Below are 49,273 nucleotides of genomic sequence, written 5' to 3' on the forward strand. Positions count from 1 at the left end.
CACGGCATTCGCCTCATCATGCAGGCGGACAGTCAGACCTGGATGCCCGATGGGATTCATCTCACGGTCAACGCGCCCGATGATTGCACCAGTGCAATTTTACTCGCAATTCTGTTGGATCACTTCAGTCGCATCGGCTCACCACACCTGGTGTGGCCACCAGAGTCACCTCTGGCCAATGATTTTCTTGAATATCGCAAAAACAGCCTGAGACACATCCGTTTGGATGTGTCTCAGGCTGTTTTGTTTATGGCTTCAATTCAAGCGCGAGTCGAATCATGTCCTTCAACACCAATTTATTCTCAACGATAGGTTCGTCATAGTGATCGAGAAAGAAATTGGGCACAACGGCCACAACGCGAAAGCCCATTTTTTGATAAAGATACAGTTGTTCAAAACTGGTGCTACCGGTGCCGATTTCGACTCGGATCGCCCCACACTGCTCCGCCCAATTCAGTGCAAACGTCAATAATCGGGTCCCGATTCCTTGGCCTTGATCAGCCGGTGTCACCGCAAGATTCATAATTTCAATGCGATTTGTCGTTTTGTTCAACGAGAGCAATCAAGCCGCACAGATGCGCTTCGCGATAAGCTTCAAAAACATGGGCTTGGTCTAGATAACGCAAAATCATCGCTTGGGACGGATCGGCTGCCAATAGAAGTTGCCAATGTTGATCGGTGATGCAGTCAACCGGTCGAATCGTGATTGGCATTAAAGCGCCTTGACCATGTGATTGTAACGATGGCTACCAATCATCAGTTCCCCATTCTTGGTGAAACCATGGCGTTCATACAGCGCTTGGGCCCGCGGATTGGTCTGATCGACATTGAGACTCATTGTGGTCTCCCCGCGCTGTTTGATGATTTCAGCCACCGTGTCGATCAACTGGCCACCCAGGCCATGCCCCTGCGCATTTTCCGCAACAGCCAGAGTATCCAGGTACCACTCACCCGGATAACTCTCTTGATCAGTGAATAATTGCTTTTTGTTATCGACCCCGAGTTTCTTCAATAAGGGTTCGAAGGGCAGATCAATATTGGCTTCATCCACATGCGGATAACCCACAAGAATTCCCTTCACTTCATCTTCCACGGTTGCGACGAATGTCCGCTCGTAACTATACCGGTACCCTGGCAACAAGAATGCCTCTTCAAAACCGGATAGAGGACATCCTTTGGCAGTGGCATCAGTTCAGGAATTTCCATTTCTTCAAACACAATATCAATTAATGCACAACAGCCTTTGCATCTTCAGGCTTACTTGGACGTATCATTATAATCACCTCAAAGCCAGTCTACCAGATATCTCAGGGGCACACAAAAAGTCGATTGCACGCATCGGCTGACTGGCCGCTGTGTGCAATCGACGTGTCAATTATCCTGCTGACAATTTATCGGTCAACGTCTTTAGTTTACCCATAACGATCTTCCCGCCAAGCGCTCCTTATCAAAACGTTGATTGTTCGGCAATCAAGCGGTTTCCACAAATGAGCACTAAACAATTTGCGTTTTGTTGATCTCAAAAAAAGAACCCCAGACACACTATGTTGTGGCTAAAATTAATTATTTACACAATTGATACAATTTGCTTTATTTTAATATTCGGTCCCGCTTACAGCGAACAAATTGCGCGGTTAACCTTACTTTTTCGAAAATCGAATGCCTAAAAACACTGATTTTACGCCAAGTGTCGGCCTTGTTTCACCTGTTATTTTTGCTAACATAACTTTGGTGTTACATGGGGATTGTGTGAACACCACAAATTTCATTTTGAAGGAGCGGACTGGGTTGAAAGTTACTTTCAAAAACGTCACGATGTCCTATGATGGCAAGAAAGATACCCTCAAGAATCTGAACTTTACGATTCCTGATGGCACGCTTGTTTCGTTATTAGGACCAAGTGGTGGCGGTAAAACCACGACCCTGAATCTGATTTCAGGGCTCCTGACCCCAACGTCCGGACAAATCTTTTTTGGCGACGAAGATGTGACCAAAAAGATGCGCTGGGCCGAAAGGTCGGGATGGTTTTCCAAAACTATGCCCTTTATCCACATTTAACGGTGTTGGATAATATTGCATTTCCACTGAAGATGGCTAAGGTTGCCAAAGCCGAGCGGCACAAGCGCGCTCGCGAATTAGCTGCCTTGGTTCACGTTGAGGACCAACTCGACAAAAGCCAGGTGAATTATCTGGTGGGCAACAACAGCGTGTCGCCATTGCGCGTGCGCTTGCTAAGTCACCAAGTCTGTTGCTTCTGGACGAACCCCTCTCTAACCTCGATGCGCGCTTGCGGATTGAGATGCGTGAGGAAATTCGCCGGATTCAACGCGAAACTGGTGTCACCACGATTTTTGTTACCCATGATCAAGACGAGGCGTTACATATCTCTGACAACATCATGGTTCTCAGTTTTGGTTCCATTCAGCAATTCAGTTCACCGACCGCACTCTATGAACGGCCAAACAACCTGTTTGTTGCCAAGTTCATCGGTGAACCTGTCATCAACGCGGTCCCCGCCGATACCTTGGTGGATGATCTCAAAGGTATTGTGCCTGACGAGATTCTGGAACGCGCCGAAACAGCGGGTATTCGCTCTGAAGCCTTGATTCCTTATGATGCTGGCGATGCTGTTCTAGCTAAGCTCAGCGGCACCATCACGCAGAGTAAGAAATACGGCCGTGAAGCAACCGCTGAAATCACCTACCACGACCAAGTGCTTTTGAGCACCGAAATGGCCGGTAGTCCAACCAGTGAGGCTGAAACTGAATTCTACCTCACCAAGCCGGGCTTCTTCCTATTTGATGACGCTGGCGTCTTGATTTACGGCGGTGAGTCCCATGCTCAATGAAAAGCCGACACTAAAATCATCCGCTAAAGCACTGCTCTATCTGCTCCCCATGCTCGTGATTACGATCACGTTCAATATCTACCCCATCATCAACTCGTTCATGATGAGTCTGTACACCAAGTATGACTTCTACACGGATAAGGTTGGCGGCATAGGGTTTGATAACTTTATCTACCTGTGGAACGATCCCGATTTCCACTTAGCGGTGAAGAACACATTGATTTTTGTGGTCGGGGTTGTGCCCGTCACTGTGATCTTGTCGTTGCTCATCGCCCTGTTACTCAATCAAATCAAGGTGTTGTCCGGATTCTTTCGGACGGTGTACTTCCTGCCGTTTGTCACCAGTACCGTTGCGATTGCGATGGTCTGGAACTGGATCTATCACTCTGATTATGGCTTGATGAACTATTTCTTAGGTTGGTTTGGGATTCAACCGATTCACTGGTTGACCGATTCACGTTATGCCCTGCTCGCGCTGATCATTATGAGTATTTGGAAGAGCTTAGGCTTCAACATCATCTTATTTCTTGTCGGAATCAACAATATCGACAAAGGCTACTACAAGGCCGCAGAAATTGATGGTGCCAATGCTTTTCAACGCTTCTGGAATATCACAATCCCCTTACTGTCACCAATTACGTTTCTCGTTACCATCAATGGGATTATCGGTAACTTCAAGGTTTTCGATCAAATCTTTGCACTGTTTCAGGGCACCCCTGGTCCTGGTAAAGCCGGTCTCACAATCGTCTATTACCTCTACCAGAAGTTCTATACGGAGTATAAGTATCCCATTGCAGCGGCTAGCGGGGTTGTATTGTTCTTCTTAATCTTACTGGTCACTATCGTTCAATTGTGGTATTCCCGCAAACACGTTCACTATTAGGGAGGCAGTCATGGCAAAAAATAAGCAAAGCACTGTTGTATCTAATTGTAACGTTGGGCGCGATCACCATGTTGATTCCATTTCTTTGGATGATTTCAACATCACTCAAAACCGCACCTGAAACGATCAAAGTTCCCCCCATCTGGATTCCAAAAAACTCCAGTGGGGCAATTACATCACCGCCTGGAACCAGGCACCATTCGCCCGTTATTTTCTCAACAGTGTGATCGTGACCACCATCACGACGGCCGGTCAACTGTTTACCAGTATCTTGGCCGCATTTGCGTTTGCGCGACTCAAGTTTTGGGGTAAGAATATTCTCTTCGTCATCTTCTTAGGAACCATGATGATTCCAGGGGAAATGTTGATTATTCCTAACTTCGTCACCCTATCGCACTTGGGTCAGATCAATCAATATGGGGCCTTAATCATTCCTTGGTTAGCGAGCTTCTTCACCGTCTTCACGTTGCGTCAGACCTTCCAGTCGACGCCCGATCAGATTTATTACGCCGCTAAAATCGACGGTGCTTCCGATTGGCGATACCTGTGGACCGTGTTAGTGCCCATGAGTAAGTCCACGATTACCGCAGTGACTGTGTTAGAAGTCATCGGGAGTTGGAACTCATTCATGTGGCCATTGATTGTGACCAACACTGAAAATATGCGGACACTGCCTGTTGGGTTACAGGCCTTCACCACAGATGCGGGGACGGCATATCAATTGCTGATGGCCGCGTCAACGTTTGTTATCATTCCGATGGTTATTTTGTACATCTTTTTACAGAAATATATTATAGCTGGTATTTCAAAGGCAGGATTGAAAGGATAGACAAATGAAAAAGAATACTTGGGTAAAAGCTTTACTTGGTTTGTTCACCGTGATGTTAGTTACATTGCTCGCTGCTTGTGGTTCAAACAACGCTTCTAGCGGCAATGATGGCGCATCAAAGTCTGGTAAGACGACAACGATCACTTTCTGGCATGGGATGAATGGTCCCTACCAAACAGCAATCAACGAAATCATTTCCGACTTCAACAAGTCTCAAAGTAAGTACAAAGTTGTGGGTACAGCGCAAGGTAATTACACCGCGTTGCAACAAAAGATCATGGCGGCTGCTAAGTCAAAGAGCTTACCTGTGATCGCACAAACGACCTACACCACCGTTCCTGATTACAGTAAGCAAGGCTTCATCGAATCACTTGATAACTACGCTTTAAAGGGTAGCGACAAGTTGACCGATGCTGATTTGAAGGATATTTATCCAACATTCTTAACCAGTTCTAAGTACGATGGCCAGTACTACAGTGTGCCATTCTCAAAATCAACGCGGATTCTCTACTACAACTCTGACTTGATGAAGAAGTACAACATCAAGATGCCAACAGCTGGGAAGATATCCAAAAAGATGGCGAAAAATTGAAGAGCAAGGGCGTTGCTGCTATCGGCTTTGATAAGAGTATCGACATGGAGCTCGAAGGCTTAGCTCGCCAAGCGGGTAATTCTTTGGTCGCACCAAAGACATTAAAGGCCAACCTCGACTCCAAGAAGACACTTGAAGCAACAACCTTCCTCATGGATATGATTAACAAGGGTACCGCAAAGACCGCTGGTGAAGATATCTATGGTGATAAGAACTTCACTTCTGGCAAGACCCTCTTCTACGTCGGTTCCTCTGCTGGTGTGTCACACATGAAGCAAGGTGCACCTAAGGACTTAAACTGGGGTACCGCACCATTACCTACTTACAAGGGTAAGAAAGCAACCGAAATTGCTGGTAACGATATCGTAATGTTCAAGTCTGCAACTGCTGACCAAAAGAAGGCCGCATGGGCATTCATGAAGTACTTGATGAGCAAGCCTGTGACAGCTAAGTGGGCTGAAAAGACCGGCTACTTACCATTACGTAAGTCCGCGCTTGAAGACCAATCCTTCCAAGATTACTTGAAGAAGGATCCTACTGCTAAGGCTTCAGTTGACTCATTAGACTTTGGGTTCCAATCCACTGCCTTTGTTGGTTACTCTGAATACCGTAACGACCTCCTGGAAACCGTTGACGCCATGCTGACCAAGCATGAAGCACCTGCCAAGGCCATGGGGAGCTTACAAGACCAAACAGAAAAGATTATCAAAGAAAACAACTAATTGGTAAAAGATTCACGCATATAAACCGCCTACTTCCGTTGTGAACTGTAGGCAAAAGCCATGCCATCATATTCGATGTCATGGCTTTTTTGTATGCACGTGGCTAACAAAGCGTGATTAACTGTCAATGAGGCAAAAAGTGCTATGATTTACGCATAAGGAGGACATTCGTATGGAACAAAATGGTGTGCAAGACTATAGCAAATTATTCGGCACGCAGGTTCACGACGCCAATACCGCTTTTGAATTCTTGATGGTGGCTGTCTTTCAACCTGGAATGAGCTGGAAAGTCGCGGCTTCAAAGCTGCCCGTCTTCAAGCGGTTATTTGCCAATTTTGATTATCACAAGATCGCAACTTTTGATGAACCTGAAATCGAAAGCATCGAAAGTGATGCCGAGATGATTCAAAATGATCGCAAGATTCAAGCCGTTTTTCAAAATGCGAAAGCCGCAGTGAATTTGGAACCCGAGTTCAAAGACTTAGCGGATTATTTCTGGTCATTTAAACCAGCTGATTCCGAAGCCATCGACCGTACCGCTCTAGGCACGACGGTGGCAAAAGACATGAAAAAGCGTGGATTCACTTTTGTCGGGCCGACAACAATGGGCCTCTTACTCACGGGCATTGGTATCCTGCCGCGGCCACATCGGGATTAACGCGGATTGTTTTCAAACACAAAAAGTAGCGATTGGCGCAACCTTCTCGGGCTGTTCAGTCGCTACTTTTTGTCTATTTCAGTGGCTTAATATCGCCGCGCACAGGAACCATTGTGCCAATGACCGTACTTTTCGCCCAAGCAAGATTTTTGCAATTGCAGGAGATTCTCAGTGCGACCACTCACAATCAGGCCACCAAATTGTGCTTGGTTGAGCTCAGTCGTTGGGGTCTGTTTGACCGCGTCTTGATATAGCTTGTAGGTGACGCCGTCGTCAAGCGTCCAAGATACCTGCTTATCTTGGCCAAATCGATGCACTTGATTGACAAACTCGCGGTAAGCCGCCGCAGTGAGCCTACCCGACGTTTCATCCGCATTCACGCCAATGTAGGTGCCTAGCCGATCGACGTTTGCCCGACTGGATGTCCCACTCCAGTACCAATTGATTAACAGATTGGCTGGCACCATGGTCTGAATCTCGCGATAGGTATATGGCCGATCAAACGTGACTGCCACTTCCGCAACCATATTTTTTGCCTGCTTCAACGTGCCGACTTCTCGCTTTGTGCGATAGTCTTTGGCCCGAGGATTGGTAAATGTGGGTATCTTTTCGCGATTAACCCGATTGCGTAACGTCCCATTGTTCTGGTCAACGCCATCACTACTCGTCTCGACATTGAGGTGTAGCCAATCGAATGTGCCTCGTTTTTGCGCCCAAGCCACCTGGTAGCCATCAATATTTTTATAGCAATCACTGACAAGCTCAGCCCCGAATACCCCATTATTTGCCAGTACCCGCGACGACGTGAGAATATTGGGCGACTGAATGAGTTCCTGTGTGACAAAGTTAGCATCTAATCGCTGATAATTTCTTCGCGCCAATAATTGCACCCCTGCATAACTGATAACTAACAACAATAAGCCCGTCACTAGCGAGATTAAGACGGTATACAGCCAGCGTTTCACTTTGCTTTTGCGTGCTAATCGTTTTAAATCTGCATCAAAATCATTCATTTGTGTCCTCCTCAAGCCATTGCTTTAATTTTTGTCTGATCCGAAACAACGTCACTTTGGTCTTACTCTCACTGAACGCCATCATTTGCGCAATTTGCTTCACCGAGAAGCCCTGAATGTACCGTAACGTGAATAGCAACATTTCTGAATCATCCAATCGCTGTAACGCTTCATTCAAATCTCCCGTTGCTGGCCATTGCCACTGTGTCATTAGCGCCTGATAATCGCTCAATACCACCCGATAGCGTTGATGGCGGCGGGTCCGATCAATCCAGAGGCGAATGCTGCTTCGATACATCCAGGCCCGAATCTTTGGCTCCGGAATAATCTGTTCCGTCTCAATGAGTTTGACAAAGGCATCCTGGACAATATCTTGTGCATCGGCGGCAGAAGCACCCAACTTCTGCAAGTAGAAGAAAACCTCTCGCGTAATCCTCCGAATCAACGCCTCGTAATCTTGCAGATTCATCGTTACCCCCTTCCCACTCTTATAACGAATCATAACGCGATTGGTTACACAGAAATGCCAATTCACATCTTTTCATCACTTTAAGGCAGTGCTTTTGTTAAGATAATGTTTTTATACCAGTCAGTCATTCGCGGTTTGGTCTGTTTTCTTGTACAATAATTATGAGGTGAATATTTTGACAACAGTACGTTTCTTAAACGGATTAGATACCATCGGCGGTAATATCGTCGAATTTGCGACAGACACCAGCCGAGTCATCATGGATTTTGGCGTGGCGGCAGATCTGACGGATGAAACCGTCGAGACTGCCATTGCTCATGGCAAATTGCCCGCCCTCCCCGAATTATTCTTTGATCAACCCGATAAATATGAGCATGAAGCTATTTTTATCTCCCACTTACACATCGATCACATGGGGGCACTCAAGTACCTGAAAAAAGCATTCCCATCTACATGTCCATTCCGACTTATCAGCTCTATCAAACCTTAATCAATCTGGGTATCGAAGAACCCGTCGATAACCTGCATGCCATTTCGTTTGATATGCCCGTAAAAGTTGGTGATTTCAGTGTTACCGGTATGCCAAGTGATCACGACGAACCGGGCGTTGTCGCCTTCTTGGTCAATGACGGTCGCCACAACTATGGTTATTCGGCAGATGTCCGGCTCAATGGCCCCAAGCGTGAACGCGTTGACGCCTGGGCCAAGCAATTTCATGATCAACACTTAGCACTTTTCTTGGTCGAAGGGACCACCTTCTCCTTTGATACCGAAGCGCCCGTTGAAGATCAGGCCAATCCAAGCACGCCATTATCAGAAATGGCATTACAAACCCAATTCGGTGACATTCTGGATCATGCTGATAAGCTTGTGGTGATTAATCCTTATCAGCGCAATTATGCGCGACTCTCAGCCTTCTTTAACACCACCGCCGCACACGGTCGCCAATTAGTCGTTGAACCCGCTGAAGCGACGATTATGGAGGCCTTAACGCAGGTCCGCCCCGATCTGGTCATCGGGGAAACCATCGATCTCGATACGATCCGGGAACACCCAGAGCAATACGTCTTACAAAATAGCTTTGCGCATCTCGATTGGTTAGCCGATCTACCTGTCAGCGTCTATTTACACAGCAATGGTGAGCCACTGGGCGACTACGATCCACGCTTTGAGCAACTCAAAACGTGGTTGGCCGACCACCAGATTCCGCTTCAATTCCTCTCTGCATCGGGCCACGCCAGCCGTGAAGACCTGATTACACTGGTCAAAATGGTCAATCCACGCATTGTGGTGCCATGGCACAGCTTCCATCCAGAACGTGAAGCTGAAGCACTCGACGAACAGACCCGTGCTGAAGTGCTCCTGCCAGAAAAAGATCTCTACTACACCATGGATGAGACCGACATCGACGAGTGAATTTTTCTTAATGGATACGCAAAAAAGAAGCACAATTCGTTACAGCTAATTACGTATTAAACATTCAAAAAACGTATACCACAATCATATTTTCAAATATGCATCACTAAAAAGGGCTATGCTAAGACCAAATGGTTTTAGCGTAGCCCTTTATTCATTTAAATGATAGTCAAAAATTCCAAAAGACGGACAGAAATTTATAAGCGTCCTTCCTGGCGCAACCCAGCTTGAGCGGCCAAATTCAAATAATTGAAAGGTCGATCAAATGTGGGTTGGAACAACATATCGACAAAGGCTAATTGGTCCAGCGTATTGCGGTTTTGAATCGCCAATGAGAGCAAGTTGGCGGATTGTGCCACATCATACTTGCTGTAGAATTGACCGCCGAGAATCCGCAAGGTCTCTTTTTCATAAACCAGTGTCACCGTAATCTTGGTGGTAGTTGGCATGAATTCTGGACGGTAATTATCTTCAAAAGTAATCGAGGCCGCATCGATGTCAGCATCCAGTGCCCGCGTGAGGGTCAACCCGGTTGTGGCTAACGTGTGGTCGAACAGTGGCAGGCCACTGGTACCCTGTGTGCCCATTTCGGGATAGGTGTTGCCAAAGATGTTCATGCCGACCGTCATTCCTTGGCGAACCGCATTGCTGGCTAATGGGATGTAGACATCTTTATCCGTGGGATTGAACCGGACGACCCGCACGTCCCCTGCCGCATAGATATCAGGGTCGCTGGTTTGGCCGTATTCATTCGTGATAATCGCACCGGCGCGACTCAATTCAACCTGCCCGCGTAATAAGTCCGTCTGTGCGACAAAACCGGTTGATACAATCGCAATGTCGGCTTGATAATCACCGTGATCGGTTTGAATCGTTAAGCCATCTCCGTCGTCGATAAAGCCTTTGACGTAATGATTCAGTTGGAAGTGAACCCCATGATCAGTCAATTGATCCGTGATTTTGTCAGCAATCACGTCATCGATATAGTTATTCAAGACCTGGCCGTGGCGATGATAGATTGTCACATCATGGCCGGTCCGACGGAAACTTTCAGCCAATTCCACATTGACATAACCGCCCCCGATAAGGGCAATGTTTTTATATTCCTTAGCCGCTTCATAAATTTCTTGCGCCTGATGATAATCCTTGCATAACAGCACGTGTTGGTGATCGATGCCCTGCAGAGGTGGCACCACAACGGCGGAACCAGTTGTGATGATTAATTTATCGTAGGTATCGTGGACAATCGCGTAACTTTCCATATCTTGGGCCACGATTGTCTTCTTATCCGCGTCAATTTTTAAGCGTCATGGCGCAGCTTGACCGTTGCCCCCAACTTGCGCAAGTCATCCGCCGTGGCGTAGAACATATCTTCCAACCGCTTGACGCGTTGATCCAGATATAACGCAATCCCACATGATAAGAATGAGATATTGTTGTCACGCTCATACACCGTCACCTCAGCGTCGGGATGGTGCGCTAATATCTGTTCAACGGCTGCGGTTCCCGCGTGTGTACACCCTACAATAACAACCTTCATCTGTAATACCTCCAATAGTCACGCAACAGACGCGTGTCCATTACGTGTGTGATTCAAATCTTTGATCAAAAATCACGCGATCGCGACCACTCGTTTTGGCCTGATACAAGAGATTATCGGCTCGATCAAAGAGCGTCTGTTCATCATCATTCGGTTCAAGCCAAGCAACGCCGGTCGATACCGTGATTGGCAAGGTCACATCGTCGAAAACCACTGGTGTCACTTTCAATGCCTGGTGAATGGTCATCGCTAACATCTTAACGGTATCTGGCGTTTGATCTTGTACGACAATATCAAACTCCTCACCGCCGATCCGAAACGCATGCATATCTGCCTGCGCACATAACTTGGTTAACTCGATTCCAACATGCTTCAAAACGGCATTGCCGGCTGAATGTCCGTACTGATCGTTGACCGCCTTAAAGTGATCGACATCCAGTGCAATCAGCGCCAGCGGCCGTTCCTGGCGTTGTGCGCGTGCCACCAGTTTGGGATAGGTCGTCGTGAACTCGTTATAGTTATTCAAAGTCGTCAAATCATCATGCCGTGCCTGATAGATAATGTGCTGAATCGAATAAGTGCTTGCGGTTAACACTGTCAGGGCATAATAAATCGCACCTGACATGACCAAAAACTCACGATTTCAAAACGCAACTGCCGACCAGTGAAGTCAATGTGCATCATCGGTAATAAGGCATAACACAACAGCCAACCCGCTAGCACGGTCACGGCCGTAATCGTGAACATCAGGCCCTCGCGGTGCTTAAAAAAGTAGCGTCCGATTAAAATAACGGCAAGCAAAATAAATAAACTCACCGGCCCCGCTATCGTGAGCGGCGTGATGCCAAAGACTGCCCAGTGAATCGCGAGCGTGAAAATCATAATAATCATGGCGCTATTTAGACTCAAAAACAAGGCCACATAGGCAACAAAAACAATTTTGTAATTAAACAATGTTAACATATCTTGAGATTGTTTCCCCATCAATTCAAGATATAAGCCGATCAAAGTGAAATAACCGACGCTTAAGATGTCCATTCGCAGCGCAAATGGGCGTGATGTCGGGTGCTTAACCAGCAGCTGGACACTCAATTGAAAAACCAAAATAATGCCTAGCTCGATAAATATCCCCGATATGATTGGCACAACACCAATTTCATTTAACATTAACTTCACTCACTCTACTAAATTCATTTTTATGTTTAATAATTTTTTAATTGCTCGTAATTAAATGTTGGAAAACATTTATCACCCCTATAATATTACATGAATATAGATATCTTTCAACTTTTTCAGAAAAAGTTACCTATAATTTGCTTGCTCAATAGGTTACAGGTACACTTAGGTTATCAGGTCTAGGTCATTTTCTAGCCTATGAAATTTTTAGTGAGATGGTGTAATTATTTTGTCAATGTATCGCTACTTTATTCAACCACAACTCAATACGTATAATAATGGCCTCATTGGTTACGAACTGCTGTTGAAACAATACAATGGCGAGTTCTGGCGCGTGCCCGCTTCGTTCAATGATTTGCCCGCTAGCGTCATTGCGGATACCCTGGTCGAAACGGCAAAAACTGTCACTCAAAATTGGTTCGGTGTCAGTGAACGTCAACCGTGAACAGATTCTGGACGCGAAACTGATGGCCTCACTCATCATTGCACAAGGCATTCTGCGGCCCGTGCGCCTGGTCGTGGAACTGATTGAAGAGCCCGTTGACAAACCGGTGTCGATGGCGCAATTGGTCGAAGTGGCCACGCAATTGACCGACCTTGGGATTGAATTCAGTCTCGATGATGTCGGCACCGGCGAAAACACGTGGCCTAACATCGAGCCCCTGATTCCCTTTGCCAGTGAACTCAAGTATGCCCTTCAAAATCGCCATGAGCATTTGACCAGCGAAAGCGCCGAAGAACACGTCAAGTTCTGGCAAGATATCGCCGCAAAGCACAGTCAACGTTTCATCCTGGAAGGGGTCGAAGACGATGACGATGATTTCTGGGCCAACCAAATGAAAATCGATTTGCGCCAAGGCTACTACTATGGTAAACCTCATTTACTCAAACTGCACGATGACGACCCAGATTAACCCCATGATTGAATGGGTCAAGCGCAGCAATTCATCGCAATAAAAAAGCTTGTGACACGACCCACTTTGGGTTGTCACAAGCTTTTTTGTGATTGTTATCTCACCTTCATGGCACGCGCCATTTCACGATCTTGTTCTTTGCGCTTCAAGGTTTCCCGCTTATCGTACAGCTTCTTCCCCTGACCGACACCGATCAAGACCTTCGCATAGCCGTGCTTCAGGTACATCCGCAAAGGAACCAAAGTTGTCCCCTTTTCCTGAACAACGCCGGTGAGTTTACTGATTTCTTTTTGTGCAACAGGAGCTTGCGGTTACGCAAGGGATCGCCGTTGAACTGATTGCCCTCTGTATAAGGACTGATGTGCACATTCTCGAGCCATGCTTCGCCTTGACGAATCCGTGCAAACCCGTCCTTTAAGTTCACTTTACCGGCCCGAACCGATTTGATTTCGGGACCCGTGAGGACAATGCCTGCTTCGTAGGTTTCAAGAATATTAAAGTCATGGCTCGCCTTTTTGTTTTGTGCCAGCAGGTTAGCTGGTTTTGGCTTTTGCTTCTTGGCCATTAACTCACCCCATTATACCTGGTTATTGTATTACTTTCGTGGCCGGCGACTTGGCTAGGTGCTTTCTCCCGCGTTGGGCGTGCACATATTGGCCTAAGTCACTGGTTGGTGTGTCATCACTAGGAATCAAAGAGAAATCGATTTGACGTTGATCGACATCGACATTATCCAACTTGACCCGCAATGTTTGACCAATGCGATAAGTCTTCTTCGTGCGATCACCAACTAATGCCATTTGATTCTCGACAAAACTGTAGTAGTCGTCCTTCATCCGTGAAATGTGGACTAAGCCTTCAACGGTGTTAGGCAGGGCAACGAACATCCCAAAGCTGGTCACACCACTGACAACGGCGTCGAATTCTTCGCCGACCTTGTCCAACATGAATTGGGCCTTCTTCAGGTCATCGACAGCACGTTCGGCGTCGATACTGCGACGTTCTTGCGTTGAGGCTTGAACCGCAATACCTGGCAGCTTCTCGGACCACTTTTCTTTGACCGCATCGCCATGTCCATCTGTCGCATAGCTGCGAATCAAACGGTGCGCAATCAGATCAGGGTAACGTCGGATTGGGGATGTGAAGTGGGTATAATACTTCGCAGCCAACCCAAAGTGACCCAGTGGATCTTCTGAATAGCGTGCCTGCTTCAAGCTCCGCAACAACTTGATGTTGACCATTGCTTCTTCAGGCTTACCTTCAACATCGGTCACCACTTGTTGTAACATCTTCGGTGTGATGTGGCCACCCTTAGGCATTGGAACAGTAATCCCAAAGTTGGCGATGAATTCCATGAAGTCCTTAATCCGGTCTTCATCGGGTGTTTCATGGACACGATAGATATATGGCAAGTGTTGACGGTTGTAGTGTTCAGCGACGGTTTCGTTCGCAGCCAACATGAAGGATTCGATCATGCGTTCAGATGTCCCGCGTTCCCGAATCACAATATCGATTGGGAAACCGAGGTCATCGACAATGATTTGTGCTTCATTTTCTTCAAAATCAATCGCACCGCGCTCGTGACGCATCTTGTACATAATCTTGTGCAATTCGCCCATGTCTTCAAGCATTGGCACTAAGTCCGCGTATTGTTCGCGCAGAGCTTCGTCACCGTCTAAAATCTTATTCACGTTGTTATAGGTCAAACGGCCGTGTGAACGGATGACACTTTGGTAGATTTCGTGGTTAACCACGTTACCCTTTGTATCGATTTCCATATCACAAGACATCGCCAACCGATCGACATCAGGGTTCAGTGAACAGATCCCGTTAGACAGACGGAATGGCAACATTGGAATCACACGATCAGTCAAGTAGGTACTGGTCCCGCGTTCAAATGTTTCGGCATCTAATGGTGAATCTTCGGTGACATAATAGGAAACATCCGCAATATGCACCCCTAAGTGGAAGTTGCCATTAGGTAATTTCCATAAGCAACCGCATCATCAAAGTCCTTACTGTCATCCCCGTCAATGGTCACAACGGGTTGGTCCGTGATGTCACGGCGCCCGATGCGGTCTTCTGGTGTCACATGGTCAGGAATCATATTGGCTTGTTCCATGACTTCTTCTGGGAAGTCCATCTTGATCTTGTTTTGGTAAACCAATGATAAGACGTCAACCCCAGGTGCGTTCTTGTTCCCCCAAGCTTTCGGAGATAATCCCGCGCATCTGTTCTGGATGTTCGCTATCTGGATAGTCAGTGATTTGAACGAGCAGCATGTCGCCAATTTCAGGCAGCATCCCGGTGTCCTTCACGAAGACCGGATACTTCTTCATTTTCTTTTCGTGGCTGGTAACGGTACCGATAAACCCGGTTTTCGCTGCGTCCGCATCGGATAATGGCCGGAATTCACCGACCAGGGATGTGGTTTTGCGTTCGGTAACGGCCAGAACCTTGCCTTCTGGGCCGCGGCTGTCGCCAGGGCGAGCGGGACGAATGATGCTGATTTCAACGGTATCGCCGTCTAACGCGCAGTTGGTGTTTGGTGGGGCGATGAAGGCGTCATTGTCTTGATCTTCAATCGCGACAAACCCAAAGCCCTTTTCGTTACCGTGGAAGACACCGACCAAACGAGCGGGTGCTGCCCCCCATTGGTAGCGATCTTCCTTGGTCTTGTGGATCAAGTTATCTTTTTCAAGCCCTGCGATTGCTTGCGTCAAGAGTTCTGTATCGGCAGCATCTGTTAACTTCAGTGCACGACTCAGCGCCTCTGTTGAAAAGCTAATCCGGGTATTCTTTTTAAATGTTGGTAATAATTCATTGCGCAAATGGCCGACTGTGGTCATACTGGCACCTCTTCCTGTTTCAAATAATTCAAGACATCTTTAGTGAGTTCATGATGCGCAGCATTGACAGTAATCACATGTCGCGCATTCGCATACCAATGAAAATCAACGGGTACTTGCGGCAGTGCCGCCTTTAGTGTGTACGCTTGATTCGCATCGATCAATTCATCCGCTCCCGCCTGTGCAATAAAACAGGCTGCGTGATAGCGGGCAGTTGTTGAGCGACAAGTGTGGCTACCTGCTTAATCGCATCTAATTGTGCTGGTAATAAGGCTTTGATGCGATCGCTCTGATTATCTCGACCAGCGAGGCGATCAAGATATGCGGCATATCGCAAAATCCTGAGAGCAGGTTATCCTTCCCCGAAAAAATCGGTGAAGAGAAAACACCGCCACCAGCGAGTGTATGATCTTCTGTCAGCGCGCGCATCGCAAAGATACCGCCCAATGACAGACCAAACACAAAAACCTGTTTGTACGTTTGCTTCATATCGGCAATGGCGACTTGCGTTTGCTGCCACCAAAGTTCCGGATTGCCCTGTTGTAAAATGTCCAACGGGTTATCCGTGCCATGACCGGCAAATAATGGCGCAGAAACCGCATAACCCGCCTCTTGCAATCGATGCGCGATTTTGTTCATATCGTTTGGACTACCGGTGTACGCGTGCAAAAGCACAACGCCCGCTTTGGTCCCCGAATAATGAATAGGTTGTGGTTGTCGGAATCTGACTGCCAAAACTTCTGCCTTCCTTCAAAAAAGGTCTCCTGTGTTGCACAGGAGACCTCTGACTAATGCGATGAAAGATACGCGAGTACCAAAGCAAATCCAAAGAATAAAACACCTAAAACAACGGTGACCTTTTCCATGAAAGCTTCGAAACCACGGGATTTTTGCTTACCGAACAAATCAGTAGCGCCCCCGGACAATGCGCTCAGTGCATCTTGTTGTTTACTTGGTTGCATTAGTGTTGCGATTACGATCAAAACTGAATCGATAATCAGTAAAGTAGTGAATAAACTCTGCAAGTTATTCCCTCCCTAAAAAATCTCACTAGTAGTAGACTATCACAAACGCTGGATAATGGCTAGTGATTCCGACTGATCCCCGGTGTTTTTGTCACTGTCGCCAGCTGACGAATTTGGCGACGCACACGCTGCCGATCCAGTGGTGCGGTCAAGACAACTAAGGTCTGTCCCGCCTGTAAAACACTATCGCCGTGTGGCAAAACTTCTTTCTCGCCCTGGATGATGCCAATCAAAAGCGCCGATTTTGGCCATGCGATATCGCGCACCTGTTGTTCCTCTAGCGCACTGCCGGCAAAGATAGGCACTTCAATGCGGGCCATCTGCCCCATCTCTCCACGTGCCGGTTGGTGCACGAGTTTTGCGAGTAAGGCTTCATAAATTGGATCACCATGAAGACCATCGAGCACCAGATAAGCGATTAAGGCCACCACAGCGAGTGGCATCAATAACTTGAGGTTCCCAACCATTTCGGTCACCAGAAGAATCGCCGTGAACGGTGCCTTCCCGATTGCAGCGAAGTATCCCGCCATCGCAAAATCACAAAGTTAACCGCATACATCGCTGGTAACAAATGCAGGCCGACCATGGATTGCGCATAATTGCGCCGATAATGGCACCCAGTGACAGAATCGGCAGAAAAATCCCACCAGGCAAACCTGATCCGTAAGACACCATCGAGAACACAAAACGAATGGCAAAGATGCCCAGTAAGGTCAGCACTGAGGGCATTTGTTGCCCCAATTGAATGATCAACTGATTCCCCCCACCCAGCAGTTGCGGGGTCAAAAACCGATGGGAATCACCGCAACAAGTGGTATTAATCCTTGATAACGACGCGGAATATGTGTCAGCGCGTACCAATCAGGCAGACGCAATAACACCCATTGATAGACCTTTCCCAACAGCCCCAAGGCAACACCGAGCAGTAGCAAGTGCCAATACGCATCGATAGGCAGTGCTTTGGGGTACACCAGATGCAAAACAGGTCGTTCACCGAATATGTATAACGAAATAAAATTAGCGCCAATCGCACTGGCGAGACTTGAGAGCCAAACCAGTGGCGAGAAATTGTGATAGATTTCTTCTAGCACGAAGAGACTGCCGGCAATGGGCGCATTAAAGGCGGCAGCCAACCCGGCCGCGGCACCTGAGGCAATCATGATTCGCCGATCACTCCCGCGGTCGTGTTGCCACTCGGATAACCCCTGCCCCACAGCGGCCCCCAGCTGAATCGATGGGCCTTCACGCCCCAAGAATAGGCCCGCGGAGAGTGCCAAAATACCACCGACAAACTTGCGCCAGAGAATCGACCACCAGGACAAGTCCAGTTCACCCTGTAACTGTCCTTCCACCTGCGGAATCCCAGAACCCGCAATGTCTGGTTCCTGCTTGAGTAATTGCGCAATCAGGATCCCGATCAACAGGTTCAGGCCCAGAAGCCCCAGTGCAGTTGGCCACGTGAAATGCTGGTACCAATGCAGCGCCCAGTCCAAGCCATGCTCAATCAGCCAGCGAAAACTACTGACCACAATCCCGACAACGATACCGACCGTGAGCCCCTTGACTGCAAAACGTAACCGTGGCTGTTTCAATGCCATCCCTCCAAAATTCATCTCACTTCTATTATAGTCGTGTCTCACGTGATTTTGAGCAAAAAAGAAGCCACCGACAAAACAAAACGTTCTGTCAGTGACTTCTTCGCAGTCAGCCGAAACTGATTACTTGTTGTATTCGCTCAATGGGGTCTTAACGTTGTAGAAAGACTTCAAGCCCTTGTATTGAGAAGTTGATTCTAATTGGTCTTCGATCCGCATTAATTGGTTGTACTTAGCAATACGGTCTGTCCGGCTCATAGAACCAGTCTTGATTTGGCCAGCGTTTGTTGCCACAACAAGGTCAGCGATGGTTGTGTCTTCTGTTTCACCGGAACGGTGTGAAACAACAGCAGAGTAGCCAGCTTCCTTAGCCATTTCGATAGCGTCGAATGTTTCGGTTAATGTACCGATTTGGTTCAACTTGATCAAGATGGAGTTAGCAACATGCATGTCGATACCCTTTTGGAGGTATTCTGTGTTGGTTACGAACAAGTCATCACCGACGAGTTGAACTTTGTCGCCCAACTTAGCAGTGATTTCTTGCCAGCCTTCCCAGTCGTTTTCATCGATAGGATCTTCGATAGAAACGATTGGGTACTTAGCAACGAAGCCAGCGATCAAGTCGATGAATTCGGATGTTGAGTATGAAGTATCTGGATCAGACCACTTCAAGGTGTAACGCTTTGTTTCTGGATCATAGAATTCTGAAGATGCCACGTCAAAGGCGATAGCAATATCAGTACCTGGCTTGTAGCCGGCACGTGTGATTGCTTCAACTAAGAATTCGAAGGCTTCTTCGTTGTTTTCAAGGTTAGGTGCGAAACCACCTTCATCACCGACAGCAGTGATGTCACCCTTTTCCTTCAATAAGGATTGGAGTGTGTGGAAAGTTTCTGAACCCATCCGGATTGCTTCGCGAACAGACTTTGCCCCAACAGGCATAATCATGAACTCTTGGAAGTCGATGGTGTTAGTTGAGTGCGCACCACCATTGATAACGTTCATCATAGGTGTTGGCAATACGTAGCTGTTAGGACCGCCAAGGTATTCGTACAATGGCAAACCAATTTCATCAGCAGCAGCACGGGCTGCACCCAATGAAACACCTAAGATTGCGTTAGCGCCTAACTTGCCCTTGTTAGGGGTGCCGTCAAGATCGATCATTGTTTGGTCGATTAAGCGTTGTTCAGTCACGTCTAAGCCAATAACTGCCTTAGCAATTGCGTCGTTAACGTTAGCAACGGCCTTTAAAACACCCTTGCCTTGGAAACGGGACTTGTCGCCGTCACGTAATTCAACAGCTTCGTGTTCACCAGTAGAAGCACCTGATGGAACAAGTGCGCGGCCAAAACCGCCATCTTCTGTGTAAACTTCAACTTCAACAGTTGGGTTGCCCCGGGAATCTAAAACTTCGCGTGCTAAAACATCTGTAATAATAGACATTGATTGATCTCCTTCTCTATTTTGCCGAATGGCAGTTTTTAAAAGTTGAACCCGAAATTAGTCTTGGTAGTTAACCAAAGCTAAGAAATCATCAGCACTTAAGGAAGCGCCACCGACTAAGCCACCGTCGATATCCTTTTTAGCCATTAATTCCTTGACGTTACCAGGCTTAACAGAGCCACCGTATTGGATCCGAACGGCTTCTGCGGTACCTTCATTATACAACTTCTTAACTGTTTCGCGAATATGGCCGCAAACTTCTTGTGCTTGATCAGCAGAAGCAGTCTTACCTGTACCGATTGCCCAGATTGGTTCGTAAGCAATAACAGTTTGTGCGACTTGTTCAGCAGTTAAGCCCTTCAAGGCAGCCTCAACTTGACCTGCAACCCAGCTGTTTGTATCGCCGGCTTCGCGTTGTTCAAGTGTTTCCCCACAGCAAATGATTGGGGTCATGCGATTCTTAAAGATCGCATGTGCTTTCTTGTTGATGTCTTCGTCTGTTTCGTGGAAGTATTGACGACGTTCGGAGTGACCGATCACAACGTAGTCGATACCCATTTCGGAAAGAACCTTAGGACTGGTTTCACCAGTGAAGGCCCCTTCGTCTTCCCAGTAGCTGTTTTGAGCAGCAGTCTTCAAAGGTTCGTCCTTTGAGAACCATGTCAAAGCGTTCAAGTCAACTGCAGGTGCAGCAATGACTGATTCAACTTTGCTTGTTTCTGGCAACTTGCCCTTGATTGCATCTAAGAATTCTTGGGTTTGTTGTGGGTTCTTGTTCATTTTCCAGTTCCCAGCAATAATTGGTGTCCGCATAATTAGCTTCCTTTCATATGTAGAGCAGACCAACGCCTGCTCTGATTGATATTCGTGCCACTAACGCGTAAGAAATGCTTACTTGTCAGAGATAGCAGCGATACCAGGTAAAGTCTTACCTTCAAGATATTCGAGACTTGCACCACCACCAGTAGAGATGTGAGTGATTTCGTCAGCAATACCTAATTGAACAGCAGCGGCAGTAGAGTCACCACCACCGATGATTGTTGTTGCGTCCTTCAATTCACCGAGGGCCTTACCAACTTCAAGTGTCCCTTCAGCGTAGTTAGACATTTCGAACACACCCATTGGGCCGTTCCAAACAACAGTCTTGGCATCCTTTAAGATGTCCTTGAATTCAGCGATAGACTTAGGGCCGATATCAAGTGCCATGTAGCCATCAGGAATATCACCGTCAACAACCTTGTGAGGTGCATCGTTGTTGAATTCTGTTGCAACAACAGAGTCAACAGGCAATACTAACTTGTCGCCAGCTTCTTCCATGATTTGCTTAGCAAGATCAATCTTGTCTGTTTCAACAAGTGAGTTACCAATGCTCATACCCTTAGCAGCGTAGAATGTATAAGTCATCCCACCACCGATTAAGATGTGATCAGCCTTTGGTACTAAGTTGGAGATAACACCAATCTTATCAGAAACCTTCGCGCCACCTAAGATAGCAACGAATGGGTGCTTAGGATCGTCAACAGCATCACCTAAGAACTTGATTTCCTTTTCCATTAAGAAACCAGCAGCTGTTTGTGGCATGTTGGAAGCAATCCCAACGTTAGAAGCGTGGGCACGGTGAGCTGTACCGAAAGCATCGTTGACGAATAAATCGCCTAAGCTTGCCCAGTACTTGCCAGGTTCAGGATCGTTACCGGATTCCTTCTTACCGTCAAGATCTTCGAAACGAGTGTTTTCCATAACTAAGACGTCGCCGTCGTTCATGTTATTGATAGCTGTTTCGAGTTCTGTCCCGCGAGTTTCTGGTACAAAAGTAACAGGCTTCTTGAGTAATTCGGATAAACGTTCTGCAACAGGACGTAAGGATAACTTTTCTTCGTCTTCCTTAGTCTTGATCCGGCCTAAGTGAGAAAGCAAGATTGCCTTACCACCGTGATCGATAACATATTGGATTGTTGGCAATGCAGCCACGATCCGGTTGTCATTACCGATAACGCCGTCTTTAATAGGCACATTGAAGTCAACGCGGATTAAAACTTTCTTATCCTTAACATCTAAGTCAGAAACGATTAATTTTGCCATTGAATAAAACCCTCCTTAAGGAAATGAATCACATGCTTCAAGAAAAAAGCGAAGGGAGTTAACCTCCCTCCGCTCCTTGTTTGTTGCACTTATAAAAGTTGGTTGCTCAGTAGATTACAGAGTAGCGAACTTCAATAATGTACGAACCATTTGGCAAGTAAAGCCATATTCGTTATCGTACCAAGCAACAGTCTTAACTAATTGGTAGTCACCAGCAGATGTAACTTCTGTTTGGGTTGGGTCGTAGATAGAACCGTATGTTGAACCGATAATATCGGAAGATACGATTTCGTCTTCGTTCCAGCCGAAGCTTTCGTTATCAACAGTGTGCTTCTTGATTGCTTCGTTAACTTGGTCAGCAGTAACATTCTTAGTCTTCAAGATGGAAACTAATTCTGTTAATGAACCGTCAACAACAGCAACACGTTGTGCGTGACCTTGTAACTTGCCTTGCAATTCTGGGATAACCAAACCGATAGCCTTAGCAGCACCAGTTGTGTGAGGAATTGTGTTAGCAGCAGCTGAACGAGCGGCACGTAAGTTACCACCACGAACAGGGCCATCAAGCAACATTTGTGTTGATGTGTAAGCATGAACTGTGGTCATTGTACCTACTTCGATACCAAATTCTTGGTTTAAGAAGTAAGCCATTGGTGCCAAGCAGTTAGTTGTGCAAGAACCAGCAGAAACGATTACATCGTCCTTTGTCAAAGTATCATCGTTAACATTGTAAACGATGGTCTTCATTGCACCAGCAGGAGCAGAGATCAATACACGTTCTGCGCCAGCTTCTAAGTGAGCCTTAGCTTTTTCTTCTGAAGTGTAGAAACCAGTACATTCAAGAACATATTGAACGCCGTCGTTCTTAACCCAAGGAATATTTGTGCTTGAGGTTCTGCGTAAACACGGTATTCTTTACCGTTAACAACGATACCGTTATCGGTTGCGCTAACTTCACCAGGGAATACACCATGAGTTGAGTCGTACTTCAACAGGTGAGCTAACATGGTTGGGCTAGTCAAATCGTTGATTGCGACAACTTCGATATCATTGGATTGTGCACCCAATTCAAAGATACGACGGAAAGCTAAACGACCGATACGGCCAAAACCATTAATACCAATCTTAACAGTCATGCTAAAATTTCCTCCTTTAGGAAATAAGAGTTTTATTCTAACGGGTTTCCCCTGTTAAAATCATATTTGCAGCACCGCTATCCGTGATTAACCACGAATGTTTTGGTGCGTTATGCATATACGCTCGAATTGCGCGGGCTTTGCTTCTGCCCCCTGCAACCGCGAAGACGTATGGCATACGGTTCAGATCCGGAATCTGTAATCCGATTCGCGGAATCTTGTAAATGACGTTGCCTAGTTCATCGTAGAAAGTACCGAATGTTTCAGCAACGGCGTGGTGTTCCGTGAACATTTTTATGGTTTGCGCTGACATTTGGCGGCGGTGCGCCATAACCAATGCGTCACCTACACTATGAATCACAACTTGTGCGTTGTCAATAAGGGCCAGCACTTCTTTTACTGCCGGTTCTTTAAGTAGTGGCTGGTAAGTCTCTGTGCTAACATTCTCAGGAATGTACAACACGCGGAACTTGCTCCCTGTGGCACTTGCCATGGCGGCAGCAACCGAATTGGCCTGAATGTCCACGCTTCCCCGACGCCCCCGCGAGCGGGAACGAATGTGAGCTCACGGCCGCTCGATAACTTAAATGTCATCTGTTGCGCGATGCGAGCCATCGTTGTGCCACCCATAACGGCGACAGTGAGGTTGCCTGCAGGTAATAACACCTGCATAGTTTGATTCAAGGTCTTGCCTAACTCGTCTAAGACGCGCGAACTCTGATCCGCATCGCCAGGAACAATTAAGCAATGGTCGATACCTAAGATCTTAGCGAGACGCTTCTCATCGTCCTTCACACCCAATAACTGATTCATGAGTTGTTCCAGACCATGGAAGGCATCCAGTCCCTTACCTGTCAGAATCATACCTGACTTGGAACTTTCAACTAAGCCTTGTTGTCGCAAAAATCGGTTTCCGTACGTAGCACACGCTCCGAGATCTTCATTTGATCCGCAAGCGTTCGCCGACCAACTGGCGCTAACCAGTTGATGAACTGAAGAATCTGATAACGTTTGGTGATCACGCCTAACATGTCCGGAGCAATCGCCTCTATCCAGGCAAATTCAGAATGCATAAGCCATTTCCTTCTTCAGTGGGACGTCTTTCGACCAACAGTGCCTTTTTGCGACCCATGTTGTTGAAAAAATTAAGGAACCAAGTATCAAACCTGTCTTTCCTTATCAACAATGTTATTATATCAGCCACCCATATCTCATGCAACCCTTTTGCCTGCTTTCAAACCCAAGTCGAGCAAATTGCTTAGCGGAGTGGAATTATCCCTGTGTTATCGCTATCTTTTGTTCGCATTTTAGGGAGCGTTATCGATTGTCTTCAGCATTCGGTTCGCTTGAGTCCTCATTAATTACTCATTATCGGTCGAAACCAGCCAAAAATTCACAAGCCCATCTCATCTTTACAGAAAAATCGGGCCGGATCATTCATCAGTTTGCGTCAACCACTTACCTATCGTAGAATATCAGGTCGCTGTGTGTCCATTGAATCGCTCCCTGGTGATTTAATCCTGCTAGCACCGTAAAAACTAGACTTTGGCACAAATGGGTTGGCTTATTGGGTCGACAACAGTATACTATAGATAGAAAGAAACGGAGCGTTGGCAGAGCGGTCGAATGCACTGGTCTTGAAAACCAGCAATGGTGATGAGCCATTCGAGGGTTCGAATCCCTCACGCTCCTTTTTTTAATTTTTGATAGCTATGTATAAGCGGTAGAAATGTTGATATAACAGCATTTCTGCTTTTTGTTTTCTCCCAAATATGGATAGTTTTAAAAATGTTTTGGGCAAATTTTGGGCAAGTAGATAAGCCATTCTGTTTTTCGCATAGAAAAAGCCCTCCGACCGCTCAATTAAGAGCAGGCCAGAGGGCTTCAATTGTTGTTCTCTCCTCAAACAATACCAACGTGTTTATTGTAAATCATTTGACTATGGCTTTCCAGCGCCAAATTGTGTGTACTGCTTGGGCAGATATGTGTTGTTGCCGACCAGATACATTACCTTGCCATTGATAGTCTTGGTACCGTTGTTACGCCATTGTGTCCCTGTTTTCAGGCGCCGACCCCAGTACTTGCCGTTGCCATCATAAACATTGACACCCCAACCCTCGGTGTAATTAACGGTGAGCACAGCGTCATTAATGTTGGTGTATTTGATAGGTAGATACTCGTTGCCACCATTTATTTTGCCAACCAACAACATTGTCTGGCCCTTAATCACTCGGCGACCCTTTACGATCCAACGTGTGCCGTGTGCGAGACGGCGTCCAGTCCACTGACCATTGTCATAATAGGTGTTGACGCCATAGCCTGGTTGATAGACAACCTGAGCGACTGACTCGTCAATCGCCTTGTGTGGCCATGACTCAACCACACCAGTGACACCGTTAAATGCTTCTTGATCCCACGCTGCCAAGCCGTTCGCTTCGATGGTCGCAATGATAGTATCGGCATAATTAGGTGCTGTGGCGTAGCCGTCCTGCTGCACCAAACGGGCAAACGTCAGGTAATCCTTAACGCCTAAAAGATTGTGGTACCGTGAGTTATCGATGAAGAAACTGGAATGATCATACACGCTAGTGCCCCAGTCGGGGTACTTCCGAAACGCGTCATTAATCGTATAGTAGCCAGCTGCCGCAGACCACTCTTGTGTTGGAAACCAAACTGATTGACCGTTGTAAGCACCCTTGATACCAAACAAGTTGTTGTTAGGTGGTAGCGCCAGCTGTGATGTGCCCCAAGCCGATTCAATGGCAGCCTGTGCCGCTGTCACTGATGGCAGGACACCCCGGCTCCAAGCCTGTTGTGCACCATTCTTGATAGCTGCGAAAAAAGTTGATGGACTAGCCATTCATAGGACCTCCTCCCTGTTCCGTTCGTGCTTTGATATTATCAATAATCTGGCTCGCAACGGAAGCGCCATCTAAATCTGCGGCGCCTGTAATGGAAGAATTGATGGCAACTGGTGTGTTGGCCGTCTCATAAGCCAAGTGCATCGCACTCACAGCGGATTCCACAGCTCCAGCAATCACATTCTCTGGAACCGTTGGCAGCCCCAGCATCGTCAATGTGGTCTTGATTGTGTTGACCGCGTTTGCCTGCTTTTGTTTGTTGTCCAAGTCTCCAGTCTCAAGCTGATGGACAATAACTGGGATGTGCGATTAACCACATCTAGCGCAGCTTTGGCCGCATCGTTGTCTTTAACTTGTGCGTCAATCTTCACCTTATTGCGTGTTAAATAGGATAAGACGCCACCGATAATCATGATGACAACCTGTGTGATTGTATTAACCGTTGATTGGTCCATTCATTTCACCTCCCGCTTGATCTGTTTCATCAGCATCCGCCGTTCCTTCGCTGACAACCTCAAGGCTATTTTTTCGCTGGTTGAGGTAAAACCCCAGCTCCTGTGCCACGGCACCCCGCAGTGCGGGTTCCACATCATCGATAGTGCCTCGTTCATTCAAGATATCGGCCACGCGCAGCATAACCTGCGTTGATGGCATACCTTCATTCTGTTTTGCTGTCATCGTCATCTTCATCTATCTCCTTATCATGTAATTCCTTCTTGAGTTTAAGCAAGCGGCGGTCGTTAAAACCCTTAGCCAGCGCTAAAAGGATACCGCCGGCCGTGGAAATGAGTGTCACTAAAACTGTGTCTGACACAATGACACCGCCCCCCTACCTTTGTCGTCAATTGCCTTAATCCGTTTCTTTACCATCCTCAGCTCTGGAACCCGAAGTGCTTCATGCGTGGCCCGCAAAACTAGCCCTGTTGAATAGATCGTTGCCAAACTGATATTGCCAAGGTCGATATCTCGCAGGATAAACGCCGTCGTGTACACCAGCAGAGCGCTCACCAGCAGACCTGGCATAATCTGATTTGCGTGAAGATTGTCAAAATTCCAGATTGACCAAACAATCACAGCCACTGCAATGCCGGCAACAATGATTAGGCTCTCTGAGTTATCCAACATCAACAAGATGTCTCGCTTTGGTGGTGGGTACTCAAAATACTGGTTAGCCCAGACAAAATAAAAGGACAAGCCTAGCAGCTCAACGGCTGACCAGAACCATGTTCTATTTTTGTCTATATTGGCTAAAAACCGTTCTTCGGTCATAGCTGGCACCTCCTATGCCTTATAGGGCTCGCCCACTGTGGACTCATATTGTTCAGCGGTGATCCAGCCGATTTGCACGTAAAGTTGTAAGTCAGTCTTGCTAAAGCCCTTGTTGTAAAAGTCTAATACCCAATCCATTATGCTTCCTCCTTATTGTCTTCTGCCGGTTGTTCAGGTGTCACATGCAAGGCCGCTAATTGCTTGGTAAGAGCAATCAACTGCTGTTGCTGTGCCTTGATTGTTTCTTGGTTCTTGAGGCCAGCAGATTGTGCCGCTGCAAGTTGCTTGGTCAAGGCCGTATTCTGTGATTGCAAAGCGTTCAACTGTGCCAAGTAAGCTTCATCGCTAGTATCAATCCACTGCTTCGTGGACCAGTCAAACCGGACAAGCTTGTCTTGCAGCTCGTCTGGGACAGGTGTCGTGGTAAAGGGATAGGCAACTGGTGTGCCCTCTTGTAAATATGCGACACTAAAAACTCGCCCGGGTAAGGACGAGATCGGTAAACCGTGATTAAGTTTGTTTGTTCTGTCATTATTTATCCTCCTAAAGTTGTTGAATTTGCTGATAGACATCAACCATCGACCCATTCTTAACATAAATATTGCCACGCAAATCCATGCTGACATTAGTTACCGCCGCGCCTTTAACCAGGGTTGACCACTCCAAAGTCAAATCATTTTTAAACTTTGATATTTCCAGATTATTTAGGCCATTTGAATTAAGTGAACCTGAGTATCTAATCAAAAATAAGTTGCCTAAATTATCCATTAAAATGTCCGCATCAACAACTGAACTGATATTTGGCAACTTATATTGGAACACTTGGAGGTCTGTCGTGATCTTGTAAAGGCGAGGTGTATCTGTGGCATACGTGATAACCACAAATATTGCCCGCCGCGTCGTAAGTCATTTGCGTTGAGTTAGAGACATTTCCATGGTCTCCAACAGTGATAATTGTCTGAGAATCATCTTTGGTAGCAACAAGATTTCCATCAATATCATATTTGTTCAACTTAATTCCATTTACTCCTTGAGAATAGAGCACATAGAAAAAATTGTGATAGTAACTGATTCCAAATGCATTAGAGCCAAAAATAATATTTCTTTGAGAACTAGTTGCTGCTTTAAAGTAATCCACACGTCGATAGTAAGTGCTAAATGCCATAAATTCACCCGTTTCCGATACAGCCAAAGCATTGTAAGGCACATCAGACCCTCCAATCTTTGTGTGATATCACTAGGATTTGCGAAATAGCTTGAAGCTAAATCATTCCGAATAACCGCCAATCTCTGTTGTGGATCAATGGCGCCAGAATACATTGGTTCTGGTAGTTTGAGGGTTGAAATGCTTAAATCAGATTCAATAACATTGGCGGGATTCGCCAAAAACCGTATACCATACGACCGTCTGGTAAAGCCATCCCTCTGTAATAGGTATTAACCTTGACAGAATATGCTAAACCAATATTAGTATTCGGTGTAGTCCATCCAGTAGATTTCCAAAGTGGTAGACTTCCTTTTCTAATTTCCAATACTGGGCGTTTGCGTGATAGAGTCCTACAATACTGCTCATTAAATCACCACCTCAAAATTAGCGACAATATAGTAATCTCTGTCGTTTTCATATTGGCCGAGTGCTTGATACTCAGACAACGTACCGTACCAGCTCTTACTATATTCAGTTAGCGCAGTGTCAATTCTAGCATCCACTTGATCTTGATCTAGTTTGGATTTGGTTTGTTTATCCGTGTATGCGTTAGCTTGTTTAAGAGCTGCTTCAATATCAGGTGCATAGTCATGCCCTTCGGGAAAACGAATCTCTCCAATTGCATCAGCAATCATGCCACCGACTTTATCGAATTTGTCATCGGTGTATTTTGCAAACCGTTCATAGTCAGCCTGTGTCAACGCTGCCGACGGGTCGATAGTTAAATCGATTTGAGCCGAGTTCCCGACAATGGTAAATACCTTGATTAGGATCTCTGTGCTGGTACTACCATTAAATGGCGGGATATAGGCCGAGTGTGACGTCGGTGTCACTGAGTATAGAATCTCACCGACTTCTGGGTCTTCGGCATATAACGCTACCCCTTGCAGGTCATATCCTTCTTTAAGTTCCTTGTCTGGTTCCTTGTTCGTAATAACCGCCTCAATGACGATAGCAGAATCATTACTAATTGCGCTACGCGATACTAAAAAGGACTGCTTAACGTCAACGTCAGTCAGTCCCTCGATAGTGTCATCATCATAGGCCGTGGCCGTGGTGGCTACTCGACTAAAACGCGCAGTTCCCACGTTATTGAGCAGCTTAGCCATTAGTGCCTGGCCTTTTTTGTGATGACAGATGGTTTAAATTCAGCCACTTTCAGGCCCCCTTCATGTTAATTTCAATTGTTTCAAACGTGTGGACTCCGCTAGCAAGCGTCTCAGTGTTGTTAATCTCATAGGTGCCACTGATATCGTTTGAGAGGATGTAGCTTTCAACGGCTGTCACAACACCACCAACATAGAGATGACCAGTGCCATTAGCGGTGATCTCGTTAGTTGAGTCGATAATCAGATTGGCCGGGACAATCGTGTTGAGCAGATAGTCCAGTTGGTCAACTTGCCCAAGCTTCTCAAGCCACGTCCTGACGACCAGCTTAAAGTCGTTTGGATACTGAGCCAGCTCAACGCGGCCAGCAAACTTCTCCAGCAGAAACTTGAGAAACTTGAACGTGTAAGGTGGGTGGTTCATCATGCTTGCCAGGACGTTAATTCGCCGTGTCTCAAGGTCGATAGACAGATCAGTGGCAATACCTAACATGTTCTCGAATACCGAGATACCCGTGGAATCAGCGGTCATAACATACTGGTTAGCTATCTCTCGGATAGTCTCATCAAACAACTTAGTGACCTGTCCTTGCTCGGCCATGACAAGCTCGTGTATATCAACGACACCGTCGTAGTAGTCAGGTAGTAACTCGTCGAGATTAGGAGTCTCAGCCATTGATTGTCACCTCTCCCAAGACAGGCAGCTCAGATAACTCAGCTGTCTCTGTCAGTTTGAGGTCACTGGGCTGTCCATCAATCAACAAGTCTGTGACGTTGACCACGCCAGGCACCGCTAACACTGCCACAATCATTTGAGCCCGATACATCATCAAGCTATAAGTGCGAGTGCGTGGCAATAACTTTGCCCAGTTATGCCGGACTGATTCAAAGTAGTCAGACAGCACCTTGGTCACAGCGTCAACGAGCTCTTGGGTGCGCGACCCTGTCTCGGTTTGGACTGTCATTGTGATTGGGATAGTCCGTGCTGTCGGGGCTACCACAGTCACCTCATGACCGATAGGTGCCATCCCGATGCCTTGGCCTGGATCATCAGCCGGGTCAATCGCTAACTTAACATCTGTCTGCAATTGTTGACTCGCTGGCATCTCATCATTGTCCAAAATCACGAGCTTAACGGTGCCGCCGCCTTCCCAGGTTGGATAGACCTGCACTGCGCCAACTGTCCCAAGAGACGCAATCATGTCCTGATAATCGGCAATGTTCCCGCCGTAAGCGCCAGTCTTGTAGTCATTGAGAATACGTTGACGATAGTCATCATCAGTTTCAGTATTACGTGCTGGAATGGTCATCTCAATAATCTCGGCATAAGCAACCTGGTCATTTGGCGAGATAGGTAGGATTTGGCCCAGATAATGATTAGGTCCGTCACCCGCTACTTCTGCGGTTAGCTGAGCTGTGCCATCATCCATGAGTTTAGAGACGGCATAAAAATAGGGACTGGCACCAATGCTGGCAAACCGATCCCCAATCTCAACAGGTGTATTAGCACCCTGACTATCTAAAAATTTAGCTGTCACAACCGCTTTAGTGGCTTGATAACGTGTTAGTCCTCGCTCTTCACCGCGGTAATCTAGATACTCGCCAGTGGCTGTTTGTGTGTAGCTATCCAAGATGTTGCGCTGCAATGCAATAACCATTTCAGCAAATGCGTAAGCACTCGGCGCCAATGCGTCGTAGATGATTGAGCCTTCTCGCTTATCAACGCCATCTGGTACGTGGTCCAGTGCTTGGCTCTTAAAATACTCAAAATCATATTGATCCAGCGTCGCAGCATATTCAATTGGTGTCATGTAGTCACCTCGCTTTCTATGTTCAATTTGCCAAACTGTGTGTAGACAGTGGCTTTGACTGCCATGACGCTGCTTTCAACAGCCGTGATATCATTGACAATCACTTGGTCGACTCGGTCATCAGCCAGCAGTGCTTCCGACAACATTCGGCCGACCTCAGCCCGAGCGTAAGGCATTTCCTTACCGACAAGTTCCATCAGGTCATTGCCATATTGGTCACTGTAAATCGGCCAGACAAAACGCTCTGTGCGCAATATCTTTTCCACTGCCTGTCGCATCGCGTCTTGCCCATCCAACGTGCCAACGTGTCGGACGTGACCATCTATCACTTGGTAAGTTAGCGATGGCATTGTGACTTCGGTGACCTCGCTGTCTCAGGGCTTGTGTCCGTCAAAACATAGTCATCCATTAGGTCTCACCTTCCGTCTTTTCTAAAATGTAAAACGACTGTCCGCCGTCGCCGCGGATCATCACCACACCGTCTCCCGGCTTGAGTGACTCATCAATGGTGACAATCTCGGTGCGCTCACCGTCGCTCTCACGAGTCCGGTCTCGATAGGTCATCTTGACCTTATGTGATTGGACGTGTAGGCCAAGCGTCAACATGGCCTCTGGCAACACCATTTGTTGTCTAGTTGGACGGATAGCGGCGCAGTGCTGATGACCTTGCCATAAACCAAATCGGCATATTCGTTGGCTTTACCGCCACGGCTGCCAATCATGCCTAAAAGCTGTTCACCTGCCATTAGACCTGCACCTCCAAATCCATTGTCCAGTTCTTAGGGTCAAACTTATGTGTGACCTTAGTGACGGTGACCTGCCGCTTACCAACGCCGATATCTGCTAGACTGTTGACCGATAGCCAAAAACTATCACCAACATCAATCTCAAGCGTGCCAAGCGCTGTGATTTTGAGTGAGCGTGTCTCTTTGTTCTTTTCAGCCAAAATCTGATTAGCCTTGGCCTTCATGGCCGCCGCGTTCATCTTGTCATCCGATACCTTCTCGACAACCTGTAATCGACCCCATCTAGCAGTGGTCCCACCAACAGACGATTGACTTGTTAGCACCGTGTTCTTGGCTTCGCTGGCGCTGTCAGTAGCGGTGCTAGTCGATTTGCCTTGGTCCTTCTTCGAATTTTTGACGACCTTAACCACGTTGGCTGCGTCGTCAATTGAGCGATCATAGGACCAATCGGTGAGCAGTGAGCCATCGCCAATCAACAGGTCAGTCTTTTTGACTGGCATCTTAGCAAGCTCAACCACACCATAGTTATCACGGATAAAAACTGCTGCCCGGTAGCTGACTTGGTCTCTTTGATATCATCTTGCATCATATCGAAATAGCTCACACCATCCGCCACCTTGGCTGATAACTTATGACTAGATGAGCTGACCACCCGGCTAGTGATACCAGCTAGGTTGCAAACGGTGCTAAATCGTTGTGAGACGGTACCGGCAGGCCAGACAATCGAGTCTTGGTTTTTAGATAACGTAGTTTGTCATAGGCAGTGATTGAAAACTTTTCGTCGCCAGAATAGCCAATTTTAAAAATATAGCCAAAGAACACTTTGACACCGTCCCAGCTCATGTGGACCTCATCACCGTTTTGTGGTGTCCAGCCCTCATTGACTTCAAGAACATCAAATGTGAGCTCGCCGGCCGCGAAATTGCTGTCTTTAACGTAACTCATGTTAGTAGCCAAGGACTTGATATCCCATTGCTGACTAGAGCCGCGACTATTAACTGATAGGGTTGTTAATTCTGCCATGTGATCACTTCGCTTTCACAGAGCTTGCTGATACCCAGCCACGAGCAGCACCACTTGTCGTTGTGATGTGATAAGGCATCTTGGCACCTGTGGCCACGATACTGATTTTTCGTGTGGCATTGTGTTCAGTCAGACCAGGGCCATGCCCAGCACTATCACGATAGAGCTGCCCGTTGACAACGACAGTCGAACCACGACCAATCTTGTTGTTTGGCTGAGGCCGTGATTGTCCTTTTTGGGTGTCGTCTTGGCGGGTGTCACCTTGATACGCTTAGCCCGATAGTCTCGGTACTCCGTTAATTCAAGCGTAAATGCAAACTCAATGGAATTGCCATCTTTAAAACCAGAATCGAACGAATCGACAGTTGCCAGCAGATTAATCTTTGAGTCTGATAACACTACCCGAACCGGCTTCTTGGCGTTGGCCATACGATCTAACCAATTGATATATTCTTGCCCGTCATCAAACAGGTTATCACCCGTCGTCCAGTAGGCGTCTGACATGACAATTGGGATTGTAGATGTGATTGATAACGTCTTGAGCTTGCGGTCGGATAACCGTTTAATCTCGCCCAATCCGATAACCGTCACCGACTCACCATCAATTTCGGTCTTGATCATGAGCTCCTTTGGATTAACGGGTAGCTCCATTGTAAAGTTGGTGCTATCGGTGATATAAAGCCCCATATGGGCCATAGGCATCAATCCTCCTAACTGAGACCTGCATTAGCGCGGGCCACAAGATAATCTTCAATTTTTGCACAATAGATTCAGCGTCTTCTGCCGTTGCACCATTAACCACAATGGCACCAGGTTGGACGTTGACTGTGCTTGAACTGTTTTGGCTAGTTGTGTTGGTTGTTGTGCCAGCACCACCTAAAAGTCCGCCAGTCGCATACTGCGGCGTTGTGGACGGGCCAGTAACCCCAATTGAGCCGTTGCCAAATCCAGGCGAGTTAAGAGCGCTCATCTGGTTGGCTGCGCTAAATGCCGCGTTTGATAATTGCGTCCCAGCTGCAGCAACTGCACCAAGCTCATCAGTCATCCCCTTGGCAGCACCGAGAGTCATAAAGCCCCCGATTTCTGCGAATAATCGAGATGGTGAGTGAATCTTAGCAGCAGCACGAGCAGCCTTATCAGCCTGAGCTACTAAAGCATTAGCGGCAGCAGCAACAGCACCGACTTGAGACCGCATCCCAGCAGCAAGACCAGCACCAATCATGGCGCCAGCGCTCATCGCAGCACCAACAGCGCCATGAGCACCATTAGCAGCCATCATGCCGAGGGCCAAGCCAGCACCTGCTGCGCCAGCAGAACCGGCACGAACACCATTGATAACAGCCTGGGCTAAAGCGGTCCCGGCAGCACCAGCAGATCCAGTGCCACCACGGAAGGCATTAATCAATCCTTGAACAGCATTGCGAGCAAGGTCGCCAATAGCACTCAAACCTTCTTTGACCACGCTGACGGCGCTAACCATAGCCGCTAATGAGCTTGCGGCAGATGCAGCATTAGATGCAATGCTTGAAACGGCGCTGGCAACTAACTTAGTAGCACCAGCCAACGCCAGCATGCCGGCACTAGCAACCAGAGCAGCACCACCGAGAACGGTCAAACCTGCACTGGCAAGTAACGCCATAGTCCCGACGAGCATCAATCCGGCCATAGCCATCATTGCGCCCATCATGACCATCATCAATCCCATCATGGCCATCATACCACCGACCATAATCATCATGAGACCGGCAAAGGCCATAACTGCCATGGCAAACACAAGGACAAGTCCCATCATCGCCATCATGGCACCCATCATCACCATCATGAGACCCATCATCGCCATCATTCCGCCCATCATGACCATCATCAATCCGGTAAACGCCATGATTGACATCGTAAATACAAGCAGCAGTCCGACCATAGCCATCATGCCACCGACCATCACCATCATTAATCCGACCATAGCCATAAGCCCTCCAGCCATGACCATCATCAGGCCAACCATAGCGACCAGTGACATAGCGCCTAATAACATCAGACCCATGCCAGCTATTAGAGCCGCAGGGCCTAAAAGCACAAGTGACAATGACAACATCATCAGGTTAATGGAGGCTTGTAAGCCATAAGTAGCAGCCAACTGTAAGGCAACGCCCAACAGCAGGAAGCCAACACCGGCTAACATCACACCGACACCTAACAGCAGGACACCTGCCCCGATCATTAAGATGGTCGCGCCAAATGCCAACATTGCTGGAATCGCAGCCGTTAGCGCACTGCCAAATACAGCGAAGACGACGACAAGGCCAGCGATGACCAACCCAAATGCTGCCATTGCAATCGCACCCTGTGTTCCTGTTGCAGCAAGTGGTGCCATAGCTAAGGCCATGATTGACACAGCCACACCAAAGATGAGAATACCAGCAGCGCCAGCACTCAGCTTAGAGGCCATGAGCCCTAACACGAGGCCAAGGCCACCGACAACCGCACCAAATGTGGCCATGTTGGCAACTGCGTTTGGACCGGCATTAGCGATGCCTTCCATCGATTTCGCCAGCAAAGCGAGACTGGCAATAACCAGAGCCACACCAGCCATCTTGATCGTGAAATTAACGCCCTTGCCAATCATCTGCTTAAACGACTGCATCTGGCCGCCCGCTTCACCGATTTGCTTTGAAGCACCACCTAACTTGCCAGCAGTTTTGCCAAACTTGCCGATAGCGCCGCCGACCGAATCAAACACGCCGGCTACCTTGCTGACGGCCTTAAACGCGACAAACGCCACGGCTACACCAACTAATGCTTTGGCCAGCACGTTAAGTGTCCCAGGGTCGAGACGGCCTAATGCGTTAAACAGCGCAATAACACCGGCAACTACTAGTCCTTTAGTGTTGGTCTTGAGAATGGCGAATGCACCACCAATCAGCGAAATCGTACTTGGGTCAAGTTTTGCCACCACTTTAATAAGTGATGCAAAGGCGTCAACGACACCAGTCAATGCCTTGCCACCGATTTGGCTAATTGCATTCTTGATGGCTTCGATTTGCTTTGGGCTGAGTGACCTTAAATAACCAGAGAACTCGTTCATTGCTGTTGCCACTGCGCTCATAATTGAGCCTATTGCTTTGGCTGCGGCTGCGATTGGATCTAACGGCTTGCCGCTGATGCTCATTGCATTTTTAACCGAGCCAAACCCATTCTGTAGTTCCTTAAATGCATTGCTTAATTCTTTGGTAGCCCCGGTCTTGGCCAAGTCGGCTTTAAAGTCTTTGACGGCATTTTGCATCTTGTCAAAAGCGGCGAAAGCCTTATCCACCATGGCGTCGAAATTAATCTTGCCGATAACATCCGTCAGGCCAGATACCGCCTTGATGCCGACCTGGCTCATCCTATCGAACGACCCTTGCAGCTTGTTGGTGACTGTTTCTTTGAGCCCATCGACCGCTTGACCGACCGTCTTAAACTTGGTTGCCATCTGAGCAAACGCAGGCGACGTACCAGCCTTAGTGACAGCGTTAAAGAAGTCTTGCGTCTTAACAGTGCCGCCTTGAATATCACTAACTAATTGGCTCGTAGACTTACCCATCGCTTTAGCAACCGCAGCCATACCAGCTGGTGATTGTTGCAGCATGAGTTTAAAGTCAGCCCATTGGACCATCGGCAAAGCAGCCATTTGAGTAGCTTGCGTGGATAAGGTCTTCATGGCCTGTGCTGGGTCTTCTGATGCAGCGGCCAAACCACCGAACCCTTTAACTAACTGTGTGGTGTTTTTAGTACCAACAGCCGCTAACTGGCTATAAGTCGAAGCCATATCAGACGCCGAGTAGATGGTCGCTTGAGCGAAATCTTGTAACTGGCCCTTCACCGAAGCTATTTCTTTAGGGCCCTTGCCAAGGTTTGACATATTGCCTTCAAATGTTTGCCACGTCTTGCTAGCAGAGTCCAGGTCACCAACAAGACCGGTGATAGCTCCCTTAGCAGCGCTAATGCCGGCGGTGATACCATTACCAATCACTTGGGCACCAAGCATTGATTTAAATGGATTGCTCATATTGGCCATTGTCTTGCTAAAGCCGGACATCTTACTGGCTGAACCGCCAAGCCCGCTATCCAGTTTATTGAGTACGCTACTAAAACGATCCTCAAGCACAATAGCCGAGCGAATTGTTGCCATAGGTTACCTCCTTTCTCAAAAATAAAAAAGCCAAGGTCAACGCCTGTGTGAGCGCGCCTTGGCTTCTGCTTTCTTCTGTTCCTTTTTCTCTTGTTCTTGACGAATATCAATCCCGGCAACGACCATTGCTTTCTCTTTCACACTGAGTGCTAGCCACTGGCTTGGCAGCCAATGATACTCATTCATTGCGTAAAAGTAATACTCAAACTCGGCACCGTCACCGGACTTAATTAGTTTTTTACTTCGTCACGAACGTTATCAAACTCGTCAGCATCAAAGCCGCTCAACGTTGAACTTGTTGGCCTAATTCGACATATTCACCGGCCAACAGCATGTTTTTGATGGTGCCTGCTGGGTCGGCTACGGTGTCCCAAGATTCTTGGAGCTGAGCATTGTTAGGGTCTGGACTAACCAAGGCTGCGACAATCAACCCATCAGAAAACTTGTCCTGATCAGTTTCAGCGGTCATGACGCCGGCCCGGTTACGCACTTTGCGAGTGGCGGCCTTGCGCACATTGTCCATCTCTTTTGAAGTCAGTGCCCGAATGATAAATGGGTCTTTAAAAACGCTTGAAGTGGACCTCTTTATTGGTCTCAACCGGTTCCACATTTTGAGCTAAAAAGTTTTCAATTGATTGTTGTGCCATTGATTAAATCCTCCTATTATTCGGCGCTGTTGACGCCTGCGAATGCATTGACAAGCTGCGTGTCGTCAAACGTAAAGTCAGTTTCCCAGTCGAGAACACCGTCATCAGAGTTCAGATTTAACACTGGGATTTCATCCAAGTTGACGTCCTTGAGCAGGATTGTCTGTTTACCTGTGCGACTAGTTGTGTCTTCGATTGTTGACGTGATATCAAAATACAGATCGGATTTCCCGTGTGCAAAGTCGAGGCCATACTTGACCCAGTTTGAGTTGATTAAGTAGCCTGACAACGTGCCAGTGCCCTTCATCGATGTAGTCTTGTTCTTGGTAATCCGTGAGCCGATAACCTGGACTTCTTCCTTGTTCTTTTCAAGCTTGGCAGAGAGTTCCTTGAGTTCAATCAATGGGATGTTTTGGTCATTGATTGTGGCGAAACGGTACCTTCTTTTGAATTGATTGTGTCACGAGCGGACAACACATCAGAGATCGTTTGTAATTCAGCCATGTTTTACCTCCTTTAAACCGTCATGGTCATGTAAAGCTTTTCCATCGCGTCCGTTGGTGTGAATGCCAAGTCGACAATGACTTGATCTGGTTCTTCGCCTGCTCGAACATCGATGTCATCAGCCACGAAATCAGCGATAACGCCTTGGTCTTGGAGACCAATTAAAAAGCTGACCCGATTAGACTTAAACAAGTCTCGGCCAGCTGCGTTGTTGGTGATTTTCCCGATAAAGCTCGATTCAAATGTTTCCTTGGTATCTTCGGCGATAGTATCTAAAGCCCGAATGATACGGTTCTTTTGCAAGTCGGACCGCTTGTCATCCGTGAATGTGTGGAGTGAGTTGATATCTTGCTCAATCACAACAACCCCATCGTTGCGTTGCGTAAATACCAACTTGCCGGCGTTCAGCGCTGCAATGGTGTTGTCATCGTTGAGCTTGCCAGCGACACTTGCGGCGTTTTGATAAACGGCATAGGTGAGGCTTTGATTAAGTGCCACGGCGGCAGATGCAGCAGCCACATAAACGGCAGCAACAGCAGGTGATAACTCGGTGCCGTCACTTAAAATGACGCCATTGGCAACTAATGTGATGCCTTCATAGTCAACTGACAGTGCAACGTTATCAGGGATAACCAGTGTCACCTTCTTACCGACTTCTTCACGCAAACGAGTAACTGCGGATACCATCAGCTTGTGCAATGTGATATTGGCGTCAGGTGTGATAGCCAGCACATCAAAGGCTGTGGTTTCGATAGTGTCGATAACGTCGGCGATTGTGGTGTCGTCAGACCCAGAGCCCTTAGCAGTGGTTCCGCCGGTCAATGTGGCTGTTGTGGTAGCAACGAGCTTGTCTAACAAGTCCTTGCCGTCGTCTGCCTTAGCTGCATCAGTCACCGTCACATCCACGTAGTCATTTGAGACCAGTTGACTAGCAGTGGCGACCACTTGGCGATTGACTTGTTCGGTGCCGAAATAGGTCACGACTGTCACTTGAGGTGTAGTTGGGTCCTTAATCACAGTGATCTTGATTTCGTTACCCTTGAGACCGCCATACTTCGCCTGAAATGTCCATGGCAATGATGGGTCTTCATAGGCTGCCTTAGCGCCCTTGTTGACGTTGTAATACAGAACAGCATCCGTTACTCGGAACGCTTCACGCAGTCCCAAGAACGTCAGATTAGCGCCGGTAAAATCTGTGAGCGTGTAAATATCGGTGCCCAGCACTTTTTTCAAGTCACTGTCTGCGGTGAGACTAATCACGCCGTCCTTTCCCCATTCAGCAGCACTCTTAGCGAGGTAGAGCATTAATCCCCGACTAGCACGCGTTGTCGCTTGCTTACGAGTTGGCGCCTTGACGTTGATGTAAGCACCAGGGCGGCGCTTGTTTAACTTAGTAAATGTGCCTCCAGCCATTACAACAGGCCTCCTTTAAACTTTTTGATCGTGTCTTCGACTTGCTTAGCCGTGTAGTCCTGGCCGTCTTCGAGCGCAGCATTTAAGATGTCACGCTGATAACCAGCCAAGCTTGGGCTGTTAAGCAGATCTTCTTTGGTGTAGGTCGCTGACTTTGGTGTAGCGGCCTTAGTTGTTTCTGCCATGCTTTATTCCTCCTTTAAATTCCATCTCGTTTTGCACCGGTTCGTGATTCACTATTACCACCCGAACGTTGAGGTCGAACGTAAAGCTGAGCGCGTCATTCTGGACTTCAAGCTGCCTGTTCATTAGCTTTGCGTAATTTGGTACCTCAATGAGATAAGCCATCAACTCTTCGGCCATCTGATCTAACGCAGCGTGTGGCTTGCTATCGGGCGGGAAGTAAACCAGCTGATAGCTATAACCCGCTGTCGATAGTCCATAAACTGGCCATTGTCAGTAACGCGAATCCGGTGCAGATAAAATGAGGGCAAACTAAAACCGCTCGCCTGATTCTCTCGATAAAGCTTGAGGTCAGGCCAACGGTCTTTGATGGTTCGTGCTATTAAGTTCGTAATATCTTCCATGCAATCACCCGAATGCTTTTTGCAGCACTTTGTCTATTTCTGGGCTGATAATCTTGTCGAGGTTCGACTGCAGATCGGCTTCTGTGGACTTTAGCATGTGCTTACCTTCAACCCAGCTTGCTTTTAGACGCTTGCCAATTGCTGGTACATAGAGACCAGGTGTCTGTCGATGGCCTTCTTCCACAAAGGAGGCATACTCTTTCGGGTTGATAACCACAACCGAGAATGCACCACTTGAGTAGTGTGAGCCTTCAATTGACCACGCTCTTCGCAATCCCCCAGTGTCAACAGGTGTGCGTTGCTTGACTTCACGTAGGATATATTCAGCAGCCTTTTGCAACGCAGACTCAATGCCGCGCTTGACTTCGCCACTATCGACTGTGCCGTGAACTCGCTTAGCAAAGGCTTGAAATTCAGCGTCCTCGATGTGTCCCCATCCAGCCATGTAATCACCTACGCTTTCTGGTCAAGCACCATAGCTACTTCTTGATGACTGCCATAGCCGCTATAACCGCGGCTAGCGCGCTTGTAGTGTGTCACCTTGCCATTGATATCAGTCACAGTAATTTCAGCACCAGCCGGTACATCAATCCCCACATCAATCAAAAGTTTGGCGTCATAGCTATCAGTCAAAAACTCAGACTGCTCACCGGGCTTGAGGCCACCTAAGGTGACCTTAGCTGGGATGTTTTCGGCAATCACCGCTGGCTCTAAGTCGTCAAACACCCCGTCTTTCACTGGCACTTGGCCGATGATAGTGGCTTTGTCATGATAGAGCAGATGCAGCGCCTTGGTCACATTTCTAAGCTCTTTAGCTAGCGTCACCAAACCACCACCCGAAATTGTTGAGCTGTGAGCGATAGTCACTTGTCACTGTGTCGATGCCAGATAACGTCTTATAGACGCTCACGGGGTCACGGTAGCTAACTGATGTGTCACCTTCGCTGATACTCGTGATTGCCTGACCATCGCCATCGGCAGGCTTGAGAAATGCCCGCTCCATCAGAACGTTATTGACCAAGCTGATAATGACCATGTCCAAAGCCACCGGCAATTCGGCGACCTCAACATTGGTGTAGTTAGACACGTCCCACAACACTTTCTCGATGGCATAGTCAATGATGAGATCATAATCAACTTGCTCTTGGCCGTCAGGCAAAGGATTGAGTTTCAACACACGGTCCTTAATCTTGGCATAGCGCGGGAATAAGTCTTCCATGGTTTACACCACCAATGCTAATAAGTCAGCCTTAGTCGCACCTGCTGGATAAGTGATTCCCTTGTCGTCAAGATAAGCCTTGATTTCAGCCACTGTGTTATTGCCAGTAGGCTTAATGCCCGCTTGACTGTCGGGCACTACGCTTTTGGGTCAGTGACCGGTGTCTTGTCTGACACAACAAATGAGATACCCTTGGTCTTTGTCTTTAAGAGCAGGACATCATCATAAGATTGTTCATAGTACAAGTAGTTGCCGCTGTTCTGAGCTGATGGTGCGTCAAAACCGACAAAGCTATACTTTGTGGTGCAATTTGGACACCGTTGTAAATCAGGAACATTTCGATTTGCTTGGCATCATCGACTTGCTTTGACCCGACTTCAAAGTTAAATGCAGTCTGCATTAAATCAGATGGCACAACCTTGATTGTGACGTCATCCAAGCTATAAACGCTGCGTTGAATATTGTTAGGGTCGGTCAATACTAATTGACGATTGAGCGCGTCAGCACGCTTCAAGATGGCGTTAATCTTAGGTGTTGTGTACAAGATTCGGCCGGAAAGCGGAATGCGCGCTTCGTCGAATTCGACCATGATTTGGTCAAACAATTCAAGAATGTTCTTTTCGTCCACCGTTTCGGTGTAGATGCCACCGTCAGCAGCCTTTTGCTTTTCACTATAAAGTGAGCTAAACATCTGGCGGTCCATTTCAGGCATCTTTTCATCCAAGTTAAATTGCTTGGTAATGTTAGCGATGCTGATAACCATGTTTGATTCATCAACGTCTGAGGGGTCAACCAATGTGGACCAGTAGCGCTCGTTGGTGAGTTCATATGAATCCCAGTCGTTTGAGTAGTTAGCTGCAGGTTGGGTGATAGTACGACGAGCGCGATCACGACGACCTTCATCAATAGTTAAGCGTGGCACCTTGATGTGTTTGGCACCGTCAAAGTTGATGATGCTATTTGATGGTGAGTTCCACAGGTCTTGTGAAAACAGATGACCATCATAAAAAGCTTGTTGGATAGCCGCTTGATAGGCTTCCGCGTAGTTGATTGTTGCCATGTTTGTTCCTCCTAATTTTTAAACGCATCTACTAGCGTTTGTGTTGGGTCTTGGTCAGACGGATTGCCACCAGCAGGGTTGTAGTCTTGCTTGGTGCCTTCATCAAACAGGTAGCTGTCGGATTCATGGATTGCTTGTAACTGGTCTTCAAGCCCACTTAATTGGTCCTTGTCGTCCAGCTTTATTTTATCCATATCTAACAGCCCCTTGACTGCTTTGGGGTTACGTACCTTGGCTTCGACCAAAGCTGTTGAGAGAGCGCCGTTGAGCTTTGTACTTGCAATCTGGTCTTGCAAAGCCTGAGTCTCAGTTGTGTACTTGCTTTGCAATTCACTTAACTGCTTGTTGAGCTCTTCGTTGTCCCCGGCGCCCTTCTTGAGCGACTTGAGGTCCTTGTCACGGTCGGACAGTTGAGTGGTTAAAGTCTCGTTTGCTGCGGCTAATTCATCCGCCTTATCAGCCTTTGACTTGAGCTCTGTCACCGCCTTGCCGTGAGCTGCCATAACCTTGTCGATGGCTTCCTTGTCTAATCCCAATGATTCTAATAGTTCTCGATTCATATTATTGCTTCCTCCTACGTTTGTTGTCGGGGCGCGACCCCGTGAGAGTGTAAAAAATAGGCCTTTTAACGCCTTACCCAGGGCGAGTTGTTTACTTTAAGACGGTGGCTATAGCAGCAACCAGTGCAATTACGAACATCAAGGCAATAGAAATCCACATCGGAGCCAACACCCATAGCCACGGCCAATTTATGACACTGCACAGCTTGAGCACGATAAACACGATTGTCAGAGTACTCAAGAATCCCATTCCTCCGGTGTTCCTTTTCTTATCCACATCTCACCCTCCTGGTTTTTGATACAAAAATAGCACTCACGTAATTTGTGGGTGCTAATATCTCTTATCCAAATTTGATTGATATTCCTCCAATTCGTCAAGAGCCGCATTTAAATTATCTGCAAAAGAATCAGACGCTTCTTGACTCACGAATGATATCGGTTGGATAACCTTCATGTCGTCGCCCTTACCAACAAGATAGTCGCCGCGGATTTCTTTAGATTTATTGTCTCTTTTGTCAGTCATTCGAAATCACTCCTTTGATGACGAGCCCGTGATTGGGATCGAGTTGAATTCCCTGTACTTTTATTATAGCCCCTTTGTTCAACAAAATCTCAGATTCTTTTTTATATTTCGAGATATATTCAACTGACAAGCCGTGAACTTCCTTATCAACAGACAAGTCAAGAAACACCTTGCTGGAGAACGTTTAGTCACAGCTGTCTGACGTGTCGTAGACATATAGCCCTCATCAGTTATTTTGGCGGTATCAATTGACGCGAGTTCTGTATTAATTTTTTCAAGTATATTATCCGGGATAGGCGTATTTGCAACTTTAACGGCCCTTTTGAGTGCCTTTGCTTGATTATCACTCAGTCCATCAAAAATATCGGACGGTAATTTTTCAAGTCCTCGAAACACATTCATGTCCTGTCCCAATTCTCGGTCAACCGCTTTTGCCAAACGTTCCTCAGTCTCAGCAGTTTTTTACCCATGCTACGCCCGTTACGCAAGGCTCTATTGATTTTGCTGTAATCACTGCCAGTATAGTTGATAATGGCATCTTGTTGCTCCACCGGCAGGCCTTTAATATATTTTGCGTGTTCTTTCAGTGTTTTTGTGTGACTGGCTTATAGCGTCTTTTAATCGGCTTTTTAGGGACCACAGGCTTTTCTGACTTTGGGTCATCTTTGTGCAGCCACTGGTCAAAAAGTCATGCTGTCACCAATGAAGCCTTTACCATTAACCGGATCACGTTGCCACCGGCGAGAAGGCAGATCTTCAAGTCCTTCAATCGTGGGCACTGTGGTGCATCGGCAGTGAGCGTGAATCGGAGGATAGTTAGCACCGGCAACGCGTTCACTCACCTTGAATTTCTTTCCATCTAACTTGGCACAAATCTCGCAGGTGTGGCTTTCGAGCGTGGCCAGGTACTCATAGCGCTCAATCCCACCAGCCTCGTAAGAAGCGGCCGTGGCGGTCTCAGACACATGAGCCATCTCGGTGATGACTAGCCGGTGAATCTGACTGCTTGTGAAGTCCTTGAGTGTCTTGTGCATCTCACGCTCAACACGCTCATAGCTATAGCCAAGAAGAACGGCTTTGCTAATCCCGGTGGTCAGCAGGTCTGGTAAATCATTGACCAGGTTGCCCCAAAGCCGACTACTAAAGTTTTTCCCCATCCAAGGCTGACTGACAATCATGTCGACCTCGCCTTGATTGAAGTGAGCAAACTCGCTAGCTATGTCCACACCCGCTTGATTCAGTGTGTAAAGGTTTCGCATGTAAGTCTGCTCATAGTCATCACCTAGTGCTTGAGCAAAGCGCTTCTGCTCGCTGAGCGCCATGCCGGTCATGGTCTGCTGCATCTGAAACTGTAATTCTTGCAGTCGACTGACGCGGCTCGTGATGTACTCAAGGTCAAGCTCATCTTCATAGCCGCCTTGCTTTGCCTTGGCTTTGAACTCATCGAGGCCCATCTGCCAGTTGCTTTTGCGAGCGCCCTTCAATAGCTTTTGAGCAGTCGCCTTATCGATGTCGCCTTTAGTGTCAGCATAGCGCTGATACCAGCCGTCCAGGTCGATGTCAAGCTGACCACGGGCTTCGATAAGTCGCTGAGTTAAGTCATGCTCGTAACTTGCTGACCGGCGAATCGAATCGACTTTGAGCTGCAAAAACGGCGCTTCCAGTAATTGCGATTATTCATCGTCATCACCGGTTACGTCGTCTTTTTTCTTGTCATCGTCATCGTCTTCTTGCAGCGGATTGGGATTAGCGAAGGGGTCTGGCTGTTGAGCTTTCTCTTCGGCGTCATCGTCCTGCAACTCAAGCTCTTCCTGCCAGTTGTTGACCAGTGGATTGCCCTTGGCGGTGTTCTCACGGCTAGTGACGTCTGATAGCTTAGACACGATATCGGCCTGTTCAACATCATTTCTGATTGAAGCACGTGTCCACGTCTGATTGATTGAGCGCTTGTCTGCATCAGTGACTTTTAGGTCACGCATGATAATCCTCACCAGCTCAGCTAGTCCGTTCTCAAACCAGGTCTGCACTGTTGATACCTTGAGCTCTAGGTTGGAGTACATCATCTTAATTGCAACCCCAGTGTTGTTGCCGGCTTCGAGCTTGGTAGGATTAACGCCTTGTCCAAACACAAATATCTTCTCAAACGTTTGCTCAAGCAGTGAGTTGCGGGCTTCTACAGGTATATCAATGGTCAGCTTATCAACACCGGACTTATCACCAGGGCCAATACTGTTGAGCTTAATTGCTTTGGCGTTCTTGAGGTCATGTTTAAACTGGTCCAAGTTTGCCCCACCATAGTTGGTTAGGACCAGGATAACCTGCTGAACATCATCCACGTCATTGACAAAGCCGTTATATACCTTGTCATAAACATCAATGAGACCTTTGTACTTGTCTAGATCAGGTGTCTCAAACTTGTTGTTCTTGAATGGGATGAATGGCACCACGCCCATGTTGTGTTGGTACACTGAGCTGGTCCCGATATCATCGCCGCTTGATGCATCATAAATCGTAAAGCGATTATCAATTGCTTGCAGGTCTGAGTAGGTGTTGCGCTCTGACTTAAAGGCAGTCACATCCTTGTCAGTCCAATATTCATGCACCGAATACTGCTTGCCAGTGTCTGGGTCAAGCTGATTATAGGTGCGCCGTACGGCCAACAGAACGGGGTCAGCGTCATCTGAATAGATTGGTGTGACCTGGTCTGGCGGAATGACAGCGTACTTGAGTTCATTATCAGCGTCGTGCCAAACATGCAGCCACGCTACGCCAGCAAGTGAGGCGTCAACGACTAACTGATTAAGCGTTGAGCCTAAACGGTCTCCCAGCTTATCAGCAATCTTGTCGTTAAGCTTGTCATCCTCAACGTCAATGATGGGCGCTGACGACGCTACATAATCTGCCTTCTGGTCAATCAAGATTTGGTGGAAGTTGTTTGACACCCGGTTGTCTGCGCTGCGCAGTGGGTCATCCTTGCCTTCTTCGTTGGTCTTTGATTCACCGGCGTTGCGAGCAGTGATGTCATTCTCGTTAAAGTAATAGCTCTTTGATTTTGAATACTTGGCAGTTACTCTTGCCCGCCGTGCATCGGTGTTTTTGAGTAGCTGTTTCATCGCTTTTAAGTCCAAGGTACATATCCCCCCTTATTCATGCTGTCTTCCATGGCATAGCGTGTGGCATCAATCGAGTGGTCATCACCATCAGGATAGCCAGATTTAAAGTTGCCATTTTGGTCTCGTGCTAACTCATAGCCACTAAACTCACGAGCTGTGTTAGGTGCTCGCACTGGGTCAATGATGATTTGTCGCAGGTCTTGCAACCACTTGAATCCGTGGTCACGACTACCCGGCCCCTTGCGTGCGCCAAACACATTGGCACCCCAGTCTCGGAATTCCGCGATTGTTCGTGGGTCTGCTGAATCGGCAGTTATTGGCTCATTACGTTTATTGAGAGCCATGATTTGCTCAACTGCCTCTCGGTTGGATAGGCCAACCTGATAAATCTCATTGAATATAAAAATCCGCTGGCGAGCCACATCATAATAGATGTCCTCATAAGCCAACGGATCATGCGCGAACCCAAAGTCCAGCCCGTGTTTAATGTTGTCGAATGTTGCAATTTCCTCATCGCTGATTTCACGTAGATTGAGGTTTGTGAATACCTCAGCGCCTGTGCCGGTTACTTCACCCATATATTCGTGCTCATAGGCTTTTGGGTTATCTATCTTGAGTTGCTCCGCATCAGCGATAAACTCTTTACCCAGCCAGGCAGGATTGACACTCAGATAGTCTGATGAGTGTACCAGCGTGTCATCTCGTGTGTCTGCTGCTACCACCGCTTGGTTTACCCAGTTGTTCTGACTCTCCGGCGGGTTGTAGCTATAAAAGGTGATAATGCCGCTGCCGCCACGATTAAGCGACTGGTTGATTGACCGAATCTCTTTCATGCCGTTAAAGTCATCGGCTTCTTCATAGTGCTTATACTTCGTGAATCCAACTCGGAACTTTTGGGACTTAATCTTGTTTGGCTTATCAGCACCCTTGAATCTAATCTGCTGGCCCGTTGGCAGGTAAGTGAGTGACATAGGGCTCACAGAGTCGCGCCACAGATGAGACACGTCTAGCGCATCGATAGCCCACAGGTACTGGTCAAACACCGAGTCACGCAGTGTGTTGGCAACTTTCCGCAGAACCACTGCATTGGCTTGCGGGTCACGCATAGTGCCTAACACAATCTCAATTGAGATAAAGCTAGATTTGGTTGATCCACGACCGCCTTTTGAGCCAGTAGTTGGCATGCTTGCCATCAACAATATCATGGTGCAAGCCATAAAAACTTGGCGCGATCAGATTAATCAGCTCTGGCATTGCCATCACCCTTTGGCACGTTATCGACAATCACAACCGGGTCAACCTTAACGTTAGCGTCCACCTTATCAGTGAAAGTCCCCCAGCGCCGTGCCATCATCTCTAGTGCTTTGAGCCGCTGTTGACCACTCACTGGCACTTCAACAATCTTGCCATTATTGGCAACCACCTCTTCGAGCATTTCACCATTGGCAAACTTGCTAATTAGCTCAAGCGTTTCCTGCTGGCTGAGTATCTTGCTATCCGAGATAGCCTTCATGCGTTCGTCGATGTAGCTTTTAACATTAGGTTTTATTAGGTTCTCTGAACCAATAGTTGGAGCTGTTTTTTACTGTAGCCTGCGCTGATAGCGGCCTGAGTAGCATTTCCACTCTCAATAAACGCGTCTGCGAATTTTTGCTGTTTAACCGTTAGTTTCTTGGTAACCACTCAGGTCACCTCCTTATTTTATGCACAAAAATAGACGCCTAAGCGCCTATCTCTGGATTGGTATCAATGGTGTGGATATACCACAAGGACGGCGTGCCGGAATCGAACCGGCGCCTGGGTGTCATGTTGTTATCCCGGGATCACCCTGCGCTGCCACTATGCTAACGCCGGAATGACCACGGCCGGATTCGAACCGACATGCTTAACCATGGGATTTTACGTGGTCGTATAAACGGGCGAGTTGGCATTAGTCCCGTTACCCTTCCAACGAGGGCTTTCTCATAGCAATTGATCTGCAATTGCCACAAGCTGACACCATTTCTGATGTCTCCACTTATGTCGCCGGTCAGGATTTGCACCTGACATGATGTGCACGCTGGTCTCTCTAACACGGTTGAACCCAATCATCTACGTGTCCTAGCGTCTACCTATTCCGCCACAGCGACTAACCTTAGATCTAAAATGAGGTGTGTGGGTGGAAAATAAATGATGTGCCATTGCTGGCAATGCCAGCCAGCAGTTTGACCCGACTGACTGGTTACCAGATTAGCCGCTCTGGTCGCGGATCGCTATCGATTAAGAT

Annotated in this window: 51 protein-coding genes, 2 tRNA genes and 15 pseudogenes (1 of these 68 running past the window's edge); 10 read left to right on the forward strand and 58 right to left on the reverse strand. The window is 47.4% G+C overall.

Annotated features, from left to right (window positions below):
* A protein-coding gene (locus JCM17471_RS04080; RefSeq protein WP_054776917.1) for an LURP-one-related/scramblase family protein crosses the window boundary here: on the forward strand, window positions 1-312 show its 3' portion. 324 nt of this gene lie to the left of the window's left edge; the window shows 312 of its 636 coding nt (coding positions 325-636); its start codon lies off the left edge, out of view; the stop codon is at window positions 310-312.
* On the opposite strand, the gene JCM17471_RS13325 is transcribed toward JCM17471_RS04080, so the two are convergent.
* From JCM17471_RS13325 to JCM17471_RS04090, 3 genes are read right to left on the reverse strand one after another with little or no spacing between them, the layout of a single operon-like run.
* Window positions 248-553: a GNAT family N-acetyltransferase gene (locus tag JCM17471_RS13325; protein WP_082395202.1), complete on the reverse strand. Its 306-nt coding sequence runs from the start codon at window positions 551-553 to the stop codon at window positions 248-250. The two genes, JCM17471_RS04080 and JCM17471_RS13325, sit on opposite strands and share 65 nt — an antisense overlap.
* Window positions 528-713: a hypothetical protein gene (locus JCM17471_RS14940; protein WP_054776918.1), complete on the reverse strand. Its 186-nt coding sequence runs from the start codon at window positions 711-713 to the stop codon at window positions 528-530. Before JCM17471_RS14940 ends, JCM17471_RS13325 begins: the two co-directional genes overlap by 26 nt.
* The gene (locus JCM17471_RS04090; RefSeq protein WP_225354113.1) at window positions 713-1,138 is read right to left on the reverse strand and encodes a GNAT family N-acetyltransferase; all 426 of its coding nucleotides are present in this window, start codon (window positions 1,136-1,138) and stop codon (window positions 713-715) included. Before JCM17471_RS04090 ends, JCM17471_RS14940 begins: the two co-directional genes overlap by 1 nt.
* A 650-nt stretch (window positions 1,139-1,788) precedes the next feature.
* Here JCM17471_RS04090 and JCM17471_RS16210 point away from each other — a divergent pair.
* The 5 genes and pseudogenes from JCM17471_RS16210 (at window position 1,789) to JCM17471_RS04115 (ending at window position 6,532) form a co-directional block, all read left to right on the forward strand.
* A pseudogene (locus JCM17471_RS16210) lies at window positions 1,789-2,848 on the forward strand (ABC transporter ATP-binding protein).
* Complete coding sequence (locus tag JCM17471_RS04100) at window positions 2,838-3,731, forward strand: carbohydrate ABC transporter permease (protein WP_054776919.1); 894 nt, start codon at window positions 2,838-2,840, stop codon at window positions 3,729-3,731. Before JCM17471_RS16210 ends, JCM17471_RS04100 begins: the two are co-directional and overlap by 11 nt.
* A gap of 68 nt (window positions 3,732-3,799) precedes the next feature.
* Window positions 3,800-4,560 (forward strand): annotated as a pseudogene (locus tag JCM17471_RS04105) (carbohydrate ABC transporter permease).
* Between the two features lie 4 nt (window positions 4,561-4,564).
* Window positions 4,565-5,874, forward strand: a pseudogene (locus tag JCM17471_RS04110) (ABC transporter substrate-binding protein).
* 172 nt (window positions 5,875-6,046) lie between these two features.
* On the forward strand, window positions 6,047-6,532 hold the full coding sequence (locus JCM17471_RS04115) for a DNA-3-methyladenine glycosylase I (protein ID WP_054776920.1): 486 nt from the start codon (window positions 6,047-6,049) through the stop codon (window positions 6,530-6,532).
* 86 nt (window positions 6,533-6,618) lie between these two features.
* On the opposite strand, the gene JCM17471_RS04120 is transcribed toward JCM17471_RS04115, so the two are convergent.
* Window positions 6,619-7,545: a sigma factor regulator N-terminal domain-containing protein gene (locus JCM17471_RS04120; protein WP_054776921.1), complete on the reverse strand. Its 927-nt coding sequence runs from the start codon at window positions 7,543-7,545 to the stop codon at window positions 6,619-6,621.
* Window positions 7,538-8,014 carry an RNA polymerase sigma factor gene (locus JCM17471_RS04125; RefSeq protein WP_054776922.1) on the reverse strand — a complete coding sequence of 159 codons (477 nt, stop codon included), beginning with the start codon at window positions 8,012-8,014 and terminating at the stop codon, window positions 7,538-7,540. Before JCM17471_RS04125 ends, JCM17471_RS04120 begins: the two co-directional genes overlap by 8 nt.
* A 175-nt stretch (window positions 8,015-8,189) precedes the next feature.
* Here JCM17471_RS04125 and JCM17471_RS04130 point away from each other — a divergent pair.
* Window positions 8,190-9,430 (forward strand): annotated as a pseudogene (locus JCM17471_RS04130) (MBL fold metallo-hydrolase).
* 197 nt (window positions 9,431-9,627) lie between these two features.
* On the opposite strand, the pseudogene JCM17471_RS04135 reads toward JCM17471_RS04130, so the two are convergent.
* From JCM17471_RS04135 to JCM17471_RS04145, 3 genes and pseudogenes are all read right to left on the reverse strand, one after another.
* Window positions 9,628-10,970 (reverse strand): annotated as a pseudogene (locus JCM17471_RS04135) (FAD-dependent oxidoreductase).
* A gap of 40 nt (window positions 10,971-11,010) precedes the next feature.
* Window positions 11,011-11,595: a GGDEF domain-containing protein gene (locus JCM17471_RS04140; protein WP_054776923.1), complete on the reverse strand. Its 585-nt coding sequence runs from the start codon at window positions 11,593-11,595 to the stop codon at window positions 11,011-11,013.
* Complete coding sequence (locus JCM17471_RS04145; protein WP_054776924.1) at window positions 11,568-12,137, reverse strand: hypothetical protein; 570 nt, start codon at window positions 12,135-12,137, stop codon at window positions 11,568-11,570. Before JCM17471_RS04145 ends, JCM17471_RS04140 begins: the two co-directional genes overlap by 28 nt.
* A gap of 238 nt (window positions 12,138-12,375) precedes the next feature.
* Here JCM17471_RS04145 and JCM17471_RS14955 point away from each other — a divergent pair, with 238 nt between their 5' ends.
* Both JCM17471_RS14955 and JCM17471_RS04150 read left to right on the forward strand, forming a co-directional pair.
* Window positions 12,376-12,591: a hypothetical protein gene (locus JCM17471_RS14955; protein WP_225354122.1), complete on the forward strand. Its 216-nt coding sequence runs from the start codon at window positions 12,376-12,378 to the stop codon at window positions 12,589-12,591.
* A complete protein-coding gene (locus tag JCM17471_RS04150) occupies window positions 12,575-13,060 on the forward strand; it encodes an EAL domain-containing protein (RefSeq protein WP_263849408.1) in 486 nt (161 codons plus the stop codon). Before JCM17471_RS14955 ends, JCM17471_RS04150 begins: the two co-directional genes overlap by 17 nt.
* A 95-nt stretch (window positions 13,061-13,155) precedes the next feature.
* On the opposite strand, the pseudogene smpB reads toward JCM17471_RS04150, so the two are convergent.
* The 10 genes and pseudogenes from smpB to JCM17471_RS04200 all read right to left on the reverse strand — a co-directional run bounded on the left by smpB (window position 13,156) and on the right by JCM17471_RS04200 (window position 24,263).
* Window positions 13,156-13,625, reverse strand: a pseudogene (gene smpB, locus JCM17471_RS04155) (SsrA-binding protein SmpB).
* 61 nt (window positions 13,626-13,686) lie between these two features.
* Window positions 13,687-15,909, reverse strand: a pseudogene (gene rnr, locus JCM17471_RS04160) (ribonuclease R); the annotation flags it as partial.
* Window positions 15,906-16,644: pseudogene (locus tag JCM17471_RS04165) on the reverse strand (alpha/beta hydrolase). The pseudogenes rnr and JCM17471_RS04165, both read right to left, overlap by 4 nt.
* Window positions 16,645-16,697: 53 nt before the next feature.
* Window positions 16,698-16,934, reverse strand: a complete 237-nt coding sequence (secG, locus tag JCM17471_RS04170; RefSeq protein ID WP_054776925.1) for a preprotein translocase subunit SecG — start codon at window positions 16,932-16,934, stop codon at window positions 16,698-16,700.
* Between the two features lie 59 nt (window positions 16,935-16,993).
* A pseudogene (locus tag JCM17471_RS04175) lies at window positions 16,994-18,547 on the reverse strand (ClC family H(+)/Cl(-) exchange transporter).
* Window positions 18,548-18,652: 105 nt separating this feature from the next.
* Complete coding sequence (eno, locus tag JCM17471_RS04180; RefSeq protein WP_054776926.1) at window positions 18,653-19,972, reverse strand: phosphopyruvate hydratase; 1,320 nt, start codon at window positions 19,970-19,972, stop codon at window positions 18,653-18,655.
* 57 nt (window positions 19,973-20,029) lie between these two features.
* Window positions 20,030-20,785, reverse strand: a complete 756-nt coding sequence (gene tpiA / locus JCM17471_RS04185) for a triose-phosphate isomerase (protein ID WP_054776927.1) — start codon at window positions 20,783-20,785, stop codon at window positions 20,030-20,032.
* A 78-nt stretch (window positions 20,786-20,863) separates the two neighbouring features.
* Window positions 20,864-22,054, reverse strand: coding sequence for a phosphoglycerate kinase (locus JCM17471_RS04190; RefSeq protein WP_054776928.1), 1,191 nt, complete (start codon window positions 22,052-22,054; stop codon window positions 20,864-20,866).
* A 114-nt stretch (window positions 22,055-22,168) separates the two neighbouring features.
* Window positions 22,169-23,190 (reverse strand): annotated as a pseudogene (gene gap, locus JCM17471_RS04195) (type I glyceraldehyde-3-phosphate dehydrogenase).
* A gap of 37 nt (window positions 23,191-23,227) precedes the next feature.
* Window positions 23,228-24,263: pseudogene (locus tag JCM17471_RS04200) on the reverse strand (sugar-binding transcriptional regulator).
* A 531-nt stretch (window positions 24,264-24,794) separates the two neighbouring features.
* Here JCM17471_RS04200 and JCM17471_RS04205 point away from each other — a divergent pair.
* A tRNA-Ser gene (locus tag JCM17471_RS04205) sits at window positions 24,795-24,882 on the forward strand.
* A gap of 247 nt (window positions 24,883-25,129) precedes the next feature.
* Here JCM17471_RS04205 and JCM17471_RS04215 read toward each other — a convergent pair.
* From JCM17471_RS04215 to JCM17471_RS13960, 40 genes and pseudogenes are all read right to left on the reverse strand, one after another.
* Window positions 25,130-26,050: a glycoside hydrolase family 73 protein gene (locus tag JCM17471_RS04215; protein WP_054776930.1), complete on the reverse strand. Its 921-nt coding sequence runs from the start codon at window positions 26,048-26,050 to the stop codon at window positions 25,130-25,132.
* Complete coding sequence (locus tag JCM17471_RS04220) at window positions 26,043-26,318, reverse strand: hypothetical protein (protein WP_162208345.1); 276 nt, start codon at window positions 26,316-26,318, stop codon at window positions 26,043-26,045. The genes JCM17471_RS04215 and JCM17471_RS04220 overlap by 8 nt, the downstream gene beginning before the upstream one ends.
* The gene (locus JCM17471_RS14410; protein ID WP_054776932.1) at window positions 26,264-26,506 is read right to left on the reverse strand and encodes a hypothetical protein; all 243 of its coding nucleotides are present in this window, start codon (window positions 26,504-26,506) and stop codon (window positions 26,264-26,266) included. Before JCM17471_RS14410 ends, JCM17471_RS04220 begins: the two co-directional genes overlap by 55 nt.
* Window positions 26,487-26,735, reverse strand: a complete 249-nt coding sequence (locus tag JCM17471_RS04230) for a hypothetical protein (protein ID WP_054776933.1) — start codon at window positions 26,733-26,735, stop codon at window positions 26,487-26,489. The genes JCM17471_RS14410 and JCM17471_RS04230 overlap by 20 nt, the downstream gene beginning before the upstream one ends.
* A complete protein-coding gene (locus JCM17471_RS14415; RefSeq protein WP_162208346.1) occupies window positions 26,710-26,865 on the reverse strand; it encodes a hypothetical protein in 156 nt (51 codons plus the stop codon). The genes JCM17471_RS04230 and JCM17471_RS14415 overlap by 26 nt, the downstream gene beginning before the upstream one ends.
* Window positions 26,847-27,320, reverse strand: coding sequence for a hypothetical protein (locus tag JCM17471_RS04235; RefSeq protein WP_054776934.1), 474 nt, complete (start codon window positions 27,318-27,320; stop codon window positions 26,847-26,849). Before JCM17471_RS04235 ends, JCM17471_RS14415 begins: the two co-directional genes overlap by 19 nt.
* A 12-nt stretch (window positions 27,321-27,332) precedes the next feature.
* On the reverse strand, window positions 27,333-27,458 hold the full coding sequence (locus JCM17471_RS13330; protein ID WP_082395204.1) for an XkdX family protein: 126 nt from the start codon (window positions 27,456-27,458) through the stop codon (window positions 27,333-27,335).
* Entirely contained in the window at window positions 27,458-27,892 is a 435-nt protein-coding gene (locus tag JCM17471_RS13940) for a hypothetical protein (RefSeq protein WP_156321590.1), read from the reverse strand. Before JCM17471_RS13940 ends, JCM17471_RS13330 begins: the two co-directional genes overlap by 1 nt.
* On the reverse strand, window positions 27,864-28,088 hold the full coding sequence (locus tag JCM17471_RS04245) for a hypothetical protein (protein ID WP_162208347.1): 225 nt from the start codon (window positions 28,086-28,088) through the stop codon (window positions 27,864-27,866). The genes JCM17471_RS13940 and JCM17471_RS04245 overlap by 29 nt, the downstream gene beginning before the upstream one ends.
* A 40-nt stretch (window positions 28,089-28,128) precedes the next feature.
* The gene (locus JCM17471_RS13945) at window positions 28,129-28,527 is read right to left on the reverse strand and encodes a hypothetical protein (protein WP_156321592.1); all 399 of its coding nucleotides are present in this window, start codon (window positions 28,525-28,527) and stop codon (window positions 28,129-28,131) included.
* Between the two features lie 365 nt (window positions 28,528-28,892).
* On the reverse strand, window positions 28,893-29,636 hold the full coding sequence (locus JCM17471_RS04255) for a phage tail protein (protein WP_054776938.1): 744 nt from the start codon (window positions 29,634-29,636) through the stop codon (window positions 28,893-28,895).
* A 49-nt stretch (window positions 29,637-29,685) separates the two neighbouring features.
* Window positions 29,686-30,309 (reverse strand): putative phage tail protein, encoded by a 624-nt coding sequence (locus tag JCM17471_RS04260; RefSeq protein ID WP_054776939.1) that lies wholly within the window; start codon window positions 30,307-30,309, stop codon window positions 29,686-29,688.
* Window positions 30,302-31,444: a baseplate J/gp47 family protein gene (locus JCM17471_RS04265; protein WP_054776940.1), complete on the reverse strand. Its 1,143-nt coding sequence runs from the start codon at window positions 31,442-31,444 to the stop codon at window positions 30,302-30,304. Before JCM17471_RS04265 ends, JCM17471_RS04260 begins: the two co-directional genes overlap by 8 nt.
* On the reverse strand, window positions 31,441-31,794 hold the full coding sequence (locus JCM17471_RS04270) for a DUF2634 domain-containing protein (protein WP_054776941.1): 354 nt from the start codon (window positions 31,792-31,794) through the stop codon (window positions 31,441-31,443). The genes JCM17471_RS04265 and JCM17471_RS04270 overlap by 4 nt, the downstream gene beginning before the upstream one ends.
* Window positions 31,795-31,852: 58 nt before the next feature.
* Window positions 31,853-32,068 (reverse strand): DUF2577 family protein, encoded by a 216-nt coding sequence (locus JCM17471_RS04275; protein WP_082395205.1) that lies wholly within the window; start codon window positions 32,066-32,068, stop codon window positions 31,853-31,855.
* Complete coding sequence (locus tag JCM17471_RS13950) at window positions 32,044-32,190, reverse strand: hypothetical protein (protein ID WP_156321593.1); 147 nt, start codon at window positions 32,188-32,190, stop codon at window positions 32,044-32,046. The genes JCM17471_RS04275 and JCM17471_RS13950 overlap by 25 nt, the downstream gene beginning before the upstream one ends.
* Window positions 32,190-33,213: pseudogene (locus tag JCM17471_RS16760) on the reverse strand (XkdQ/YqbQ family protein). The gene JCM17471_RS13950 and the pseudogene JCM17471_RS16760 overlap by 1 nt, the downstream one beginning before the upstream one ends.
* Before the next feature lie 129 nt (window positions 33,214-33,342).
* Complete coding sequence (locus tag JCM17471_RS04290; protein ID WP_054776945.1) at window positions 33,343-33,909, reverse strand: hypothetical protein; 567 nt, start codon at window positions 33,907-33,909, stop codon at window positions 33,343-33,345.
* The gene (locus JCM17471_RS14615) at window positions 33,878-37,381 is read right to left on the reverse strand and encodes a tape measure protein (protein ID WP_054776946.1); all 3,504 of its coding nucleotides are present in this window, start codon (window positions 37,379-37,381) and stop codon (window positions 33,878-33,880) included. Before JCM17471_RS14615 ends, JCM17471_RS04290 begins: the two co-directional genes overlap by 32 nt.
* A gap of 36 nt (window positions 37,382-37,417) precedes the next feature.
* A complete protein-coding gene (locus JCM17471_RS14555; protein WP_164479301.1) occupies window positions 37,418-37,567 on the reverse strand; it encodes a hypothetical protein in 150 nt (49 codons plus the stop codon).
* A gap of 97 nt (window positions 37,568-37,664) precedes the next feature.
* The gene (locus JCM17471_RS04300; RefSeq protein ID WP_082395206.1) at window positions 37,665-37,991 is read right to left on the reverse strand and encodes a phage tail assembly chaperone; all 327 of its coding nucleotides are present in this window, start codon (window positions 37,989-37,991) and stop codon (window positions 37,665-37,667) included.
* Window positions 37,992-38,044: 53 nt separating this feature from the next.
* Entirely contained in the window at window positions 38,045-38,431 is a 387-nt protein-coding gene (locus tag JCM17471_RS04305) for a phage tail tube protein (protein WP_369395789.1), read from the reverse strand.
* A gap of 113 nt (window positions 38,432-38,544) precedes the next feature.
* Window positions 38,545-39,945: a phage tail sheath C-terminal domain-containing protein gene (locus JCM17471_RS04310; protein WP_054776948.1), complete on the reverse strand. Its 1,401-nt coding sequence runs from the start codon at window positions 39,943-39,945 to the stop codon at window positions 38,545-38,547.
* Window positions 39,945-40,130: a YqzN/YkzM domain-containing protein gene (locus JCM17471_RS04315; RefSeq protein ID WP_054776949.1), complete on the reverse strand. Its 186-nt coding sequence runs from the start codon at window positions 40,128-40,130 to the stop codon at window positions 39,945-39,947. The genes JCM17471_RS04310 and JCM17471_RS04315 overlap by 1 nt, the downstream gene beginning before the upstream one ends.
* Window positions 40,114-40,532 (reverse strand): annotated as a pseudogene (locus JCM17471_RS16395) (phage tail terminator family protein). Before JCM17471_RS16395 ends, JCM17471_RS04315 begins: the two are co-directional and overlap by 17 nt.
* Before the next feature lie 4 nt (window positions 40,533-40,536).
* Window positions 40,537-40,977, reverse strand: a complete 441-nt coding sequence (locus JCM17471_RS04325; RefSeq protein ID WP_054776951.1) for an HK97 gp10 family phage protein — start codon at window positions 40,975-40,977, stop codon at window positions 40,537-40,539.
* A gap of 8 nt (window positions 40,978-40,985) precedes the next feature.
* On the reverse strand, window positions 40,986-41,357 hold the full coding sequence (locus JCM17471_RS04330) for a hypothetical protein (RefSeq protein WP_225354115.1): 372 nt from the start codon (window positions 41,355-41,357) through the stop codon (window positions 40,986-40,988).
* Window positions 41,344-41,751: a head-tail connector protein gene (locus JCM17471_RS04335; RefSeq protein ID WP_054776953.1), complete on the reverse strand. Its 408-nt coding sequence runs from the start codon at window positions 41,749-41,751 to the stop codon at window positions 41,344-41,346. The genes JCM17471_RS04330 and JCM17471_RS04335 overlap by 14 nt, the downstream gene beginning before the upstream one ends.
* Window positions 41,752-41,754: 3 nt before the next feature.
* Window positions 41,755-41,865, reverse strand: a pseudogene (locus JCM17471_RS14960) (HeH/LEM domain-containing protein); the annotation flags it as partial.
* A gap of 91 nt (window positions 41,866-41,956) precedes the next feature.
* Complete coding sequence (locus JCM17471_RS04340; protein WP_369395790.1) at window positions 41,957-42,811, reverse strand: capsid protein; 855 nt, start codon at window positions 42,809-42,811, stop codon at window positions 41,957-41,959.
* Window positions 42,812-42,822: 11 nt separating this feature from the next.
* Window positions 42,823-43,371: a phage scaffolding protein gene (locus JCM17471_RS04345; protein WP_054776954.1), complete on the reverse strand. Its 549-nt coding sequence runs from the start codon at window positions 43,369-43,371 to the stop codon at window positions 42,823-42,825.
* A 331-nt stretch (window positions 43,372-43,702) separates the two neighbouring features.
* Complete coding sequence (locus JCM17471_RS04355) at window positions 43,703-43,894, reverse strand: hypothetical protein (RefSeq protein WP_054776956.1); 192 nt, start codon at window positions 43,892-43,894, stop codon at window positions 43,703-43,705.
* The gene (locus tag JCM17471_RS16400) at window positions 43,887-44,051 is read right to left on the reverse strand and encodes an ADP-ribosyltransferase (protein WP_162208349.1); all 165 of its coding nucleotides are present in this window, start codon (window positions 44,049-44,051) and stop codon (window positions 43,887-43,889) included. The genes JCM17471_RS04355 and JCM17471_RS16400 overlap by 8 nt, the downstream gene beginning before the upstream one ends.
* Complete coding sequence (locus JCM17471_RS14420) at window positions 43,973-44,332, reverse strand: hypothetical protein (protein ID WP_054776957.1); 360 nt, start codon at window positions 44,330-44,332, stop codon at window positions 43,973-43,975. The genes JCM17471_RS16400 and JCM17471_RS14420 overlap by 79 nt, the downstream gene beginning before the upstream one ends.
* A complete protein-coding gene (locus JCM17471_RS16405) occupies window positions 44,293-44,481 on the reverse strand; it encodes an ADP-ribosyltransferase (protein ID WP_156321595.1) in 189 nt (62 codons plus the stop codon). Before JCM17471_RS16405 ends, JCM17471_RS14420 begins: the two co-directional genes overlap by 40 nt.
* 93 nt (window positions 44,482-44,574) lie before the next feature.
* On the reverse strand, window positions 44,575-45,543 hold the full coding sequence (locus JCM17471_RS04365; RefSeq protein WP_054776958.1) for a minor capsid protein: 969 nt from the start codon (window positions 45,541-45,543) through the stop codon (window positions 44,575-44,577).
* 24 nt (window positions 45,544-45,567) lie between these two features.
* A complete protein-coding gene (locus JCM17471_RS04370) occupies window positions 45,568-47,022 on the reverse strand; it encodes a phage portal protein (RefSeq protein ID WP_054776959.1) in 1,455 nt (484 codons plus the stop codon).
* Complete coding sequence (locus JCM17471_RS04375; protein WP_225354116.1) at window positions 47,013-48,191, reverse strand: PBSX family phage terminase large subunit; 1,179 nt, start codon at window positions 48,189-48,191, stop codon at window positions 47,013-47,015. Before JCM17471_RS04375 ends, JCM17471_RS04370 begins: the two co-directional genes overlap by 10 nt.
* Before the next feature lie 53 nt (window positions 48,192-48,244).
* Window positions 48,245-48,690 (reverse strand): annotated as a pseudogene (locus tag JCM17471_RS16410) (terminase small subunit).
* An 87-nt stretch (window positions 48,691-48,777) separates the two neighbouring features.
* Window positions 48,778-48,861 (reverse strand) — tRNA-OTHER (locus JCM17471_RS13960).
* Window positions 48,862-49,273: the final 412 nt, after the last annotated feature.

This window comes from Lacticaseibacillus saniviri JCM 17471 = DSM 24301 (genome assembly GCF_001311785.1).
GTDB lineage: Bacteria > Bacillota > Bacilli > Lactobacillales > Lactobacillaceae > Lacticaseibacillus > Lacticaseibacillus saniviri.

What these genes read in the sequence shown, in the direction of transcription:
- JCM17471_RS14940 (WP_054776918.1), bottom strand. Translation starts at nt 713, where the DNA reads ATGCCAATCACGATTCGACCGGTTGACTGCATCACCGATCAACATTGG.
- JCM17471_RS04100 (WP_054776919.1), top strand. Translation starts at nt 2,838, where the DNA reads ATGCTCAATGAAAAGCCGACACTAAAATCATCCGCTAAAGCACTGCTC.
- JCM17471_RS04115 (WP_054776920.1), top strand. Translation starts at nt 6,047, where the DNA reads ATGGAACAAAATGGTGTGCAAGACTATAGCAAATTATTCGGCACGCAG.
- JCM17471_RS04120 (WP_054776921.1), bottom strand. Translation starts at nt 7,545, where the DNA reads ATGAATGATTTTGATGCAGATTTAAAACGATTAGCACGCAAAAGCAAA.
- JCM17471_RS04125 (WP_054776922.1), bottom strand. Translation starts at nt 8,014, where the DNA reads ATGAATCTGCAAGATTACGAGGCGTTGATTCGGAGGATTACGCGAGAG.
- JCM17471_RS04140 (WP_054776923.1), bottom strand. Translation starts at nt 11,595, where the DNA reads ATGTCAGGTGCGATTTATTATGCCCTGACAGTGTTAACCGCAAGCACT.
- JCM17471_RS04145 (WP_054776924.1), bottom strand. Translation starts at nt 12,137, where the DNA reads ATGTTAAATGAAATTGGTGTTGTGCCAATCATATCGGGGATATTTATC.
- eno (WP_054776926.1), bottom strand. Translation starts at nt 19,972, where the DNA reads ATGTCTATTATTACAGATGTTTTAGCACGCGAAGTTTTAGATTCCCGG.
- tpiA (WP_054776927.1), bottom strand. Translation starts at nt 20,785, where the DNA reads ATGCGGACACCAATTATTGCTGGGAACTGGAAAATGAACAAGAACCCA.
- JCM17471_RS04190 (WP_054776928.1), bottom strand. Translation starts at nt 22,054, where the DNA reads ATGGCAAAATTAATCGTTTCTGACTTAGATGTTAAGGATAAGAAAGTT.
- JCM17471_RS04215 (WP_054776930.1), bottom strand. Translation starts at nt 26,050, where the DNA reads ATGGCTAGTCCATCAACTTTTTTCGCAGCTATCAAGAATGGTGCACAA.
- JCM17471_RS14410 (WP_054776932.1), bottom strand. Translation starts at nt 26,506, where the DNA reads ATGGACCAATCAACGGTTAATACAATCACACAGGTTGTCATCATGATT.
- JCM17471_RS04230 (WP_054776933.1), bottom strand. Translation starts at nt 26,735, where the DNA reads ATGACGATGACAGCAAAACAGAATGAAGGTATGCCATCAACGCAGGTT.
- JCM17471_RS04235 (WP_054776934.1), bottom strand. Translation starts at nt 27,320, where the DNA reads ATGACCGAAGAACGGTTTTTAGCCAATATAGACAAAAATAGAACATGG.
- JCM17471_RS13330 (WP_082395204.1), bottom strand. Translation starts at nt 27,458, where the DNA reads ATGGATTGGGTATTAGACTTTTACAACAAGGGCTTTAGCAAGACTGAC.
- JCM17471_RS13940 (WP_156321590.1), bottom strand. Translation starts at nt 27,892, where the DNA reads ATGTCTATCAGCAAATTCAACAACTTTAGGAGGATAAATAATGACAGA.
- JCM17471_RS04245 (WP_162208347.1), bottom strand. Translation starts at nt 28,088, where the DNA reads ATGGATAATTTAGGCAACTTATTTTTGATTAGATACTCAGGTTCACTT.
- JCM17471_RS04255 (WP_054776938.1), bottom strand. Translation starts at nt 29,636, where the DNA reads ATGGCTAAGCTGCTCAATAACGTGGGAACTGCGCGTTTTAGTCGAGTA.
- JCM17471_RS04260 (WP_054776939.1), bottom strand. Translation starts at nt 30,309, where the DNA reads ATGGCTGAGACTCCTAATCTCGACGAGTTACTACCTGACTACTACGAC.
- JCM17471_RS04265 (WP_054776940.1), bottom strand. Translation starts at nt 31,444, where the DNA reads ATGACACCAATTGAATATGCTGCGACGCTGGATCAATATGATTTTGAG.
- JCM17471_RS04270 (WP_054776941.1), bottom strand. Translation starts at nt 31,794, where the DNA reads ATGCCATCGCTAACTTACCAAGTGATAGATGGTCACGTCCGACACGTT.
- JCM17471_RS04275 (WP_082395205.1), bottom strand. Translation starts at nt 32,068, where the DNA reads ATGGTGTTGCCAGAGGCCATGTTGACGCTTGGCCTACACGTCCAATCA.
- JCM17471_RS13950 (WP_156321593.1), bottom strand. Translation starts at nt 32,190, where the DNA reads ATGGCAGGTGAACAGCTTTTAGGCATGATTGGCAGCCGTGGCGGTAAA.
- JCM17471_RS04290 (WP_054776945.1), bottom strand. Translation starts at nt 33,909, where the DNA reads ATGGCCCATATGGGGCTTTATATCACCGATAGCACCAACTTTACAATG.
- JCM17471_RS14615 (WP_054776946.1), bottom strand. Translation starts at nt 37,381, where the DNA reads ATGGCAACAATTCGCTCGGCTATTGTGCTTGAGGATCGTTTTAGTAGC.
- JCM17471_RS14555 (WP_164479301.1), bottom strand. Translation starts at nt 37,567, where the DNA reads ATGAATGAGTATCATTGGCTGCCAAGCCAGTGGCTAGCACTCAGTGTG.
- JCM17471_RS04300 (WP_082395206.1), bottom strand. Translation starts at nt 37,991, where the DNA reads ATGTGGAACCGGTTGAGACCAATAAAGAGGTCCACTTCAAGCGTTTTT.
- JCM17471_RS04310 (WP_054776948.1), bottom strand. Translation starts at nt 39,945, where the DNA reads ATGGCTGGAGGCACATTTACTAAGTTAAACAAGCGCCGCCCTGGTGCT.
- JCM17471_RS04315 (WP_054776949.1), bottom strand. Translation starts at nt 40,130, where the DNA reads ATGGCAGAAACAACTAAGGCCGCTACACCAAAGTCAGCGACCTACACC.
- JCM17471_RS04325 (WP_054776951.1), bottom strand. Translation starts at nt 40,977, where the DNA reads ATGGCTGGATGGGGACACATCGAGGACGCTGAATTTCAAGCCTTTGCT.
- JCM17471_RS04335 (WP_054776953.1), bottom strand. Translation starts at nt 41,751, where the DNA reads ATGGAAGACTTATTCCCGCGCTATGCCAAGATTAAGGACCGTGTGTTG.
- JCM17471_RS04340 (WP_369395790.1), bottom strand. Translation starts at nt 42,811, where the DNA reads ATGGCAACAATCAACTACGCGGAAGCCTATCAAGCGGCTATCCAACAA.
- JCM17471_RS04345 (WP_054776954.1), bottom strand. Translation starts at nt 43,371, where the DNA reads ATGAATCGAGAACTATTAGAATCATTGGGATTAGACAAGGAAGCCATC.
- JCM17471_RS04355 (WP_054776956.1), bottom strand. Translation starts at nt 43,894, where the DNA reads ATGACTGACAAAAGAGACAATAAATCTAAAGAAATCCGCGGCGACTAT.
- JCM17471_RS04375 (WP_225354116.1), bottom strand. Translation starts at nt 48,191, where the DNA reads ATGCCAACTACTGGCTCAAAAGGCGGTCGTGGATCAACCAAATCTAGC.